The organism is Plantactinospora sp. B24E8, from assembly GCF_039871735.1.
Classification (GTDB): domain Bacteria; phylum Actinomycetota; class Actinomycetes; order Mycobacteriales; family Micromonosporaceae; genus Plantactinospora.
Map to the genome: position 1 here is coordinate 169,301 of NZ_JBDPMH010000009.1, position 55,764 is coordinate 225,064.

Consider the following 55,764-nt stretch of genomic DNA (forward strand, 5'->3'; position numbering starts at 1 on the left):
ACACCAGCCGGTGGGTGCCGGTCTCCAGTTCCCGGGCGACCAGGGGCGCGCCCCAGAAGACCCCGAGCAGAGCCGGCAATGCGAACATGCCGCCGATGCCGAGGTAGTAGAAGTTGCCGATCATGCCCCCGCCCACCCGGGTCAGGAAGCTGTCGGCGGCGGAGCCACAGCTGTCGCCGCAGGTGGTGAGGCCACTGCTGGCGTACAGCTCGTTCAGGCCGGGGCGGGTGACCAGCAGCAGGAGGGCGAACGCGGCCAGGACGGCCAGGACCGCCGAGAACTGGGTACGGAACTGACGCCAGGTCAGCCAGGTCATCGCTGGGCCTCCAGGACGGGCGTACGGCCGACGGTGGCGGCCTCGGTCAGATAGGCGAGGACCAGGTCCTCCAGGTCGAGCCGGCCTACCGTCCAGCGCGGATCGTCGACCGGGGCGGTGCTGCGTACCACGAGGGTGGACTGCCGTTCGGTGTGACTGGCCTGGATGGGTCGCTGACCGGCCGGCAGCGTGGCCGGGTCGACCCGGTCCCCGGTCAGCCGGTGGTGGGTGGCGAGCAGTTCGTCGACCTCACCGACGAGCTGGACCCGCGCGGCGGTCAGCACGACCAGGTAGTCGCAGATCCGCTCCAGGTCGGCGACCAGGTGCGAGGAGAGCACCACGCTGGCCTCGCTGTCGGCGACGAACTCCATCAGGTTCTGCAGGAACTCCCGGCGGGCCAGCGGGTCGAGGCTGGCCACCGGCTCGTCCAGGATCAGCAGCTCGGGGTGCTTGGCGACGGCCAGGGTGAGGGCCAGCTGGGCCCGCTGGCCGCCGGAGAGCTTGCCGGCCGGCTGGGCCGGGTCCAGTCCGAGGTGTTCGATCCGGCGGGCCGCCAGCGCGGCGTCCCAGCCCGGGTTGAGTCGGGCGCCGAGGCGCAGGTGCTCGGCCACGGTAAGCCGGGCGTAGGTGGGAGTGTCCTGGGCGACAAAACCGACCTTGGCCAGCTGTTCCGGCCCGCTCGCCGGGCGGGCACCGAGGACCTCGATGGTGCCGGACGTCGGCGCCAGCAGCCCGCAGGCCAACTGCAGCAGGGTCGACTTGCCGGCACCGTTCGGCCCGACCAGCCCGACGACCCGGCCGCGCGGAATGCTCAGGTCGCAGTCGGTCAGTGCGGGGCGCCGCCCGTACCGTTTCGTCAGCCGTGCGGTCTCGATGGCGGCGGTCATGCCCGCTCCCCCGCCGGGGTCCGGAACGTGCTGACGAAGAGCGCCTCGATGCTCTCCTCGTCGAGTCCGGCGTGCCGGGCTCTGCCGAGCCACTGCTCCAACTCCTCGCGCAGCGGCCCGTGCGCGGCAAGCGACGCGTCACTCAACGTCCTGGTCACGTACGTCCCGATGCCGGCCCGGACCGCGACCAGCCCCTCGTACTCCAACTCCCGGTACGCCTTGAGCACGGTGTTCGGGTTGATCGCCACCTTTGCGACGACCTCCTTGACCGTGGGCAGCCGGTCCCCCTCGTTGAGCCGCCCCAACCGCATGGCCTGGCGGACCTGCTGGATCAACTGCATGTATGGCGCGACGCCGGATCGGGCGTCCAGGTGAAACTCGATCACTCCAACTCCAAATCACTAGGGTCCTAGCACATTAGCACTTAGCTGTCCTCAGCGTCACGAAAACCCAGGGCTCCACCGTTGACGGAATTCGGCAAGTCGGGGATGACGTGACCTTCCTCGCGCGACGCGCTCCGGACGAATCGTCGGACACAATGTCTGACACCATGTACGGCGACGTTGTCCGCGAGCCCGCGGACCTGGTCCCGAAGAGGAGAAGGATGACTGACGCAACCGCGGAGCGGCCGGTGATCGTGCTGGTGCACGGCGCCTGGCACCGCCCCTCGACCTGGGACGCCACCCGGGCCGCGCTCGCCGAACTCGGATACGAGACTCGGGTTGCCGCGCTGCCCAGCGCCGGCACCAACCCGACCGCCTCGATGTACGACGACGCCGACGCGGTCCGCCGGGAGGTGGACGCGGTCGACGGCCCGGTGGTGGTTCTCGCCCACTCGTACGGGGGCATCCCGACCGCCCAGGGCCTGACCGGTGCCCACAACGTCGACCACCTGATCTTCCTGGCCGCGTACCTGCTCGACGACGGCGAGTCCATGTACAGCCGGCACGGCATGGAGGTGCCCGCCGACACCAGCGGCCTCTTCCCGCGGCCCGAGCACCCGGGCCCGGCGCTGTACCACGACGTACCCGAGGAGGTGGCCGCGCGGGCGGTGGCCGACCTGGTCGACCAGAGCCTGGTGTCGTTCACCGGCACGGTGACCCGGGCCGCCTGGCACGACATCCCGGCCACCTACATCGTCTGCGAGGACGACCGGATCCTGCCGACCGCGCTACAGGAGACGATGTCGGCGCACGCCGGAAAGACCCGCCGGTGGGCCGGCGGCCACTCGCCGTTCCTGGCCGCACCGGAGAGGTTCGCCGCCCTGGTCGACGAGATCGTCCGGTCCCGCTGACCAAGTCCCACTGACCGGTTCCCGCCGGCACCTCCCGACCCGGACCACCGGTCCGCCTCCTCGGCGGGCCGGTGGCGTCAACAGGGCCACCCGTGGCGGGAACTTCCCGGCAAAGATGATCAACAAATCCTTCGATCGCACCTAGCATGTGGACAGACGGCTCTACCGGCTCCACCCCCTGGCCGGCTCGGCCACCGGTTCGACCGAAGGAGACGCCCGTGCGTCGACCCCCGTACCTGTCCCTACTCGGCGTCGGCATGTCCGGCGCGCTGGTCCTGGGTGCCGCCCCGGCCGCCTCGGCGGCACCGCCGGCGACCCCCACCACGCCCGGCATCGTGGTCAGCGACGGCATGACCCAGCCGGTCTTCTCGCTCGACGACGCGATCGAGGAGCGGGTGTACGTCCAGACGTCACTCGACACCGACCACGACGGCAGCCCCGACCGGATCGCGATCGACATCTCCCGCCCCCGGGAGACCGCCACCGGCTTCAAGGTGCCGGTCATCTTCGAACACAGCCCGTACCGCAAGGACGTCTGGGAGGACGTCCCATACCCGAGTGTGCTGGTCGACGAACTGCCACAGAACGGCCTCGCCGACCGCTCCAGGCAGCGGAGCGCCGACGTCGGGGTGCAACGGGCGACGGCGAAGGCCAACCTGCCCGGCTCCTGGGACGACTACTACGTGCCGCGCGGCTACGCGGTCGTGCTCGGGCAGAGCATCGGCACCGGCGACTCCGACGGCTGCCCGACCACCGGCGACCAGGCCGAGACGCTCGGCACCAAGGCGGTCATCGACTGGCTGAACGGCCGGGCGCGCGGGTACGACGCCAACGGCGCCCCGGTCAACGCCGACTGGACCACCGGCGCGGTCGGCATGATCGGCGCCTCCTACAACGGCACGCTGCCGAACCAGGTCGCCACCACCGGGGTCAAGGGGCTCAAGACCATCGTCCCGGTCGCCGCGATCAGCAGCTGGTACGACTACTACCGGGCAAACGGCCTGGTCGTCGCCCCGGGGACGTACCAGGGTGAGGACGCGGACGTCCTGGCCATGTTCACCGGCGGACGGGCCCGGTCCGAGGGACGCTGCGCGGACGAGTTCGCCGAGATCACCGAGGAGCAGGACCGGGTCACCGGCGACTACACGAAGTTCTGGGCCGACCGGGACTACCTCGACGCCCGGAAGGTCGAGGCGAGCGTCTTCGTCGTACACGGGCTCAACGACTGGAACGTCAAGACCGAGCACTTCGCAGGCTGGTGGGACGAGCTGACGAAGAACCGGGTGCCGCGCAAGCTGTGGCTGCACCAGGGCGGGCACGGCGGACCGGGCAGCACCGCGTCGGTGACCCTGCCGAACGGGCAGACCTGGACGTACAAGCAGACCGAGAACCGGTGGTTCGACTACTGGCTGTGGAACATCCGCAACGGCATCATGGACGAGCCGACCGCGGTACTCCAGCGCGAGAACCGGATCTACACGACGTACCGCAACTGGCCTGATCCTGGTGCGCGCGAGGTGGCGCTGAAGCTGGCCGCGACCAGCGCCGGCCAGCCGGGCACGCTGACCACCGGCCGGCAGCCGAGCCGCAACGTCGAGCAGTCCTTTGTCGACGAGGGCCGGACCATCCACCCCGACGCCCTGGTCGCCGACCCGGACGCCGCGAGCGCGAACCGGCTCGCCTACCTCTCACCGGCGCTCGCCGCCGACGTACGGTTCTCCGGCCGGCCGGAGATGCGGCTGCGGATGGCGATCGGCAACAAGCCGGACGCCAACCTCACCGTCTACCTGGTCGACTACGGCCCGGCCGGCTCCACCGCCGCGCCGTTCGTGGTGACCCGGGGCTGGATGGACCCGCAGAACCGCAAGGGTCCGTCCCGCACCGAGCCGGTCCGGCAGGGCAAGCTGTACGACTACCGGTGGACCCTGGAGCCGAAGGACTACGTCTTCCCGGCCGGACACCGGATCGGTGTGGTCGTCTTCTCCAGCGACCAGGAGTACACGCTGCTGCCGTTCGGCGGCACCGAACTGCGGGTCGCACCGAACGACAGCGAGCTGCGGCTGCCGGTCGTCGGCGGTCGGGGCGTACTCGGCTTCTGACCTGTGGTTGAACCGGGGCGGTCCGCGATCAGCGGGCCGCCCCGGCCCGTCTCGACCGGCGTCGTCCCGTCTCAACCGGCGTCCTGCCCCGTCCCGGCGCGGGCGGCGGCGACGACCCGGCCCCGCTCCGACTCCGGGAAGCGGTCGAGCATGGCCCGCAGTTCGTCGGCGCTGACGTTGGCGCCGAACGACTCGCTGCCCGGTTCGAGCCGTACGCCCTCGGCGAGCGGTCCGGCGATGACCGGATCGAAGCCGAGCGCGTCGACGAGGGTCGCGACCGCGGCGACGTCGGCCGGATCGTCGCCGGCGACCGCGATCGCCTTACGTCCGGCCGTCCCCGCCGGTCGGGCCTCGGCCTCGAGGTCGTGGTACCCCATGTGGTTGAACGCCTTGACGACCCGGGAACCGGACAGGAACGTCTGGACGGTCTCGCTCGATGACGTACGCGGGTTGGTGAGGTCGTCGCGGATGCCGTCGATCTCCCACCAGTAGTTCATCGCGTCGACGACCGGCTTGCCGCGCATCGCCTCGGCGGGAATGCTGCGGTACTTGCTCAACGGGAGGGCGAGGATGACAAGGTCGGCACCGGTCGCGGCGTCCAGTGCGGTGGTGGCGACCGCTCCGGGCGTGAGCACCTCGACGGTGAGGGCGATCTTCGCCGGGTCCCCGGAGCCGGCGATCAGCACCCGGTAGCCGGCGGCGAGGGCCAGCCGGGCGAGCACCGTACCCACCTTGCCGGCGCCGAGGATGCCGATGGTTTGCGGCCCGTTCGGGGCGTTGTCGTCCATGTCTTCCTTCCGGGTGTCGCGGTGGCGTCCGATGGCCCGGTCAGCTCGCCGGGCCAACTGGTTGGCTCAACTGGCCAGGATGTCACGGACCAGGGGAATCACCGTGGTGCCGTACAGTTCGACGGCGCGCATCCGGGCGCTCACCGGCTGCGGCCCGACGGTGTAGATGAGGTCGAACCGGCCGACGCCGAGGCTGCGGACCGCGCGGGCGATCCGGCGGGCCACGGTCTCGGGTGAGCCGATGTAGAGCGACCCCTGCGCCACCTCGGCGTCGAACTCGGCGCGACGGACCGGTGGCCAGCCCCGCAGCGCGCCGATCCGGTCCCGCATGATCCGGTAGGACGGCCAGAACACTTCCTTCGCCTCCTCGTCGGTGTCGGCGACGAAGCCTGGCGAGTGCATCCCGACCGGGTGGGCGGTCGTTCCGAGCTGCTCGGCTGCCCGCCGGTAGAGGTCGATGTACGGTGCGAAGCGCTCGGGGGCGCCGCCGATGATGGCGAGCATGAGCGGGAGCCCGTAGCGGGCGGTCCGGACGACCGACTGCGGTGAGCCGCCAACGCCGACCCAGGTGCGCAGGCGCCCGGATTCCGTTTTCGGGAACACGTCGGCCTGCTCGAGCGGGGCCCGCACGGTGCCGCTCCAGGTGACCGGCTTCTCCTCCAACAGTTTCACGAACAGTTCGATCTTCTCTTCGAACAGTACGTCGTAGTCGCGCAGGTCGTAACCGAACAGGGGAAAGGACTCGGTGAACGAGCCACGGCCGAGGATGACCTCGGCCCGGCCGTGCGACAGCGCGTCCACGGTGGCGAAGCGCTGGAAGACCCGGACGGGGTCGTCGGAGCTCAGCACGGTGACCCCTGAGGCGAGGCGGATCCGTGAGGTACGGGTGGCGATCCCGGCCAGTACGGTTTCCGGGGTCGACACCGAGTACTCCGGTCGGTGGTGTTCGCCGAGGGCGATGACGTCGACGCCGAGTTCGTCGGCGAGTACCGCCTCGTCGACGACCTGGCGGATCGCCGCGGCGTGCGAGACGAGTGCGCCGGAGTCGCCCGCCGGGACGTCGCCGAAGCTGTCGAGGCCGAACACGAGATCAGACATGGGTGGGCTCCTTCGCGAGCAGTTCCCGGACCCGGGGCGCGACCTCGCTGCCGAGCAGCTCGATGGTGCGCACGCGGGCGTCGCGCGGCAGGTGCATGATGTCGTACTTGAGATCGAAGCGACTCAGCCGCAGGTCGCGGGCGGTTTTCGCGATCTTCCGGGCCACCGTCTCCGGAGACCCGACGAACAGCGCGCCCGTGGCGAGTTCGATCTCGTAGCGGGTGCGGTCCGGCCTGTAGAAGCCGCGCTCCTCGGCGAGCGCCGTGACCACCGGCTGCCAGTACCGCCACCAGGTCTCCACGGCCTCCTCGTCGGTGTCGGCGACCAGGCCGAGCGAGTGCTGCCCGATCGGGCGTACCGGATGGCCGGCCTGTTCGAGTGCCCGGAGGTAGAGGTCGACGTGGCCGGCGAACCGTTGCGGGCGCCCGCCGATGATCGCGAGCATGAGCGGGAGCCCGTAGCGGGCGGCCCGGGCCACCGAGTTGGGGCTGCCGCCGACGCCGATCCAGGTCGGGATGCCGCCGGGACGCATGCGCGGGTGCAGTCGCTGCCCGACCAGCGGGGTGCGTACCGTTCCAGACCAGGTGACCGGTTCGTCGCCCTGGAGCCGGACGAAGAGGTCGAGCTTCTCCTCGAACAGTCGCTCGTAGTCGGCGAGGTCGTAGCCGAACAGCGGGAACGACTCGGTCGCCGAGGCGCGGCCGAGGACGATCTGCGCACGGCCGTTCGAGACCGCGTCGAGGGTCGAGAACTCGTGGTAGAGCCGTACCGGGTCGTTGGTGCTGAGCACGGTGACGGAGGTGCCGAGGCGGATCCGCTCGGTCGCGGTGGCGATCGCGGCGAGCAGTACGGGTGTCGCCGAGTCGTTGTGGCCCTGCCGGTAGTGCTCGCCCACGCTGAACACGTCGAGTCCGACCGACTCCGCGAGCCGCGCCTCGTCGACGAGCAGCCGTACCGTCTCGGCGTCGCTGAGGACCCGGCCGCCGTCTGTGGCCACCTCCCCGAACGAGTTGAGTCCCAGTTCGAAGTTGTCCGCTGTCATCGTCCCTCCCTCACGTACTCCCCGGCCGGCGACACCCGGGGCCGGAAGCCTCAGGTGCTTGACACGTCAACAATGCTAGCCTGTGGTTGACATGTCAATCAGGGGGAGCCAGATGACAAACGCCACACCCGGCAGAGGGGGCCGCCAGCTTCCGACCGCCGAGCAGCTCCGGATCTGGCGGGACTTCATCGAGACCACCCAGACGCTCGGGTCCCGGCTCACGTCCCGCCTGCAGACCGAGTGCGCGCTCTCGCCGGGCGACTACGCCGTGCTGCTCGCCCTCAGCGAGGCGGAGGACCGGCAGCTACGCTCGTCCGAACTCGCGACCCGGATCGGCTGGGAACGGAGCCGGCTCTCCCACCACCTGGGGCGGATGGAGCGGCGCGGCCTCATCCGGCGCCAGGAGTCCGCCGCCGACCCCCGCGGAGCGGAGGTGCTGCTCACCGAGGCCGGCGCCGAAGCGTTCCAGCGGTCCACGTACCCGCACCTGCGGGCGATCCGCGAACTCTTCGTCGACGCCCTCACCCCGGAGCAGCTCGTCGCGGCCGGCGAGATCGCGGCGGCACTCCGCGATCGCCTGGACCGTCAGCAGGACGGCTGACGGTAAGCATTGCGGCGGCGCGTTGCTCCGGATGGCGACCAGGGAATGGACAGCACCTTCGGCTCCAGGGTCAGATCCTCGACGGCGCCACGCAGCTCGGACAGGTCGCGGTCGTGCTCGGGATGCGGTGGCATCAGCGGAAGCGGATCCTGGGTGAACCTCGGCTCCGGGCCGAACAGACGCAGCAGGTCACGGGCGAACCGGCTGAAGGTTCGGTTCGGTCGCACGAAATCCATCGGTACGTCGCTCTTCGCCGAGTAGCGCCAGGGCAGGAGGAGATGGCCGGCACAGATCGTGATCCGAAACTGGGCACGCGGTGGACGTACCGAGACGGTCTCCGGCAGGCCCTCGAGATGGTTGAGCAGCTCCTCGTACTGCACGAGCCAACGCACCGAACCGAAAGCGTGGTCGCTGGTCATCTCAGATGCGTCTCGCGCGTCCCTCGCGCGTTCGACGGCCCGGTGCATTGCCGCCGGTACTCGGCGCCACAGCTGCACTGCGAGTGTGAACCCGAATCGCTCGATCGCCCAGGCAGATGGACCGTCAACTACCGCCACGCTCATCACCCCTTGTGGCCACCCAGACACGCTACGATCAACCGTCTCACGTCAGTCGATGGATGACCAGGAGAGGACGAGGATGTGCCGCTTTCCCGATTCTCCGTCGGTGCGATCGAGCGTGAGCTGCGCTTGCGGGCCGGCCGGACGGTGGTCCAGCAGTGGCAGGCCGAGCACGGCGCCTTCACCCCGCAGGAGCTGGCCTCGGCGTACGCCGAGATGGCCGCTGCGGACGCCGCCTATCTGATTGGCAGCACTCCCGGTCGCCACCTACTTCCGGTCGGAGGCACAGGCGCCGGGGTGGTGGGCGGGCCGGCAGCAGCGGCGGCCGCCGGGTCCGTCGACCCGGGCGTCACACCAGATCCGGGTACGTCGTGACTGGTCGTCCTCCTGCCCGGTTTCGTGCCGCCGAGCCAGCTCAAGTACGCGCTGGCGCGCGGCCTCCGCTTCCTCGGCATCATCTTCGAGAGCCGCTGCGTAAATCTCGGCCGCATGCCGCTCAAAAAGTGCGGTCAACCGCCGCTGCCTCCAGCGTTTCCAGATGCCCACCTAACGCTCCACAGATCAAGGGGCATGGCGGCCGAGCCTGACCAGCGCCGACCGTCACACCCGGCTGGGAAGGCCGGGACCGCTGCACGGGGGGGACCGCACCGATCCCGGCCAGGGCGGACGCGGCGCGGCGATATTCGATGCTGACGAAGGTCGTGCTACCGCGTCCGATCGGGGCGGTCACGGCGGGACGAACAGCTACGCAGGCAGCTACACCATTCGGCCTGCGATGCGACTTCTTCGCCGCGACCGTGCGACCACGTTAGATGCCCGAAAGTAGGCGAAGGGGTACAGCACGTACCCGGTTACGACATGTTCCCCTATGGAGTCAGACCCACCCGTTGAGCGAGATCCACCGCCTCGGCCCGGATCGATGCCGGAGCCTCGTTCACCAGGCGGTCGAGCATGTCTCTCGCGGCCGGGCTGTACCGAACCGTCTCCGGCGAGGTCACGTCCGCCTTGTGCAGCAGATGAAGCGTCGCCTCCCTGGCACCTTCCAGGTCGGCACTGCGCGCCAACTCCACATAGTGCCGGCCGCGCCGCTCGGTCGACGGGATCGACGTGGGGTCGAGCGAGTGCGCCCGGCGCTGCGCCTCGTCCGGATCGCCCAGATCAACGGCACACATCACCGCGTAGACCTCAACCAGTGGGCGAGAAACCCGGGTACGCAACCCGACGAAGTCGGCCGGCAATATCCGGTGCACCACCTCGCGGGCGATCTCCCAGTCCGACCAGGCCCCCTGATCTCCGGTACGGGCCCGGGTAAGCGCCATACAGAGGTGCAGGTCGGCAAGCATCTCGGCGCACTCGGTCGGGCCGTCCGCCACTCGGGTTTCGATAAGCGCCCGCGCCTCACCGAGGCGGGCCAGCGCCTCGTCACCGCGACCGACAGAGCGAAGCAGGTGAGCCGCGTACCAGCTCGCCTGGGCGATGGCGAGCGGATCGTCCGCGTCCAGGGCTGCGGTCATCCCCCGGTCGACGGTCAACCAGCACAACTCGCGGTCCCCGTGCCAGGCCAGGAACGCCTGGGCCAGGTGGTACACCTGGGCCAGCATGGCAAGCGACTGTCGGCGTTCCGTGCCGCTGTGCAGCCGAACCGCCCGCTGTGCGGCGTCCAGTAGACCCGGCAGGATGGCGCCGGCCTCGGATCGCTGGTGCCGGGACGTGTGCCAGGTCTGCCACGCCGAGTCGACTGCACCTCGGAGGTAGTCGGGCGAGGCTGGTTCGCCGGTGACGTTGACGTGCCAGGCGGTCAGGGCACGACGGACGTCCTCGACGCTGGGATGACCGGGTCGGACGTCGAGGGAGAGCGTGACGGCGGGCCCGAACAGGTCTCCGAGGTCGCGTACGCCGAGGTGCGGCGCGATCTGCTGGGCGGCCCGAAGAGTCAGTGAACGCTTGCCGTTCTCGATGAACTTGACGGTGGTTGGAGAGAGGCCGGCGAGGCCGGCAAGCCGTTCCCGGGAGAGACCCGCCGCGCGGCGAAGGCGCTCGACCCGCTTGCCGGGAGTGGGCTCGGTCTGGTCCGTCATGGCGCACCTCACCGCGTTGGGTACATCGTGTACCCAGACGGTACGCCTATCGATCCGTAACTGCTACGTGCTGAACTTGCTGGCATGAGCGAGCGACGGTCCGTGCTGTGTGTCGTGGTGTGTGCCGCGCCCCCGGCCCAACAGATCGGCGAGCTGGTCGATCTTCTTCTCGAAGACAACTGGACGGTATGCGTCGTTGCCACCCCGACGGCCGCGACCTGGATCGACACTGAGGCATTTACCAACCAGACTGGCTACCCAGTGCGATCGGCCTGGCGGCGGCCGGGCGCGCCGGGCGCGCTACCCGACGCGGAGGCGCTGCTGGTCGCGCCCGCCACCTTCAACACGATCAACAAGTGGGCGCTCGGGATCAGCGACAACTTCGCCCTGGGCGTCCTCAACGAGATGCTGGGGCTCCGGGCCCCCATCCTCGTCTCCCCGTACGCCAAGTCGGCGCTCACCACCCATCCCGCGTACCCGCACCACGTCCAGGTCCTCCAGAAGGCGGGGGTCCACTTCACCCCCACCGAGGCACCACGACCGTCGTCGCCGGACGCCCGTTTCCGCTGGCCCGAGTTGGTCGAAGACGTACGCCGGCTACGCCGATCAGGAGAGCTGACGCCCTGACGGTCTCCAGAAGGCGCGCATCCGCGACGACCAGGAGGTCGCTCGGGCAGATCGGGTATTGGCACGGTGTATCAACGAGGCACACCAGGCCCTGGACAGGGAGGTATAAAGGCCATGGGCGAGGTTGGCAGTTGGGCCGCTATGCGGGAGCGGCGCATGGCTGAACCGGGCGCCGAGCAGGCGTACGAGGCGACACGGCTGGCTTTCGAACTCGGCCGCGCCGTACACGAACCTGGAAAGCGCCAGTCGGAGCCAGAGGCAGCTGGCGAAAGAGTCCGGAAGAACGCAACCGGCGGCGGCCCGGTCCGAGGCCGACGGGACGTGAGACACGCCGACACGGGGGATTCCCGCCTGTGCTGGACGGGCTACTCTCGCCCGGGTGACGGAGTTGGCACCCGGGATCCACGAACGGTTGGTCACCAACGAGGTGGCGAGCCAGCTCGAACAGATCAAGGCCGACCTGGTCCAACGGGACAGGCTCGATCCGGCTGACGCCGACACCATCCTCACCCGGCACATCGCCGGCCTGGTGCGGCGGGCGTTGCGTGCGGCCGGCGGCAGCGACGACAACGAGCGGCTGTCCCGGCAGGTCGACATGGCCAACCGCATCGCCGAGAGCATCGCCGCACTCGAACCCCAGGCCGCCACCGACGACGACCAGGTGGCGAAGGCGCACCAGCAGCTTCTCACCGCGATCGCGAAGCCTCCGACGCTGCCGGCCACGCCGCACTTTCCCGCCCGTCCGGCCACCCCGCTGTCAACGGGCGCCCTGCTGGTCAACGGTCGGCACCAGCCGCGGATCGGCCACGAGGTCAACACCGAGATGGCCTCCGCGGACCGGGTCGACCTGCTCTGTGCCTTCATCACCTGGCAGGGCGTACGTATGCTCGAAACCTCGATCCGCGAGCTGATCGAGCGCGGTGGCGAACTCCGGGTGATCACCACGACCTACCTTGGCGCGACCGACCAACGCGCCGTCCACCAGCTCGCCAAGCTGGGCGCGAGCATCAGGATCTCGTACGAGACCAGGACCACCCGGCTGCACGCAAAGGCGTGGCTGTTCCACCGCGAGACCGGGGTGACCACCGCGTACGTCGGCTCGTCGAACCTGTCCCGGGCCGCCCTGGTCGACGGCCTGGAGTGGAACATCCGGGTCTCCGGCCTGGAGCAGCCGTACGTCATCGACACGTTTGAGACGACGTTCGCGGACTACTGGAATGACCCGGCCTTCGAGGAGTACGACCCGGCCCGGGACGCCGAGCGGTTGAAGGCGGCACTGCAGGGCGAGCGTCGGCAGCGGCTACCGCGCGGCGAGCGGCTGATCGACACCGTCGAGGCAAACGTCGAGATCGCCAACATCGACGTCCACCCGTACGGCTACCAGCGGCTCATCCTCGCTGACCTCGAAGCCGAGCGGCTGGTCCACGACCGGCACCGCAACCTGGTGGTGATGGCCACCGGCACCGGAAAGACCGTGGTCGCCGCCCTCGACTACCGGCACCTGCGGGCCGAGGGTCGGGCGAAAACGCTGCTCTTCGTCGCTCACCAGGAGCAGATCCTCCGGCAGAGCCGGTCGGTGTTCCGGCACGTGCTGCGCGACGGCACCTTCGGCGAGCTTCTGGTCAACGGTGAGAAGCCGAGCGAATGGCGGTACGTCTTCGCCTCGGTCCAGTCCCTGCACCGGCTCGGCGACGAAGACCTGCCCCCGGACCGCTTCGACATGGTGATCGTGGACGAGTTCCACCACGCGGAGGCGCCGACCTACACCCGACTGCTGGCGCGGCTGCAACCACGTGAACTGCTCGGGCTGACCGCGACCCCGGACCGGGCCGACGGTCAGAACGTTCGGCACTGGTTCGACGGCCGGACCGCCGTCGAGCTGCATCTCTGGGAGGCGTTGGAACGGCAGCTTCTCGCGCCGTTCCAGTACTTCGGCGTACACGACGATGTTGACCTGTCGAACCTGCGCTGGCGGCGGGGGCAGGGCTATGACCAGGGCGAACTCAGCAACCTCTACACCGGCAACGACGCGCGGGCCGCGAAGGTCCTCCAGGCCGTACGCGACAAGGTCGAGGTCGGCCAGATGCGGGCGCTCGGCTTCTGCGTCAGCGTCGCCCACGCGGAGTTCATGGCGACATCGTTCAGCCGGGCCGGCGTGCCCTCGGCTGCCGTCACCTCGAAAATCGACCCGGCCGACCGGCGCCGGCTGATCGACCAGTTCCGTGCCGGTGAGCTGCTGGTCCTCTTCACCGTCGACCTGTTCAACGAGGGTGTCGACCTGCCGATGGTCGACACGATCCTGCTGCTGCGGCCCACCGAGAGCGCGACCATCTTCCTCCAGCAGCTCGGTCGTGGCCTGCGCCTCGACAAGGGCAAGGCCTGCCTGACCGTACTCGACTTCATCGGCGGGCAGCACGCCAACTTCCGGTTCGACCTGCGGTGGCGGGCGCTGACCGGGGTGAGTCGCCGCGCCCTGACCGAGGCGCTCATCCAGGATTTCCCCCACCTGCCCAGCGGCTGCCACATCGAGCTGGACCGGGTGGCCAAGGACGTCGTACTGGCAAACCTTAGGTCGGCGCTGCCCAACTCGACCAACAACCTCACGAATGAACTGCGGGAACTCGGAGACGTCAGCCTCGGCACCTTCCTACGGGAAACCGGCGTCGAGTTGGCGGACCTGTACCGCCGCCGGACGATCGGTGGCTGGGCCGGCCTCCGCCACCGGGCCGGCCTGGGTCGGGGTGAGCCCGGCCCGGATGACGCCATCCTCGGCGCCGCGATCGGCCGGATGTTGCACCTGGACGACCCGGATCGGATCAACCTGCTCCGCCGGGTCGCTGCCGGGGAGCGCCCAGCTCCGGGCCGGCTGGCCAACCTGCTGCACGTCGCGCTCTGGGGCAACAAGATCCCACTCGACCGTACGGAGGAAGGGCTGCGCCGACTCTGGGAGCACCCGGACCGGTGCGCCGAGCTGGCAGAGCTGGCCGACGTGCTGCAGGAGCAGATCCACCGGGTCACCCACGGACCGGTCTCGTCAGCCGTGCCGTTACGGGTGCATGCCCGATACAGCCGGGACGAGGCGTTGGCCGGCTTTGGTGTGCCGAACCCGACCCAACTCCGTGAAGGGGTGAAGTGGGTCCAGCAGGAGCGGGCCGACCTCTTCTTTGTCACGCTGGTCAAGGCCGAACACCACTACTCGCCCACCACCATGTACGCCGACCGTGCCATCACCGAGCGGCTCTTCCAGTGGGAGTCACAGAGCACCACCTCGGCCGCCTCCCCGACCGGGCAGCGCTACATCCGGCACGCCGAGCAGGGCTCGACCGTGCACCTCTTCGTACGTGAAACCAAGGTCAAGGACGGCGACCTGGGCGTTCCGGCGTACCTGTACGCCGGCCCGATGACGTTCCGGTCCTACACCGGCGACCGTCCGATGCGGGTCATCTGGGAACTCGACCGTCCCCTCCCACCCGACGTGTACGCCGCCGCCCGCGCCATCGCCGCCTGAAGCCCGTCGATGATCTGAGCACGATGGACCTTATACGGTCTGGATAGGGGCCATAGTGCTCAGATCGTCAGCGCCGCAACCGCACGTGGCCGATCACAGCGGCTGGTGTGTCGCCCGGCGCGGAGGGATGGTGCCGTGGAAGTGGAGTTGGAGCCGTACCGGGTCGAGTTGACCGGCTACTGCTACCGGATGCTCGGCTCGCCGTTCGAGGCGGAGGACGCAGTCCAGGAGACCCTGGTCCGGGCCTGGCGGAACCGGGACCGGTACGACCCTGACCGCGCCCCACTCCGCGCCTGGCTCTACCGGATCGCCACCAACATCTGCCTGGACATGCTGCGCGGCGCCCAGCGTCGAGCCCGCGCGGTCGACCTCGGCCCGGCGGCCGGACCCGGGGCCGACCTCGGTCCACCACTGCCGGAGTCTGCCTGGCTGCAACCGGTCCCGGATGGTCGGGTGCTACGACTCGACGGCGACCCGGCGGAGGTGGCCGCCGAGCGCGAGACGATCCGGCTGGCGTTCGTCGCCGCGCTGCAGCACCTGCCGCCCCGGCAGCGGGCGGTGCTGATCCTGCGTGAGGTGCTCTGCTGGCAGGCCGACGAGGTGGCCGGACTCCTGGACACCACGGTCGCCTCGGTGAACAGCGCGCTGCAACGGGCCAGGGCGACCCTGCGGGCGACGCCGCCCGCCGAGCCGTACCGGCCGCTCGACGTCAAGCAGCGGCATCTGTTGGCTCGCTACTGCGACGCCTTCCAGCGGTACGACGTCGAGACCCTGGTGTCGCTGCTGCACGAGGATGCCACCACCTCGATGCCGCCGTTCGCCTGGTGGCGATGCGGCCGGGCCGAGATCCGCGAGATGCTGCGCGCGGCCGGCAATCCCTGTGCCGGTGCCCGGTTGGTGCCGACCGTCGCGAACGGCACACCCGCGTTCGGCCAGTACCGGCCGGCCGGCGACGGGACCGGCTACCGGCCGTTCGCGCTGGTTGTCGTCACCATCTCGGCCGGGCTGATCACCGAACTGACGACGTACCTGAACGCCGACCGGCTCTTCCCGGTCTTCGGCCTGCCGGCCGGCCTGTCCAGGGAGGCATGTCCAGCAGGGCCGCATGTTCAGGAGAGCCGCATGTTCAGGTCCGACGACATGACTGAGAGGCATGATTATGACTCCCAGTCATAACAGTCAACCACCAAACAACTTCCCGCACAGCGCCATCTCACCGATGAGTTTCCGGCCGCCGCCCCGTAGTAACCGGTGAACACCGTCTACGAGGGGAACGACAAGATGGCCGACTACCTGGACGTCAACGGCGTACACATGTGGTTCGACGAGCGGGGCGCGGGCGAACCGCTGGTACTGCTGCACGGTGGGCTCACCGACAGCCGCTGCTTCACCGGCAACCTGGACCGGCTCGCCGACCGGTTCCGGCTCCTGCTGCCGGAACGTCGGGGCCACGGCCACACCGCCGACGTACCGGGGCCGATCACGATCGAGCTGATGGCCCAGGACACCATCGGCTTCGTCGAGAAGACCGTCGGCGGGCCGGTCCGACTGGCCGGCTACAGCGCCGGCGCGGCGGTCGCGCTCCAGGTCGCCGTACGCCGCCCCGAACTGGTCGACCGCCTGGTGCTGGTCAGCGGCGCCTACCGCCCCGACGGCATGCTCTTCCGGCCGACCGCCGACAGCACGCCACCGGCCCCGCTGCTCGCCGCGTACGCCGAGGTGTCGCCTGACGGTGCGGACCACTTCCCGGTGGTCATCTCGAAGATCGCCCGGGCGGTTGACGAGGAACCCGGGCTGGAACCGGCCGACCTCGAGGCTGTCACCTGCCCCACCCTGGTGATGGCCGGCGACGACGACCTGGTGACGCTGGAACACACCGTGGCGTTGTACGAAGCGCTGCCGAACTCGCAGCTCGCGATCGTCCCAAACGCCTCCCACCTGCTGTTGCAGGAGAAGCCGGAGTTCTGCGCCGAGTTGGTCGCGGACTTCCTGAGCAACGATCACCCGCCCACCTGGATGCCGATCCGGCGCGCCGGATCAGCGCCCAGCGCCAGCTGAGCACTCCGCGGTGCCGGGCGCGCCGCCGTGGCCCGGCTACCGGACAGATCGAGGGATGACGCGGGCGCCCGAGGTGGGGCAGGATGATCCGGACCCTGGCCCGGCCCGCGCCCGTTGGCCAGGCAGGAACTTCCCGCGCACGGGAAGGATCCGCGCCGCCGAACCACACCGCCGGAGGCCCCTGATGCTCGACGACATGCGCGATCTCCGGGCCGCGGTGGCCGGATACCGTACGGCGGCGACCGCTGCCGGCCTCGCCTGGCCGGTGCCGGCGGAGTCGCCGGCCGGGCAGCCGCCCGAGCTGGTCTACCGGCTCTTCGGGGTGGACCGGGTGCCCGAGCAGCTGGCCTGGTTGACCTCCCAGGGAATGCACGAGCACCGGCTGCTGCCCAACGGCGGATGGGTCGAAGCCTGGCCGACCGGGGGTGAGCCGCTCGACCTGCTGAGCCTCTCGATCGGTACGCCTTTTCCCTGGCGACAGCAGATGCCGCTGTTCCACTTCGAGTACATCTTCTACACGTTTGTGCTCGCGGGTGAGCACGAGGGCGAGATCTGGCGCTACGAGCTTCCCCCCGACACCCTCGACCTGGCGGTTCGTGCCGCCCCCAGCGCGGCTGCGCTGTTCACCGAATGGACGAGGGGAATCGCCGCCGGGGTGGTCGCCCACGACCGGACGAACGGGTGGCTCCAGGTCGGTGGCGGCAGCGCGAGCGTCGGGAGGCTCCTGGAGCGGGACCTCGACCCGCTGGCCTTCCCGGTCTCCCTGGTGGACGAGCCGCTGGTAAGGATGCGGCAGCGTGAATGCGGGGTCGACATGGCCCGGGTCGAACTGGCCCACGGCGACGAGGGCTTCGACTGCTTCGAGGAGCTGTCCGACATCGTCCAGGCAACCCGCGCCTCGCTCGGCGTGTGACCGGTGCCGGCCCTCCCCTGCCGGCGCCGACCACACACGGCTGCCGGTCAGCCGGCGACGACCTGCCGGCCGTCCAGGTAGGACATCACCGCCTGGTTGGCCTCCCAGCCGTCCGGGAACTTCACCGGTACGTTCAGGTGCACCGGCTCGGTCGACGGGTGGGCGTCCAGCAGCTCGCTGATCCCCGCCCTCGCCACCACCACACAGGCGTGCCGGTGCCGGGACGCCAGCACACACAGCCGCCCCGCCTCCAGGTGGAATCCGGTCGCGTCCCGCCGTCCCGACAGCGGGTGCAGCACGATGGTGACGTCGTACTCCCGGCCCTGGAGGCGGTTGGCGGTGTCGACGGTGATCCCGGCACCGGCCACGCCGAGCCGGGCGCGGATCGCCGCGACCTGGTCGCGGTGCGCGGCCCCGATCGCGATCCGGTCCGCGGTCACCGGAGCCCCCTGCGGCGTACGCTCCGAGACCGCCACCGCGCCCCGTTCCAGTAGCCGCAATCCGAGTTTGGCGCAGGCCGCCGCCGCCTCCGAGTCGGTACGTAACGTGTGCCGGGCCGGCAGTTCGTAGAGTGCCCAGCCGGTCGCGGCGGCCAACTCCAGCGCCTCGTCCACCGGCCCGCCACCGAATCCGGCGGTGGTGAACGACAGTGACCGCTGCTCCGCCGTCGTCCCGGCGGAGAAGCCGGTGAACGGATAGAACGCCTCGGCCACCACCGGGGCCGCCGAGGCGGGCAGCCGCCACGACACCGGCAGCCGGTGCACCGGCAGGTCGGGATTGTGTCGCAGCAGCGCGGCCACCGCCGACTGCATCGGGTCCCAGGTCAGTCCGAGCCAGCGTTCGGTGTCCACTGTGGAGAACGGGTCGAGCTGGCCCGGGTCGCCGACGAAGAGGGCCCGGTCGAACCGGCTCGCCACCCGCAGCAGCGCGTCCGAGCGCATCTGGTACGCCTCGTCGACGATCGCCCACGGCCAGCGGCCCTCCGAAACCATCGCCCACTTCGCGGCCGTACCGATGATCACCGACGACGCACCGAGGTCGGCGACCTTGGCGGCGACCCGGACCGTCGAATAGTTCTGGATTCGCTCGCTCGCCGAGTAGTCGTTCGCCGACAGTCGCCCGATCGGCAGCTCCGGCTGCGCCTGGGCGAGCCGTTCGATCAGGTCGTCGACCTGCTCGTTCGTCTGGGCGACCACGATCAGCGGCTCACCGGCCTGGGCCAGCTCGCCGGCTGCCTTCACCACCAGCGTCGATTTCCCGGCGCCGGGCGGCGAGTCGACCACCACGCCCCGGTGTTCCCCGTCGTGCAGGTCGGCGAGGACGGCGGCGACCGCCCGGTCGGCCCGTACTCCGGGCGGCTCCGCCGCACCGGGGTCGAGGCTGGCGCGCGGCGCCACCACTCCGAGATTCCGCGTACCGGGCAGCACCCAGCGCTGTGGCGGCGACGTTGTCATGCCCACTCCTCCCGGGCGTCGTCGGCGGTCGGCTCGACCGGCTCCTCGTACGCGGTCGGCGGGCCGCCGTGGGTCCACGGCGTCTGTTCCCGGTCCGGGAACTCGCCCGGCGGCATGAAGCCGTCGGAGAGTGTGGTGTAGCAGAGCCGGTTCCCGACCTCCGGCACGCTCCCCGGTGCCGGGGTCAACGCCCGGCCGAGGCCGCCGGTCAGCTCCAGCACCAGCTCGGTCCCCTCGGACCCGTCCGACGCCGGGTTGACGAAGACCACCCGGGCCTTCTGCTGCGGCCGGTCGGGGGAGAAGACCGCCGCCCCCGGGATGATCTGGACCGGGTCGCTGGTCCGGAGCATGATCCGGGGACGCAGTACCCGCCGTTTGCCGCTGTCGTCGATCCGGTTCGGGTCGGCCAGCACGACGGTGCCGACAAACGCCTCGCCGCTCAGCCGGTGGTCGGCCATCACCAGCGGATCGTCGTACGCCCGCTGGACCGCGTACGACTGCAGGGCCCGTTCCAGCCGGTGCAGCCGGGTCGCGGCGGTGACCGCCCCGTCCCGACGCGGCTGGGGGAAGCCGCCCTCCTCCAGGTACAGGATGAAGTTGGTGAACGCGTCCCGGTCCTCGGCCCAGCGCTGCTCCACCCGCCCGCCCGGCGGCAACGCCCGGAGCAGGTCCAGCCCCTGCCACATCAGCCGCCACGTCGGTTCGAGCTGCGACCGGAGCGCGTCGGCGAGCACGTCGGCGGCGCGGGCCCGGCGTACCGGGTCGTCGGCCGCCTCCTCGTAGTCGGCGATCGCCGGCGCCAGCACCTCGTTGTCGAACGTCGGGTCGGTCAGCGGGCCGGCCGGCGGCCAGCTCACCGGGTCCTCGGCCAGCGCCGCCGCCTCCGCCCCGGTCAGCCCGGGTGGCGGGTCGATCCAGCCGAGCAGCGCCGGCAGGTGGTTGTCCTCCAGCGGGGACTGTCCGGTCGCCCAGTGCGCGGTCAACGCCTCGGTGAGCCCGAGCAGCAGGCAGGAGCCGGGATGTTCGGCCCGGTCGGCGAGGAACGTCAGCCAGCGGCCGAGCACCGGCACCGACGGATGCACCGGATAGTCCCCGTCGGTACGCCGGAACCGGGTCGACCGGCCGAAGAGCCGGATGAACTGGATTCCGGTCGAGTTCGGCACCAGCAGCTGCGGCGCGTCGACGTACCGGTGCCGGACCTCCTTGCCCCGGTTGACCGCGACCGCCTCGGCGACTCCCCGGAAGCCTGTCAGGTAGGGCAGGACGATCCCGGCCAGTTCGGCGGCGAAGCCGAACCGTTGGTCACGGTTGCGGGGCTGCGGTACGAACAGCAGCCTAGGGCTGTCCCGGTCGGTGCCGACCAGCGCGGCGAGCGGGGCGTTCGCCTCACCGGCCATGGCCAGCGGGATCACCACCAGCGGCCGGGCGCCCAGGTGCAGGTGCCGGACGGTGGTGGTCCGCTGGGCGCGTCCGGCCGCGACCGCCTCGGCCCGGGCCAGCGCGGTCAACGTACTCATCCGGCCGGAGTCCCGATCCGCGCCGACGTGGTCATGCCGGCGCCCCGGCCAGGACCTCGGCGCGCAGCCGGGCGGCGGCCCGCAGCAGCGCGGCGGCCTCCGCCTGCTCCTCGGCCGGTTCCAGGGTCTCACCGGCCAGCCCGAGCACGGTTTCCACGTGTTCGATGCCGCCGAGCGCCTCCCGGGTCGACGGGCCGAGTGCCGCCGTGCAGCCGCGTGCCTCGTCCCGGCAGAAGTACGCCAGTTCACAGACGGCCAGGCAGTCCGGCGCGTACCGGGAGTCGACGGCCCGCAGCGCGTCGGCGACCGCCGCCGGCTCCCGGGTCGGGACCCCGGCCGCGTCCGGCGCCAGGTCGAAGCTGAGGTCCGCCGGCAGCGCGGCCAGCAGCTGGTCGACCTTTGTCATCCGGCTCAGCTGCCGGCGCAGCACGGCCATCTGCTTGCGTACGTCGATCAGCACCGCGGTCGGCTGGTTGGAGAAGTCCCGGGGGCAGACCAGGATCACGTCGTGCGAGACGATCTCCGGGTCGAATCCGGCGCTGGCCAGCAGTTCCCGCATCGCCAGCACGTAGACCGCCGACTGGATCGCCGCCGAGGAGACCTTTCCCGCGTCGGCCTGCCCGTCCACCACCGCGAACGACTTGATCTCGACGACGTGGAACCGGCCTCCCGCCTGGAAGGCGATCAGGTCCGGTTCGAGGTAGACCGGCTGCCCGGCGACGTCGATCCGGAGCAGCGGATGGTCGAAGAGGGTGCCGGCGTCGTCAGCCCCGGCGGCGGCCCGGGTCAGCAGGGCCCGGGAGCGGGCGTACCGGACCTCGGCGCTCTCCTTCTCCCGGCCGGTCACCGACTCCAGGTCGTCGTACGCCACCTCGGGAATCGGCAGTCCGAGCCGTTCCCGGAGCAGGGCCAGCAGTTCGGCGGCGCCGTTCGCCTTCACCTGCGCCTCGAACGCGTTGCCCCGGGCGATGGCGAACCCGGACTGGCCGAACCGGGCCGGGAAGTCGACGTACGCGGCCAGCCGCTGCTTGTCCACTCCCGCACAGTCGAGTACGGCCCGCCGGGCACAGCCGGGATTACGGGTGAGCGCGGCGATGGTCCGGGCGTTGTGCCGTTTCGGTGCCGTACCGCCCCGGATCGCGGCCAGCCGCTCGGTGGTGCCGACTCCGGTGCTGGTGATGCTGCTCGTCATGCCGTCCTCGTCTCCCTGACCCGGTCCAGCGTGTGGCCGAAGAGTTGCGCGACGTCGTCGAGGTGCCGGCGGGCCCGGTCGGCCGCCGCCGCCCGGTGGGCCCGGTCGGCCTCGGCGTGCACCTCACGCTCGTGCTCGGCAGCTTCGATGATCACCCTTGTGTCCACTGTGCCGGGTATCTGCCCGGCCGACGCGCCGGGGATGTTGGTGGCGAACCGCCACAGCAGCCGGGTCAACTGGGGGTTCGGCTGTGGCATCCGGGCCGCCCGCTCGGCGATCCGGACCGCCGCGGTGAGGAAGTCGACCCGGGGACTGAGCGGGCCGACGATCCGCCGTTCCAGCGGCCAGGTGGAGACCCCGAAGAGGCCGCGCGCCGGCGTCAGGTGGTCGGCGGTCAGCGCCGCGCAGAGATAGTACGGCCGCGAGTGCCGGGCGGTCTCGTACGACCGTCGCTCGTCCCGGCGCAGGTGGGTGAGGCGGGCCGGGGCCAGGCCGTGCCCTCCGCCGTCGAGCCCTCCGCCGTCGAAGAACGCCTCGTGTACGTCGGCGATCAGTTTCGACGCGGCCGGTACGCAGAGCAGGGTCAACGCGTGGTGCACCTGCTCCCGGACCGGCAGCAGCGAGCCACCGGCGCCGGCCCGTCCGGAGCGCGTCGAAGCCGTTGCCCGGGCGGCCTGCGGCGAGCCGGTCGCCCGGGTGGACCGCGACGAGCCGGCGGCCCGGCCGGCCTGCCCGGGCACGGCGGCGGGAGCGGCGGGCTCGGAGACGGCGGGCTCAGGGGCGTCGGCGAGGTCGGTGATGGCCTGCTCCCAGGCACGTTCGGCGGCCCGCAGTTCGGCCCGGAGCGCCCGGGTACGCGGATTGTCCCGAGCCACCACGGCACGACGTACCTCCGCCCGGAGGGCGTCGATCCGCCGTTCCAGCACCTCCACGGACTCCGCCATGAGGCGTGAGCGTACAAGTTCCAGTCTTTTCCAGCAAAGACCCCTATGTCCGCGTGTCGCACCCGGGGAGTTATCCGATGTCCCGGATAGACGGCCTCGACTACCGTTCCGGGCCATGTGGAAAAAAGCTTCTGCCGTACTGGTGGCGGCCCTGCTCGGTGCCGGCCTCGCCGGCTGCACCCCGGACGGTCCCCCGACCGAGCCGGCGGCCCCCATCTCGGTCTTCCTGACCGAGGACGTCACGGAGCAGCAGAAGCAGGCGATCGAGGCGCGGCTGCGGGCCGTACCGGGCGCGACGGAGGTCAGGTTCGAGTCCCGGGAGCAGGCGTACCAGCGGTTCAAGGAACTCTTCAAGGACCGGCCGGAGATGCTCGCCCAGGTCAACCCGGAGTCGCTGCCGGAGTCCCTGATGCTGACCGTGCGCGACCGGGCCGCGTTCGACCGGGCCGCCGCCAGCCCGCTCCGTACCGAACTGCTCGCCCTGCCAGGCGTGGACGACGTCGTTCTCCCCGGCAAGCCCGGTGACGGCGCGGTGAGCGAGTGTGTCGATGCGCTGCCACCGCTGCAGGGTGTCTCGCCGAACGAGATCTGGGTGGTCCTGACCGACGGTGCCGACGAGGCACAGCAGCAGGCCATCCTGGCGAGACTGGAAGCCTTCCCCGGCGTGACCGGGGTGGTACGGGAAACCCGCGCGCAGGCCACCGACGGGCTCCGACAGCGGTACGGGCTGAACGCCGACGAACTCGCGGAACTGACGAAGCTCCGGCCTGACCTGCTCCAGTCGCGACTGCGGGTGACGCTGGCCGACGCCGCCGCCGTCACACAGGTCACCGGATCCGACCTCGACGACGACCTGTGCCGTACCCCGTGGGTCGAGCGGGTGCTCATCCCACCCCGATAGCTGGCGATCTGACCCGATCCTGCGCGACCGCCTGTCTTCGCGTCGTGGGACAGGCGGCGCTTCGACCGTTCTCGCCCACGTCAGTGGGTTGGTGTGACGACCTGCCGGACAAGTGCCTGCATCCGCGTCCGTTCCCCGGAGAGGTTCGAGACCTGCTTGAGGCCGGTTGCGTTCGGAGCACCGAAGAAGCGGAACAGCACCTGTCCCGCCTGTCGGCCGGTAACGCTGGTCGGCCAGTCCGACGCACGGAGCCCGGCGACGTAGGCCGCGTTGAGCAGCCGCCAGAGATCGACCGCATCCTTGTCGGCGAACCGCCCTCGATAGGCGAAGGCTTTGACGCATATTGCCGACGTCAGCTCCGGCAGCACCAGCCGGGTACGGAGATCGTCGCCAGCCGTGAGACGAACCCGGAGATCCACCGTGGTACCAGGGCGATGCAACGCCAACAGCAGTCCCGGCACCTCGTCGACGACCAGGTCGCCGTGACGCTGGTTGGGTACCAGGGCACCCCGATAGGAGGGCGCGAGCACGTCCACGACCAACTCGAGTGGTCCGTACCGGTCCGCTCGCTCACGTACGAACCGGTTCGCCGCGCCTCGGGTCAGATAGCCGCGCCCAGTCAGCGCCGTCGGCAGACGAGGATCAGCGATGACCGAAGGCAACGCGGCGAAGTCCGCGTCGGCCGTCTCCCGCATCGGCACCTGGTCCGCGACGCCGTAGGCGGCGACAAGCAGTGTCACCATGTGCCCGCCGACGATCCGGTAGTCGATCCCGAGTTCGGCGGCGATCTCGGACAGGTCGGCGAGGGTTCGGTAACCGGCATCCGCCGCCCTGCTGGTGGACGCGACCGAGAGGGAAATGGCGTCTGTCGGCTCCGGGTCCTTCACGCCGCGTCCTTTCGGTTGGCGAGCCGGCTGCGGCTACGCAACGCCTCCCACAGGCGGGTGACCGCCTCATCCGTATCCGGGCCTGGCACACGGCACATGTCCCAGAGGATCTGCATCGGATCAGCCAGCGGCAGCGAGCCGGCAGGGGGTCCCAGGTCGGTCACCGCAGGGGGCCACACACCCGGGTCTTCGGGGATGACGTACTCCAGCGTGGAGTCCTCCTGCAACGCGGGCACGAAGCCGGCGGCGGCCAGGTCGAGCCCCGCACGTGTGTAGACAATCGCCCGTCCCGGGTTACGCCACGGCGCTATGAAGTCAGCGGCCACGTCACCGGAGACCACAGCCGAGGGCCGGATGTGGGCAGAGTCGGGCCAGCCGGTGGCCGGGTCAGCGAGCTCGATCACCGCGCGCGCCTGGGACACCGGGGAGTCGAGGCCGTACCAGAAGGTACGCAGGCCGCCAGGGCCTGGGTACTCCGCCAGCCACCACCGGGTTGCCTCGTCGAAGTCCCGCACCCGCCAGCCGGCCGCGTCCCGTTCCACAAGCCCGTGGTCGGTCAGCATCCGGAGCGTCTGGGACACCCGCGGTTGGGAGATCCCCGCCAGCTCCGCCAACTGCCGCTGACTGCTGAACGGCCGCTCGACAAGTCGGCGTAGCAGGGCGAACGCACCCCAGGGCAGCCGACCCGGCCGACGCTGGCGGGCTCCGGGCCCACCCGAACGGCCCTTCTTCCCGTGGCCGAGTTCGACCCGGTACCCCGCGATGTGGATCACGCCGCGCACTTGGTGATCATCATCGACCAGCCAGGACCAGCCGGCCTCCTCCAGCAACGCCTGCACAGCAGCCGAAGCCGACGGAACGATCAGCAGCACCGGCTGAGTCCGCCATCCCGGAAACCGTCCGAGATCGCTGGGATTCAGCGGCACCGAGAAGGCCAAGACGGGAACCGTGCTCCGCCGCTCACCGTGGCGGAGTTCGACCTGGCTCGCGTCAACCGGCACAGCGGTGATCCCGGCTTCGATCAACGCGCGCCAGATGTTCGCCGATATAAGCATTATCCGTCCTCCTCAGATAATACTTATAACACGTGGCAGAGGCGGGTGGTGTCGACCAGGAGAAGGCCCCGGGAAGGCAGCGCCCGGAGGGAACTCAGGGACGGAAGTCCACGTCCCCGCGGCCCCACCGGCCAGGAATGTGACTCAGCCGCACCCGGCCGAGTTCACGGGGCACCTCGGGGTCCACCGCGAGTTCGTCGCCGGACGAGTTGAGCCCGAGCACGATCCGCAGTAACAGCAGCGGCGCCCCGGTCGACCACGCCTGCGGGCTGCAGGCGGTCGGGTACTCGACCGGAGCGGCGGACGTCTTCCGGTCGTACCCGGCGAACGCCTCCGGCAGCCGCCCGTCGAAGTGCGACGCCGCCTCGAAGATGTCGCGCGCGATCCGGGCCGCCTCCTGGCGGTACCCGTACCGGCGCAGACCCCAGGCGATGAACGAGTTGTCGAACGGCCACACCGTGCCGGTGTGGTAGCCGATCGGGTTGTACCGGGCGGAGTGCTCGGCCAGCGTCCGCACCCCCCAGCCGGAATGCAGACGCGGGCCCATCAGGTGTCCGACGACCGCGTCCGCCCTGTCCTCGTCGACGATGCCGCTCCACAGCAGATGGCCGATGTTTGAGGAGAGCGCGTCGACCTGGTCGCCGTCCGGCCCCAACGCCAGGGCGTAGTAGCCCTCGTCGGCGATCCAGAAGTCGCGGTTGAACCGCCGCTTCAACTCCTCCGCCGACCGTTCCAGCTCGTCCGCGTACGCCGGGTCGTGCCAGACCTCGCGGGCCAGCCGGGCGGCCCGCAGTTTCGCGTCGTACGCGTACCCCTGCAGCTCGCAGGTTGCCCGGGGCAGGCCGGGCAGCCGCCCGTCCCGGTAGCAGATCGCGTTCGGGGAGTCCTTCCAGCACTGGTTCACCAGTCCGGTCCGCTCGTTGCGGGTCTGGTAGCTGAGGTAGCCGTTGCCGAGCAGGTCGCCGTACTCGTCGATCCAGGCCAGCGCGGCCCGGGTCTGCGGTTCCAGCAGTCGCACCAGGTCGCTGTCCCCGGTCCACGCCTCGTACTCGTCGAGCAGGATCACGAACAGCGGGGTGGAGTCCGCAGAGCCGAAGTACGGCGTGTGCGGCTGTTCGGCGAAGGCGGCGGTGGTGCCGTACCGGATCTCGTGCAGGATCTTCCCCGGCTCGGCGTCCCGGAAGTTGTCCAGCGCCACCGCCTGCGCCCGGGCCAGCACCCGCAGCGTCGAGGCTGCGAGATGCGGTGCGTAGGCAAGGGTCTGCAACGAGGTCAGGATGCTGTCCCGGCCGAAGACGCTCATGAACCACGGCAGACCGGCCGCCGGCACCCGGTACTCCGGGTCGTAGTCCGTCAACGCCGCCTGTCCGCTCAGCGGCCGGAACCGGAGCGCGGCCAGGTCGACCAGGCTCCGCTGGTAGGTGACCTCGAACTCGTCGTGGTCGCACTCCAGTCGGGGCATCTCGTCGAGCCACATCTGCAGTTCATGGACCAGCCTCGGGCGTTCCCGTCGGGCCTGACCCTGCAGTGTCGTCCGGATGTCGCGACCGTCCCACCCGACGGTCTCCACGTGCAGGTGGGTCGTCCACCTGCCGTCCGGCTCGACGTGCACCCGGAAGGTGAAGCCGTCCTCGTCGACCTCGACCGGACCGGTGGCCGAGATGACCGTGGAGCGGGCGTACATGTCGCGCCGGTAGTGGAAGGTGAGCCGGTCGGCGCCGATCTCGGTGGAGAAGTCGCCCACCTTCGGTTCGACGTTCTTCACCTCGAACAGGTCGGCGAAATCGCAGCCGGCCTCGACCCGGATCGTCAGATCGACCGGGTCGACGCCATGGTTCAGCACCGTCAGCCACTCGCACATGCTGCGGGTGATGTCGCGCTGCCGGACGATCGTCACCTCGGACTCCACGTAGAGCGTCGGCTCGCCGGGCACCAGGAAGAACGTCGCCTCGAAGTAGTGTGGCTGGTCCACCGACAGCACGGTGAGCGGTTCGCCGTCGATGGTGAGCTTCCAGGTGGACAGGTGGCGGATGTCGAGCGTGAACAGGCCGGTGGGGAACGACCGCGACGGTTCGATGTCGCCGTTGGCAGCGCTGACCAGGAACATGTTGCCGTCGAGGATGCGTACCGCGTCGGAGCTCATCGCCGGTGCCTCCGCACGAACTCCCGGGGATGGTCGGCGCCCGGCTCGCCGGCGACAAGATGCGGGATCAGCCAGAACTGGAGGAACTTGGCCGGTGTCCCGTACACCACCAGCCGCTCACCGGCCCAGGCCTGCACCAGCGTCATCCGACCGTTGATCATTTCGAGGAGGATCGGCCGGCCGACCCGGACGACCGTGTCGGCGGGATGTTGACCCGCCCGGACGTGGACCCGACCGTCGTCGAACGTGACGACCCAGTACTCGATGTCCCCGCCGTCGCGCTGCCGGTAGTCCCGGTCCTCGGTTATCTCGAATCGGATGCCGCCGGTGACCCCGCTGAGTCGGGGCTCGACGCCGCACCGGGCGACCCGGGCGAAGAACGCCGCGACGTCCTCGTCCGCATCGCGCCTGTCACTCACCCGTGCCCCCTTCCGTCCCGAAGGTCTGGTTCGCGACCACGGATCGGCTGCGTCCGCCGGCCCGGGTCGCGCCCGTCCGGTGGAGCAGATCGCGGTTACCCGGCGATGTGACCGGAAAACGGCGGCACGGAAGACCCGGCGGGAGGACCGGGTCAGCCGGCGGTGTGCGCGTCGACCGGGGCGGGCGTACCGGCGGCCAGGTGCTCGCGGGCGTACGCCAGCGCCGCCCGCAGGTCCTCCTCCCGGTCGGCGCGGCTGCGGGCCCGCCGGGTGGAGACCTCCAGGGCGACCGAGCCGGTGAAGCCGCGTCCGGCCAGCGAGGCGAGCAGTTCGCCGCAGGGCTGGGTGCCCCGGCCGGGCACCAGGTGCTCGTCCCGGCCCTCGCCGGTGCCGTCCCCCAGGTGTACGTGGGCCAGCCCGCCGCCCATCCGGTCGGCCATCGCCAACGCGTCGGTCTGTGCGGCGGCGCAGTGCGAGATGTCCAGGGTGTAGGCGTCGTAGCCGGTGTCGGTCGGGTCCCAGCCCGGCTGGTACGGCACGAACTTCCGACCCGCCATCCGGACCGGGTACATGTTCTCGACAGCGAACCGGATCCCGGTGTGCCCGGCCGCCAGCCGCTCCAGCCCGTCGACGAACGACCGGGCGTAGTCACGCTGCCAGCTGAACGGCGGGTGCACCACCACGGTCGGCGCCTCCAGGGTCTCGGCCAGGATCGCCGACCGACGCAGCCGCTCCCACGGGTCGGAACTCCAGACCCGCTGGGTGACCAGCAGGCAGGGCGAGTGCACCGACAGGACCGGCACGCCGTAGTGCTTCGCCAGCCCGCGCAGCGCCCCGGCGTCCTGGCTGACCGCGTCGGTCCAGACCATCACCTCGACGCCGTCGTAGCCGAGCGCCGCCGCCAGTTCGAAGGCGGCCGCGGTCGGCTCGGGGAAGACCGAGGAACTGGACAGCAGTACGCGGGTGGTCACGTCCTTCAGGGTAGCCCGCTCCGGCGCCCACCACCCGGGACGAGTCGTCGCATATCGCCCGGGAAGCCGCAGAACAGCAGCTCAGGCCGACATCGAGAAAGCTGCCCGACTACCCGGACGCCTCCAGCTGGTCCAGCCGGCGCAGGATGACCCCCTCACGCAACGCCCACGGGCAGATGTCCAGGCTCTGCACGCCGAGCCGGCGCATCACCGCCTCGGCCACGATCGCCCCGGCCAGCAGCTGGTGGGCCCGCCGGGCACTGACCCCCTCCAGTTCGGCGAGCCGGTTCGGCGACATGTGCCGGATGAAGCCGATCACCTGACGCAGCCCGGTCCGGGTCAGACTGCGCCGCGCCCAGAGCCCGGCCCCGGACGGTGCCGCCCCGGCCAGCCGGGCCAGGGTCCGGAAGGTCTTGCTGGTGGCGGCGACCCGGTCCCACTCGATTCCCACCATGTCGTCGACCACCGGGCCGAGCAGGCTCTCCACGTACTCCTCGAGTTTGGCGACCGCCTGGCTGGACGGGGTGTCGCCGCTGTCCGGCCCGAGCTCCAACCACTCCCGGGTCAGCCGGCCGGCACCGAGCGGCAGCGAGAGGGCGAACTCCGGGACCTCGTCGATCCCGGCCGCCATCTCCAGCGAGCCGCCGCCGATGTCCAGCACCAGCAGCCGCCCCGCCGACCAGCCGAACCACCGGCGTACGGCGAGGAAGGTCATCCGGGCCTCGTCGGCACCGGAGAGCACCTCCAGGCGTACGCCGGTCTCGTTGCGGACCCGGGCCAGCACCTCCGGCGCGTTCGTGGCGTCCCGGACCGCGGAGGTCGCGAAGGCCAGTACGTCGTCGGCGGTCAGCCGGACCGCCGACATCTTCGCCTCGTTCACCGCCGCCACCAGTGCGTCCGCTCCTTCTCTGCGCAACGAGCCGTCCCGGCCGATCTGTTCGGCGAGCCGGAGCACCGCCTTTTCCGAATGGGCCGGCCAGGGGTGGGCCCCCCGGTGGGCGTCGACCACCAACAGGTGCACCGTGTTGGAGCCGACATCGAGTACGCCGAGTCGCATGAGTTGCACCCTAGACGCAGGTCGGAACGCCGGTCGCGGGCGTACGCTGACCAGGTGGCAGCACGCAACCAGCTCCGGATCATCGTCGACGACCCCGCCGACCCGCGCAGCCGGGAGGTCCCGCTCGACTTTCCTCGGGAGTGGATCGAGTTTCCCGACCCGGCCGACCCGGAGCACCTGATCCGCGCCGACCTGACCTGGCTGCTGTCCCGCTGGACCTGCGTCTTCGGCCAGACCTGCCACGGCATCATCGCCGGTCGTGCCGCCGACGGCTGCTGCTCGCACGGCGCGTTCTTCACCGACGCCGACGACGAGAAGCGGGTCCGGGCGGCGGTGAAGCGGCTCACCCCGCAGACCTGGCAGCACTACCGGCGCGGTTTCAAGAACTACACCGAGGTGGACTCGGTCGACGGCGAGTCGCCGGCCCGGCGTACCGCGACCCGGGCCGAGGACGCCCCATGTGTGTTCCTCAACGACGCAGACTTTCCCGGTGGCGGCGGTTGCGCGCTGCACGCCCAGGCGCTGCGCGACGGCGTCCATCCGCTGGAGTACAAGCCGGACGTCTGCTGGCAGCTGCCGGTCCGTCGCGACCAGGACTGGGTGAAGCGTCCGGACGGGACGAAGGTGCTGGTCTCCACGCTCGGCGAGTTCGACCGGCGGGGCTGGGGCGCGGGCGGGCACGACCTCGACTGGTGGTGCACGTCGTCGCCGGAGGCACACGTCGGGACCGAGCCGATGTACGTCTCGTACGAGCCGGAGCTGACCGCACTGGTCGGCAAGGCGGCGTACGCCAAACTCGCGGAGATCTGCGGCGAACGGGCCCGGCGTGGCCTGGTCGCGACGCATCCGGCGACCGCGGAGGCCGAGCCGGTGGTCGTGCACCGCGAGGAGGGCGGCCGGGAGCCGGCCAGCCCGAAGGCCGCCGCCGGTCGTCGCCGACCCGCCGCCCAGCGGACCGGCGCCGGCGACCACTGAACCTCGGCCGGTCGCCCACCCGGTCGCCGGCCCCGGGCCCCCGGGACCTCCTGCGGCACAGTCCCGGTCGGGGTACGGCCGGCCTACGGCTCGAACTTGTAGCCGAGACCGCGGACGGTGACGATGAACCTCGGCGCGGACGGCTCCGGCTCGACCTTCGACCGCAGCCGCTTCACGTGCACGTCCAGGGTCTTGGTGTCGCCGACGTAGTCGGCACCCCAGACCCGGTCGATCAGCTGCCCCCGGGTCAGCACCCGTCCGGCGTTGCGGAGCAGCAACTCCAGCAGCTCGAACTCCTTCAGCGGCAGTTGCACCGGGGCGCCGTCGACGGTCACCACGTGCCGCTCGATGTCCATCCGGACCGGGCCGGCGGCCAGGGTCGGAGTGCTGACCTCGACGGCCTCGTTGCCCCGCCGCCGCAGTACGGCCCGGACCCGGGCGACCAGTTCGCGGGGCGAGTACGGCTTCGTGACGTAGTCGTCGGCGCCGATCTCCAGGCCGACCACCTTGTCGATCTCGCTGTCCCGGGCGGTGACCATGATGATCGGCACCTGGGAACGCTGGCGGAGCTGACGGCACACCTCGGTGCCGGACATCTCCGGCAGCATCAGGTCGAGCAGCACGATGTCCGCGCCGGTGCGGTCGAACTCGGTCAACGCGTCGGTGCCGGTCGCCGCGGCCGAGACCTCGAATCCCTCCTTGCGCAGCAGGTAGGAGAGGGCGTCGGAAAACGACTCCTCATCCTCGACCACGAGTACGCGGGCCACGGACTTTCCTTTCTGATTCGCGCGTCGGACTATCCGACCGGATCGGTCTCGATCTCAACTGACGGGGCTGGCGGCAGGAAGGCGTCCGGCGGTCGGGCCGGCAGCCGCAGGGTGAACGTGGAGCCACCACCAAGAGTGCTGGACACCTCGACCCGACCGCCATGGTTGGTCGCGATGTGTTTCACGATCGCCAGGCCGAGGCCGGTGCCGCCGGTCTGCCGCGACCGGGCCTGGTCGGCCCGGTAGAAACGTTCGAAGATCCGGCCCACGTCGTCGGGGGCGATGCCGATGCCCTGGTCGGTGACGGCGATCTCGATGTGCTCCTCGCTGCTGCGTACCGCGACGGTGACCTTCGTCCGCTCGCCGGAGTAGGCGATCGCGTTCTCCACCAGGTTGCTGACCGCGGTGGCGATCTGGCCGTCGCTGCCGTACACCGTCAGGTCCCGTTCGCCCTCGACGGCCACGGTGACCTCGCGGGCGTTCGCGGCGGTTCGGGTCCGGTCCAGCACCTCGGCGATCACCCAGTCCAGGGCGACCGGGTCGGGGTCGGGCAGCGGCTCGGCGCCCTGCAGCCGGGTCAGTTCCAGCAGCTCGTTGACGAGCTTGCCGAGCCGGGTCGACTCGTGCTGGATCCGCTCGGCGAACCGGCGGGCCGCCGCCATGTCCTCCGACGGGTCCAGTGTGCCGTTTCCGGTGGTCTGGTCGGTGGCGTCCAGCAGCGCCTCGGCGAGCAGCTGCAACGCCCCGATCGGGGTCTTCAGCTCGTGGCTGACGTTGGCCACGAAGTCCCGGCGTACCCGGGCGACCCGGTGTGACTCGGTGACGTCGGCGGCCTCGACGGCCACGTACCCGGAGCCGAGTCCCATCGCCCGCAGGTGCACGCCGAGCGGGTCCTGCATGCCCCCGTCGCGGCCCCGGGGCAGGTCGAGCTCCACCTCGCGGCGCACCCCGGTGCGGCGGACCTGGCCGGCCAGGGTACGGATGATCGGATGCGCGGCGACCGTACCCGGGGTGGCGCCGACCCGGAGCAGCCCCATCGCCCGGGCGGCCGGGTTGACCAGCACCGGGACGTCCTGGGCGTCCAGGACGACAACACCGACCCGGAGCGAGTCCAGGCTCTTGCGGCCGAGACCGGACAGCCCGCCGGCCTGTTCCTCGTTGCCGATCGCCGGCCTCCTGTTACGTGTGTCGCTCGCTGGGCCGACCTGTCGGGGAATGTCGGGCCGGGGCCTGGGTTGTCCGGTGTCGTACGATCGGCCCCGCCCGTTGAGTCGGTGCCGGAACGGGCCGAAGAACAGGCCAAGCCCGAGTCCTCCGACGACGCCCGCCACCACCCCCCAGTCCACGCGGCGATCGTAGGGTCATCGTTAACCTATCGACCAGGCAAAATTGGGCGAATCACGCGGCCATCCGCGAATGTTCACCGTCCGGCCGGGTGCCGTTCACCGAGGTTCACCTCGGAGCCGTCGCCTCGCCCTACCGTTGTCGGGACCCTCGTTCATCCGTACCGTCGCCGGGCCGGCCCACCGCCGACCCGGCCGGTGGTACGCCGGTCGCCTCCCGGCGAACTGACCAGCAGGACGTGATCATGCGCGACGAATTCCGGATCGACCTGAACATCGTGAGCCAACTCCTGGTGGACATGGCGGAGGCGGTGCAGGTGGCGATGCGTCAGGCCACCAAGGCGCTGCTCACCGCGGACCGGAAGGCCGCCGAAGGGGTGATCGACCGCGACGCGGAGATCGACTCCATCTTCCGGCAGGTCGAGGAGCGGGTCTGTGACCTGCTCGCCCGGCAGGCGCCGGTCGCCTCCGACCTGCGGGCCCTGATCACCGCCCTGCACGTCGCGGCCGACCTGGAGCGGATGGGCGACCTCGCCGACCACGTGGCGAAGACGGCGGTACGCCGGCACCCGTCCCCGGCCGTCCCGGCCGAGCTGCGCGGCGTCTTCACCGAGATGGCCAAGGCCGCGGACCGGATGGCCGGCAAGATCGCCGAGGTCCTCTCCAAGCCCGACGCCGACCTGGCCGCCGAACTGGAACAGGACGACGACGCCATGGACGAGCTGCACCGGCAGCTCTTCGCGATCGTCCTCGACGACGAGTGGCCGTACGGGGTGGAGACCGCGATCGACGCGACACTGCTCGGCCGCTTCTACGAGCGGTACGCCGACCACGCGGTGAACGCCGGCCAGCGGGTCGTCTACCTGGTCACCGGCGAGATGTGACGGTCGGGACGGGCCCCTTCCGACAGCGGAAGGGGCCCGTCCCGGCCTGTGTCCTGGGTTCAGCGTCCCTGGTTGGCGACCGCTGCGGCGGCCTCCCTGGCGGCCTCCGGGTCGAGGTACGCCCCGCCGGCGACCAGCGGACGCATCGACCGGTCGAGGTCGTAGCGCAGCGGGATGCCGGTCGGGATGTTCAGCTTGGCGATCGCCTCGTCGGAGATGTCGTCGAGGTGCTTGACCAGCGCCCGCAGCGAGTTGCCGTGCGCGGCGACCAGCACCGTACGAGCGGCCAGCAGGTCCGGCACGATCGAGTCGAACCAGTACGGCAGCATCCGGTCGACGACGTCCTTGAGGCACTCCGTCCGGGGCATCAGCTCGGGCGGGAGCAGGGCGTAGCGCGGGTCGCCGACCTGGGACCACTCGTCACCGTCGGCGATCGGCGGCGGCGGGGTGTCGTACGACCGGCGCCAGAGCATGAACTGCTCCTCGCCGTACTCGTCGAGGGTCTGCTTCTTGTTCTTGCCCTGCAGCGCGCCGTAGTGCCGCTCGTTGAGCCGCCAGGAGCGGCGGACCGCGATCCAGTGCCGGTCGGCGGCGTTGAGCGCCAGCTCGCCGGTGCGGATCGCCCGGCGCAGCACGCTCGTGTGCATCACGTCGGGCAGCAGGTTGTGTTCGCGCAGCAGTTCGCCGCCGCGCCGGGCCTCGGCCTCTCCCTTGGCGGTCAGGTCCACGTCGACCCAGCCGGTGAAGAGGTTCTTCGCGTTCCAGTCGCTTTCGCCGTGCCGGAGCAGCACCAACGTGCCCACCGCGGCGCCCTCGCCCGCCACCGGGGCGCCCTCCGGTCCAGTACTCGTGCTCCTACTCATGGGCATCATCCTGCCGGACCGGCCGGTGCGACATGCGGCGACCCTGGGTGACGACCGACACGTGGAAAACCGGGTGACCTGCGATGTCGCCTCCGGCTAGCTTCGTAAGGCGTTTGACAGCTAGTGGTCATTACAGAGGCACGGGGGCACGGGGTGCGGACGGTCCAGAACTGGTTCCGGGACACGACAGGCGGTTTACCGAGGACCTTCTGGTATCTCTGGGCCGGCACGCTGGTCAACCGACTCGGCGCCTTCGTCGTCATCTTCCTGGCCATCTACCTGACCGAGGTACGCGGCTTCTCCGAGTTCGAGGCGGGGATCGTGCTCGGCCTCTGGGGCGCCGGCGGCGCGGTCGGCACGCTGACCGGCGGCGTCCTCGCCGATCGCTGGGGGCGGCGGCCCACCCTGCTCACCGCCCACGTCGGCGCGGCCACCATGATGCTGGCCCTCGGCCTGGCCCGGCCGCTGTGGCTGGTCGCGCTCGGCGCGCTGCTGCTCGGCGTCTTCGCCGAGGGGGCCCGGCCGGCCTTCGGCGCGATGCTGGTCGACGTCGTACCGCAACAGGACCGGCTGCGCGCCTTCACCCTGAACTACTGGGCGATCAACCTGGGCTTCGCCTCCGCGGCGATCCTCGCCGGGCTGGCCGCCGAGGCGAGCTACCTGCTGCTCTTCGTGATCGACGCGACGACGACGCTGGCCACCGCCGCCATCATCTTCCTGAAGGTCGGCGAGACCCGGCGGCTGCGGGACGTCCGCCCCGGCGCCAACCAGCCGGACGGCGCCGCGCCGCACCGGGGTGGACTGCGGGTCGCCCTGACCGACCGGGTCTTCGTCGGCTTCGTGGCGGTGAACGTCCTGCTGGCGCTGATCTTCATGCAGCACATCTCGATGCTGCCGATCGCGATGGGACAGGACGGTCTGTCGCCCTCCACCTACGGCACGGTCATCGCGGTGAACGGGGTGCTGATCGTCGTCGGCCAGCTCTTCATCCCGCGACTGATCCGGGGACGTGGCCGGTCGAACGTGTTGGCGCTGGCCGCGGTGCTGGTCGGGCTCGGCTTCGGGTTGACCGCGTTCGCCGACGGGGCGTGGTTCTACGCGCTCACCGTGGTGATCTGGACCCTCGGCGAGATGTTGAACTCGCCGTCGAACTCGACGCTGATCGCCGAACTGTCGCCGTCCACCCTGCGCGGCCGCTACCAGGGGCTCTTTTCGCTCTCCTGGTCGCTGGCGGCCTTCGGGGCCCCGGTGGCCGGCGGGTTCGTCCGGCAGCAGTTCGGCAACTCGGCGCTCTGGTTCGGCTGCGCGGCGGTCGCCGCCGTGGCCGCCGTCGCCCACCTGGTCTCCGGCCCCGCCCGGGAGCGCCGGGCCCGCGACCTGCGGGTACTCGAGTCGGCGTACGTCGAGTCCGCCGCGCCGCGACCCTCCGGTGCGGACCGGACCCCGGCGGCCGCACCGGCCAACGCCTGAGCGATGGGAGCCAACCGACACTCCCAGCATTGACGGAGATTACGTAGTTACGTAATCTCCGATGTATGGAGTGGGAGGAACGGCTGGCGGAACTGGAGAGCCGGCTCACCGAGCGGATCGACGAATTGGCACGACAGCTCGCGGCCATCTCGGAGCGGCCGGACACGACCGGCACGGGCGGGCCGACCGGCACCTCCCCCGACGCGACGAGGGGAGGTGGCGGGCGCGACCGCGCCGGCCACCGGCCGGACCAGGACTTCTGGGCCCTGGAAGGGTTGAAGAGCCAGCTCGCCGACCTCGGTGCCGACGACGGCGGGATCCTCTTCACCGGCACCGTCCGGCTCCCCACCCACGAGCGGTACGACTGGCAGTACGGCCTGCTCACCGCGACCGTTCTCGACGAGGTCGACTGGACCGAGGCGGCGGAGTCGTTCGCCGCGCTCGGCCATCCGGTCCGGATGCGACTGCTCCGCGAGATCCTCGGCGGTCGTCGTACGGTCACCGAACTCACCGAACTAGACGGGCTGGGCACCACCGGGCAGGCGTACCACCACCTGCGGCAACTGGCCGCCGCCGGCTGGCTGCACAGCCCGACCCGGGGCCGCTACGAGGTTCCGCCCGGCCGGGTGGTGCCGCTGCTCGTCGTCCTGGCCGCCGCCCGGCCGTGACCCGACCGGCGCCCTGACCGACCCGCCGGCGTCGGCCCCCACCACCGGAAGGAGCTTTCACCGTGCCCAAGGTCCTGATGGTCCTACACCGGCTCTGCTGGCTGGCGTTCCTCGCGCTGCTGGCGGCGCAGTTCGTCGTCGACATCTCCTGGCTCTGGGGCTGGGTGCCGATCGGGCTCGCCATCATCCTGCGGTTCGTGACCGGTCGGCTGCTCACCCCGAGCGAGGCGGCCGGGCCGGCGCGACCGGTCGAGGTCCTCGCCCCGGTCGCCGGCCGCTGGTCGGCGTTGAACAGCCCGGCCGACAAGGTGCCCAGCCACGGCGTACGGGCCTACGGACAGGCGTACGCGATCGACGTGGTGGCGGAGCCGACCGAGGATTCCCGCCCCAGCTTCGGCTGGTGGCCGTTGATGCGCCGCAACCGCGACTTCCCGGCCTTCGACTCCCCGCTGTACGCCGTCGCCGACGCCACCGTGGTCCGTGCGGTCGACCGCAACCGGGACCATCTCAGCCGCAACTCCTGGCCGGCACTGCTCTATCTGATCGTCGAGGCGTCCCTGCGGGACCTGGTCGGCCCGGGACAGGTCCTCGGCAACCATCTGGTCCTCGACCTCGGCGACGGCGTCTTCGCCGCGTACGCCCACCTACGGCGTGGATCACTGCTGGTCCGGGCCGGCGACCGGGTGGTGGCCGGACAGCCGGTGGCGCGCTGCGGCAACTCCGGGAACTCGACGGAGCCGCACGTGCACTTCCAACTGATGGACGCACCGGACCTGGACGTGGCCCGGGGAATTCCGTTCACCTGGCGGGAGATCGGTGTGCCCCGGAACACCGAGACCTTCACCGCCGGAACGCCGAAGCCGACCAAAATACTGAGGCCGACCCGGGTGTCGGGCAGCTGAACGGGACGGGGAAAACGAAAGGGGATTTTCAGATGGACCGGCGGCGGCGGGCGACGCTCACCCCCGTAAACGCCGCCCGCACACACCGCCGGTTACAGGTGGCGGCGCCGTCCCCCAACGGCCTCATGCGCCACCCGTCCCCCAGCGTCGCCGCCCGGTGCACGAATCTGATCGATCCGCCGTTCCCCCGAACGATTCCGAGCGCGACGCGCGTAATAACGTTAGTTGTCGCCGGATCTGCCACACAACCCAGGACCGCTGTCTCGCCGGTCACATCGGGTGCAAGCAGCGTTTTTCCGACGTCGTAGGGGGCAACACCGAGCCTCGTGCCAGCATTCCCGGTCCTGTCCCCCACACACTCATCCGTCCTCGCGATCCGGTGATTCGGTACGGAAGAAGTTGCTCTGCCGACCATCGGACAACTGTTCCTGGTAGATGAAATTCAGGCGCCGAAGGTCAAACGTCTGGAACCACTCGTCCCAACTCACCGGCTTCAGTCCACCGCCTTCCCGCCATCCCGGGAAGTCAAACGTCAGCACGCCGATCCGACCCTCGCGTTCGGTGCCCTCGATGGTCGCCGGCCGTGCGTTCCGGGCCTCCGCCCAGCGTTGGATGACATCGTGTTCGCGGGTCACCAGGCTCCGCCCGGGCCGCTCCGGCTGATCCTGGGACGAGGTGATCGGCTGGGCGTACTTCAGGCTCTTCGACTGCCCCCCACCGGCCGCCCCGGTCCGCTTCGCGGTCGCCGCCGTACCCTTCCGGGCGCCCGCCGCCGACGTGCTCTTCCGCGCGCCGGTCGTCTTCCGGCCAGGCGCGGTGCCCGCCCCGGCGGCCTTCCGGACCGACGCGGTGGTCGTCTTCCGGGCGACGGCCGTGCTCTTCCGGGCGGCGGCCGTCGTCTTCCGGGCCGGCGCCTTCGTTGCCGTCGCTGACGCCTTCTTCGCCGGCGCCTTCTTCGCGGTCGCCTTCTTCGCGGTCGCCTTCTTCGCCGGAGCCCGCTTGGTGGTCGCCTTCTTCGCCGGCGCCTTCTTCGCCGTCGCCTTCTTCGCCGGAGCCCGCTTGGTGGTGGCCTTCTTCGCCGGAGCCTTCTTCGCGGTCGCCCGCTTCGCCGGCGCCGACACGGTCTTCCGGGCCCCCGTCCGCGTACTCGCCGCCGAGACCGCCTTACGGCCGGTCGTCCGCTTGCTCGCCGCGGAGACCGCCTTCTTCGTGGTCGCCTTCTTGGCCGGTGCCCTCTTGGCGGTCGCCTTCTTCGCCGGGGCCTTCCTGGCCGGCGCCTTCTTCGCGGTCGTCTTCCTGGCGGCGGTGCCACCCCGACCCTCCGCCCGCAACGTACGGACCAGGCTCTTCACCAGGTCCATCTTCCGCAGCGCGGAGATACCCGAGACACCCCGTTTCCGGAGCTGCCCCCGGATGTCCTCGACCTTCATCATGCTGATCTTGTTTTCGCTGATGTCGGCCGTGCTGCTGGTCCGGCGCTTCGACGCGGTCGCGGTCGCGCCGCGACCGGAACTGTTCCGCTGAGCCATGATCGCTCACGCTCCCTCTGACAGTCTGACCTCGGCAGGCGGCGCGGTCGTCGCTGTACCGCCGCAGAGCACCGGCACAGGCCGCCGATGCACCGCCGGGGCATACCCGTCAGGGGCGGTCCAAATCCGAGTTTTCCGGAGAGGATCGTTCGAAGAGGTGCGCGAAGGCCTGGAGGTTCGCCAACGACTCACCGCGCTTGACCCGCCACTCCCACTCCCGGCGGATCGCCGTACCGAACCCGATCTCCAACATGGTGTCGAACGACTCGTCGGCGTAGTTGAGCACCGCCCCGAACAGCCGGTCCAACTCCTCCTCGGTCACCCCGGCCAGGCCCAGCCGGCCGGTGAGATAGACGTCGCCGACCGCGTCGACCGAGAACGCGACCCCGTACATCCGGGCGTTGCGCTGGAGCAGCCAGGTCCAGAGTTCCTCGCGCCGCTCGTCGGGCTGGCGCATCACGAACGCCTCGATCCGCAGCGCGTAGTCGCCGACGATCAGGTTGCAGATCGTCTTGAGCTTGTGCCTGCCGGGCAGCGTGACCGCGTACGAGAACTCGCCCGTCGACTCGCAGTCCAACTCCCGGTCGGCACAGACCGCCTCGATCAGTCGCCCGATCTCCGCCCGTGACCTCATCGCACGCCCCTTCCGTCCGTTCCGGACCGGCGGACGGCCCGTACCCCGGCGGCGGCGTCCCGGCAGGCAGGCCGCCAGCGTCTCAGCAGGCCGCCAGCGGAGCGACCTGGGCACCGTCGGCCAACTCGGAGGCGAGCTGGGCTCGGTGCTCCGCCACCGCCCCACGGTAGACGGCGAGCAGCCCGGTCGCGGTACGCGCCCAGGAGAACGCCCGGGCGTGCAGCACCGCACCGTGCGCCAGTTCGGTACGCCGCCGCGGCGCCGCCAGCAACCCGGCGAGGACCCGGGCCCAGTCGGCCGGATCGTGGCCGTCGACAAGTACTCCGCTCACCCCGTCCCGGACGGCGGTGACCAGCCCGCCGACCGCGGCCGCCACGACCGGCGTACCGCAGGCCTGCGCCTCCAGGGCGACCAGGCCGAACGATTCGTTGTGTGACGGCACCGCGACCAGGTCGGCGGCCTGGTAGAGGGCCGGCAGGGCGTCACCGGTCTGCGGCGGCAGGAACCGTACCGCGTCGGCGATGCCGAGCCGGGCGGCCAGCTCGATCAGGGCGGTCGGCCGGTCCAACCCGCTGCCGCTCGGACCGCCGGCGATGACCACGGTGGCCGTGGCGGCGATCCGGGGGTCCCGGGCCCGCAGTTCGGCGAACGCGTGCAGCAGGACGTCCGGCGCCTTCAACGGCTGGATCCGCCCGACGAAGGCGATGATCGCGCCCTGCTCGGGCAGGCCCAGCCGCCGCCGGGCGGCGATCCGGGCCTCGCCGGCCAGACCCGAGTCGGGCGGCCGGAAGCGGTCCAGGTCGACACCGGGCTCCACCACCTCGACCCGGGCCGGGTCCGCGTCGTAGCGGGCGATCAGGTCGCGGGCCTCGACGGCGGTGTTCGCCACCAGCCGGTCCGCCTCGGCGACCACCTGCTCCTCGCCGATCACCCGGGCCTTCGGCTCGGGCCGGTCCCCGTCGGCCAGCCGGGCGTTCTTGACCTTGGCCAGGGTGTGCGCGGTGTGCACCAGCGGTACGCCCCAACGTTCCTTGGCCAGCCAGCCCACCTGACCGGAGAGCCAGTAGTGCGAGTGCACCAGGTCGAAGTAGCCCGGTGGCCGGGCCGCCTCGACCCGCAGCACGCCGGTGGTGAAGGCACAGAGCTGGCTCGGCAGCTCCTCCTTGGCCAGGCCTTCGAAGGGGCCGGAGATGACGTGTCGGACGTGCACCCCGGGCGCCATCTCGACCAGGGGTGGCAGGTCGCTGGAGGTGGCCCGGGTGAAGATCTCGACCTCGACGCCGGCCTCGGCCAGTCGCCGGGAGACCTCGACGATGTAGACGTTCATGCCACCGGCGTCACCGGTGCCGGGTTGGTGCAGCGGTGAGGTGTGCACGGAGAAGGTGGCGATTCGACGCGGGGTCGGCCACGGTTGGGTACCTCGCTGCCGGGCCACGCCGGTGTGCGCTTCCGCCACGTCCGCTCCTTCTGTCACGGTGTTACGCCGTCCCGCACGACCGGGGCACCTCAACAAGAACCACCCGACCGGGTGACATCTTCCCCATCCGATGACCCGCAATCCTCCGGACGTCCCGGATAGGTGACCGACCTCATTCGACCGCGACGGGTGGATCTCCTTAGATGCCCGACCGGCCCGCGGCGGCGTCGCCGCCCGCACCGCGATTCCCGCCGGATGCCCTTCCTGCGGATCCGCCCGACGGTCTGCCCCGGGCCGGGCGGCGACGGCGGCGACGGCCTGGGACAGAATGAGCCGATGACCTCTGTCGCGATCGTCACCGGTGCGTCCAGCGGAATCGGTGCGGCCACCGCCCGCCGGCTGGCCGCCGAGGGCTTCCACGTGCTCGCCGCCGCCCGCCGCGCCGACCGGCTCGACGCGTTGGTGAAGGAGATCGAGGCCGCCGGCGGGCAGGCCACCGCGCAGGTCTGTGACGTCACGTCCGACGGATCGGTGGCGGCGTTGACCGCCGTCGCGGGCGAACTGCCCGGACCGGTCACCCTGCTGGTCAACAACGCCGGCGGGGCCCGCGGCCTGGACCCGGTCGAGTTGGGCTCGGTCGCCGACTGGCAGTGGATGTACGACGTCAACGTGCTCGGCACGCTGCGGGTCACCCAGGCCCTGCTGCCACTGCTGGAGTCCTCCGGCGCCGGGACGGTCGTGGTGCTCAGTTCGACCGCCGGGCTGATCGTGTACGAGGGCGGCGGCGGCTACACCGCCGCCAAGCACGCCCAGACCGCGCTCGCCGAGACGCTGCGCCTCGAACTCTGCGGACGACCGGTCCGGGTGATCGAGATCGACCCGGGCATGGTGAAGACCGAGGAGTTCGGGCTGGTCCGGTTCGGTGGCGACGCCCAGCGGGCCGCCGCGGTCTACGCCGGGGTGGCCGAGCCGCTGGTCGCCGAGGACGTCGCGGACTGCGTCGCCTGGTGCGCCACCCGCCCCCACCACGTCAACGTGGACCGGCTGGTGGTCCGTCCGCTGGCCCAGGCCGCCCAGCACAAGGTGCACCGGGTCACGCCCGACGCCGGCAGGTGAGGCGTCGTGTCGCCGTCCCGGCCCGCCGGGGACCCGGCGACCGGACCGGCCGCGTCCCGCCCGGTCGGCGGTACCGGCAGTCCCCGGCCGGTCGGCGGTACCGGCAGCTCCCGCCCGGTCGGCACGGTGACCCGGGGGACCACCAACCCGAACCGGTTGCGCCGGGTCGACAACTGGATCGCGGCGACCTGCGGCGACCTGCTCCGGGACGCGGCGGACCCGCTCGTCGTCGACCTCGGCTACGGGGCCAGCCCGGTCACCGTGGTCGAACTGCGCAACCGGCTCGCCACCGCGGTCCGGCCGGACGTCCGGGTGGTCGGACTGGAGATCGATCCGGTACGGGTGGCCGCCGCCGAACCCGCCGCCGCCCCGCCGGGACTGACCTTCGGCCGGGGCGGCTTCGAGTTGGCCGGGCTGCGCCCGGTCCTGGTCCGGGCGTTCAACGTGCTGCGCCAGTACGCCGAACCGGAGGTCGTACCGGCCTGGCAGATCATGACCGGGGCGTTGCGACCCGGCGGGGTGCTGGTCGAGGGGACCTGCGACGAACTCGGTCGGATCGGCGGTTGGCTGCTCGTCGACGCGTCCGGGCCGCGCTCGTTGACGCTGGCCGCCCGGCTCGCCACCCTGGACAGCCCGGCCGTGCTCGCCGAACGGCTACCGAAGGCGTTGATCCACCACAACGTGCCCGGCACCCGGGTGTACGCGCTGATCCAGGCCCTCGAGGACGGGTGGCGGGCCGCTGCCCCGTACGCCACCTTCGGCCCCCGGCAACGGTGGCGGCGTACCATCGAGGCGACCCGCGCGGCCGGCTGGCCGGTGCTGGACCGACCCGCCCGGTGGCGGCTCGGCGAGGTCAGCGTCCCCTGGTCGGCGGTGGCCCCACCCGGTACGTCGTGGCCCTGACCGGCGCTCCGGCCCCCTGTCGACAGGTCAGCCCGGCACGTCGCGTCGTCGGGTCACCTCCCGCAGCGTGGTCGGGTCACACCGGAGCCGGCCGGGCGGGGGCGGTACCGACGGTCAGCCGGGCCCGGCGCACGGACAGATTGACCGCCAGTCCGCCGACGAGCAGCACGGTCGCCTCCAGCGGGCCACTGCGGCGCGGCGCGATGTCGAACCGCTCGCGGGCGTCCGCCCCGAGGACCGCCGGATCTCCGAGTCGGTCCAGCATCGCCCAGCGAGGAACCCTGGCCGGCGTCGATCCCTTGTCGACAACCCGGCAGGTGGAAAGCGTCAGAGGGCGCAGTTGACCAGGACCGGCTCCGGGTGCAGGGTGGCACCGAACCGGGCGTGCACCCCGTCGCGGATCTCCCGGGCCAGCGCCAGCAACGCCGCCGTCGACCCGTCACCCGGGTTGGTCAGGGCCAGGGTGTGCTTCGACGAGATCGCCACCCCGTCGGCTCCCCGGTAACCCTTCGGGAAGCCGGCCTTGTCGATCAGCCAGGCGGCGCTGACCTTCACCGTGTCGCCGCTGCCCGGCCAGGACGGCGGCTCGCCGAGGTCGGCGGCCCGGTCCCGCAGCGCCAGGTAGGCGGCCGAGTCGAGCACCGGGTTGGTGAAGAAGGAGCCGACCGAACGGGTGTCCGGGTCGGCCGGGTCGAGCACCATGCCCTTGCCGGCCCGCAGTGCGCGTACCGTCGCCCGGGCGTCGGCCAGCGGCACCCGGTCGCCGATCTCGGCTCCGAGCGCCCGGGCGAGTTCGGCGTACCGGACCGGGGCGGAGAGCGGCGAGCGGAGCAGCCGGAAGTCGACACTCAGCACGGTCCACCGGTCGTTGTGCTTGAAGACGCTGGCCCGGTACCCGAACCGGCACTCCTCCGGCGTCATCCGGACCACCTCCCCGGCGACCCGGTCGTACGCCTCGACTCCGGTCACCGTCTCGGCGACCTCCTGCCCGTACGCCCCGACGTTCTGGATCGGGGTGGCGCCGGCCGAGCCGGGGATGCCGGAGAGGCACTCCACCCCCGACCAGCCGGCCTCGACGGTGGCGGCGACCAGGTCGTCCCAGGGCTCGCCGGCCGCCACCCGGACCGTCACCGTCTCGTCGTCCGTGGCCACCACCTGGAAACCCCGGGTTCGGACCAGCAGCACGGTGCCGGGGAAGCCGTCGTCCGAGACCACCACGTTGCTGCCGCCGGCCAGCACCAGAATCGGCTCATGCCGCGATTCGGCGTCACGTAGACTCTGCACGATTTGCTCTGTTTGGGTGGCGGTGACCAGTTGTCGAGGCGCCCCGCCGAGCCGCAGAGTCGTATAACCGGCCAACCGTCCGGGGCCGGCGGAGTTCATGGCGCTTGTCAGTCGGGCATTAACGTCTGGCACACCATTCACCCTAGGCTGAGAGACAGCCCGGCCGGTGGCGGCCCGGTCTCACGGGAGGATCGTGATGAGCAGATTGCACGGCACGAAGGACTTCTGGCTCGGCGCACTCCGCACCGAGGGGCCGACGTTCGAGGCCGCGATCACCGAAGCGCAGCCAGACCTGCGGGTGCCGTCCTGTCCCGACTGGACCGTCACCGATCTGGTGCACCATCTCGGCTCGGTCTACCAGTGGGTCCGGGGTGTGGTCGGCCAGGGGAACACCGGGGTGCCGGACCGTCGTACCGTGCCCGAGGGGCTGCCGACCGGCCCGGCGGCGGTCGAATGGTGGCGGACCGAGTACGACCAGCTGATGGCCGTACTGGACCGGCTCGACCCGGAGGCTCCGGCATGGAACTGGGCGCCGCAGCCGAAGAAGGTCGGCTTCTGGCACCGCCGGATGGCCCACGAGACGGCGGTGCACCGCTGGGACGCCCAGATGGCGGTCGCGGCCGGCGAACCGCTGGAGGCCAAGCTCGCGGCGGACGGGATCAGCGAGGTGCTCGACACCTGGCTGCCGGCCGGCCGCCGCGCCTCCGAACAGGGCTGGCACGGCGTGGTGCAACTGGTCGCGGCCGACGCCGGCCAGGAGTGGTACCTGCGGCTGCGCGGCACCGGGGTCGCGCTGCTCGACACCGACACCATCCTCGACACCGACGACCACCACGCCCGGGCGCACCTCTCCGGTACGGCCAGCGACCTGCTGCTGGCGCTCTGGGGACGGGTCGGCTTCGACGCCCTCGACGTGGCCGGCGACGCCAGCCTGCTGGACGGCCTCCGGGTGCACTGACGCGGGGCAGCGACTCAGTCCGGCAGCCGTCCGTGTACCCGCAGGGCGGTCCGGTGGGTGGTGGCGTCGAAGAGCACCAGGCGGGCGGTGCCGACCGTGGCCGGACGGGCCGTGGTCGCCACCGCCTGACCGGTCGGCAGTCCCCGCCCGTACCGGGAGGCTCGCAGCGCCCGGCACTCGGCGAGGATCTCCGGACCGCCCCGCCGGTGGATCGCCCCGTCCACCCCGCCACCGCCGAGCAGTGACGAGTTCGCGGCGTTCACGATCGCGTCCACCCGCTCGCCGGTGATGTCGCCCTGGACCAGCTCGATCTCCATCAGACCCGACCGACCGTCATCGCCCGGGACCGACCGGCGCGGGGACCGGGCCGGAGGCCGGACTCTCGACCGGCTGCCCCAGGACACGCCGGGACAGCAGCGCGGCACCGGCCACCGCCGCCGGCATCAGCAGCACCGCGCCGAGCGGGATCAGGAAGCAGAGGAAAACCGCGACCCCGAAACCGAGCGCCAGCGGGCGGTGCGCCCGCAGCATCCGACGCCGGTCCCCCAACCGCATGCCCCGCCGGTAGAACGGCACACCGACCAGTTCCACGGCGAGGAACCAACCGCCGACCAACGCGGCGATCACCGGGACGACGAACTGCCCGACGACCGGGATGAAGCCGGCCAGAAATAGCGGAATGCCGACCAGCACCGACCGGAGGACCAGCCGCAGCGAGTCCGCCACACTCCGCCGCAACGACCGCCACCAGGAGACCTCGACCTCGTTCGGCACCCCGCCGTACCGGCCCTCCACCCGCTCCGAGATCGCCTCGTAGAACGGGTCGCCGATCACCAGGGTCACCGCGGTGAAGGTGAGCACTCCGAGCAGACCGCCGAGGCCGACCAGGGCGAGTCCGGCGACCAGCCGGAACCCGTCCTGCGTCCAGCCCGACCAGTCGTCGGCGAAGGGTGTGATCAGCTCGGCGAGATCGTCGGCGTAGTAGATCAGGGCGGCGAAGCCGGCGAGGTAGAGCGCGCCGGAGATCAGCCCGGGCACCATGCCGAGCAGGACCAGCCCGGGGTTGCGGACGTAGACGCCGAGGCCCCGGAAGAACAGGCCGACGCCGGCGCCGAACCCGGAGGCGAACGGGCGGACCCGGCCGGCCGCCGCCCGACCGATCGTGGGGGTGTGCACGACGGGAAGCGTAGTGGCCGCCGCGTCACCCGGCAGCCGGACGGCGCGCCGCCGCAGGGCGGCACGGCGTAGCCGGAGCCGGGGTCGGACCGGGGCGGAGCCGGCGGGCAGGATGGGACGATGCGTGCCGCGCGGCTGATCTCCCTGGTCCTGCTCCTACAGAACCGGGAGTCGATGACCGCCGCCCAACTCGCCCACGAGCTGGAGGTCTCCGAACGGACCGTGCACCGGGACGTGCTGGCGCTGAACGCCGCCGGCATCCCGGTGTACGCCGACCGGGGTCGGGCCGGCGGATACCGACTGCTCGGCGGCTACCGGACCCGACTGACCGGCCTCAGCCGTGACGAGGCCGACGCGCTCTTCCTCTCCGGACTGCCCGGACCCGTCGGCGACATGGGACTGACCGAGGTGGTGGCGACCGCCCGGCTGAAGGTGCTGGCCGCGCTGCCCAGCGGACTACGTGACGCGTCGAACCGGGTGGAACAGCGTTTCCATCTCGACGTGCCGGGCTGGTTCCGGGAGGCGGATCCACCGCCCTGGCTCGCCGAACTCGCCGGTGCGGTGTGGCGGGATCGGACCGTCGAACTGCGCTACCAGCGCCGGGACCGGGTGGAGGTGACCCGGACCGCCGAGCCGTACGGGCTCGTCCTCAAGGGCGGGGCGTGGTATCTCGTCGCCCGGGTCGACAGCGGACACCGTACCTACCGGGTCGACCGGATCGTAGGCGTCAGCGTCGGCGGTGACGGAGCCGACTTCGACCGCGACGAGTCCTTCGACCTGGTCGGTTACTGGGCCGGGCAGGCCGAACGGTTCGTCCGGCACCTGCTGGCCGACGAGATCACCGTACGACTCAGCCCGGCCGGGCTGCACGCCCTCCGGTACGTCGCCGAGTCCCCCGCGGTACGGGAGGCGACCGCCAACGCCGGGGAGCCGGACGACGACGGTTGGGTGGTGACCCGGCTGCCCGTCGAGTCGGTCGACGTGGCGTACGGCCAACTGCTCAGCCTCGGCCCGGAGGCGGAGGTGCTGGCCCCGCCGGAACTGCGGGCCCGGCTCGCCGACGCCGCCCGCCGCCTCACCCGGCTCTACGCGGGGCACTGACACCTCGGCAACAGCCGGCCTGGGCCACCGGCCCGCACCTCTCACCAGGTCATCCGCCGCCCCGACACCGCCCGGTCGTGTCCGTGTCGCTGCACGTTCGCCCTGGATGGCTAGCTTCCATGATCGACATCTGCGCGTCGCCCCGGGTCGGTGCCCGCCCCGGAGTTCGGGCGAACGAACCGTCTCCTCGGCAATCGACCGGGACCGGTGACAAAAGACAAGGAACAGCATGGCCACTGACCACAACAACGATCGAGGACTCAGCCGCCGTACGCTGCTCGGCGCGGCCGGCGTCACACTCGGCGCCGTCGCGGCCTCCGGCACGCTCGGAACCGCCGCGTCCGCCGCTCCCGGGAACGCCGGCAGCGTGCCCACCGGCGGCGGGAAGCCCGGTACCGACGCGCCGCTCCGGTTCGCCCTGGTCTCCGACACACACCTCAACCCGGCGGCGCCGAACCGTACCGACTCCATGCGAGCGGTCTTCCAGGCGATCGCCGCCCGGGACCCCCTCGCGGTCCTGCACTGCGGCGACATCACCGACTCCGGCTCGCCCGAACAGATCGCCCTGTACCAGTCGACGATCCCGGCCGGGCTCGCCGCCCGGATCCGGTACACCCCGGGCAACCACGAGTTCCGCTGGGACGTCTCCGCCGGAGAGACGTACCACCGGGCCTTCGGCCCCACCCCTCGGTCGTTCGACATCGCCGGGGTACACGTGGTGGCGCTCGACCCCGCGATGCTGCTCCAGGAACCGGGCCACTTCGGCGGGCCGCTGCTGGACTGGCTGGAGCGGGACCTCTCCCGGGTCGGCCGGCACACCCCGACCGTCCTGTTCCAGCACCATCCGGTCGGCGACACCTGGTACTTCGCCGACGACCAGGACCGCTTCCTGGAGCTGGTCGAGCGGTACGACGTCCGGGCGATCTTCGCTGGGCACGTGCACGCCGAGGCGGTACGACCGATGAACGGCCTGGTCGAGATCACCCTCAAGGCGGTCAAGGACGCCCCGCACTACTACTGGGCCGAGGGCACCCGCGACGAGGCCGGGCTGCCGCAGCTGGTGGTCACCCGGGTCGACCTGCTCGCCGACGGCACGACCAGTACCACCGCCGTCACCACGATCCCGCTGGCCGGCACCGGGCCGGGCAGCCGGGTCGAGCCGGAGAACGTCCAGGTCTCCGCCGCCGGGGCGTCGTTCGCGGTCCGGGCCGGGTTCGGCCGGACCACCCCGGTGGCCGTACGCGCCCAGGTGCTGCCGGAGACCGGCTTCAGCGGCACGATCAACACTCCGTACACCGAGCTGACCCGCTCGGGAAAGCACTGGCAGGCCGCGCTGGACGTCTCGACCCTGCCACCCGGGACACACCAGGTACGGCTGCGCGCGGTCGACGCCGACGGCACCTGGTGGGACACCGTCCGCACCGTACGGCTACCCGGCGCCGGACCACGGGTGGCCTGGGAGTTCGGCCTCGACGGGGCGGTGCAGGGCGCGCTCGGCACGGCCGGCGAGCTGGCGGTGGTCGGCTCGACCGGGGGCAGCGTCACCGCACTGTCGGTGAAACGCGGACGGTTGAAGCGGCAGTGGACGGTGGCTACCGGACCGGTCTACCGGGAGCCCGTGGTGGCGCCGGACGGTTCGACCGTCTTCGTGCCGGGGGCCGACCACACGGTGACCGCGCTCGACACCCGGAAGGGGCGGCACCGCTGGCAGGTGCGGACCGTCGAGCCGGTGCTCTCCACCCCGGCACTCGGCCGGGTCGACGGTGTCGACATCCTGCTGGTCGCAGCCGGTACGACGCTGCTCGCCCTGGATCCCGCCACCGGCCGCGAGCACTGGCGTACGACGCTCGGCGGCTTCGCCGCCGGTCGGCCGGCGTGCGACGGGGAGCGGGTGTACGTCGGCACCGGCGACGCCCACGCCCACGCGTACGACGCGCGTACCGGAGCGCACCTCTGGGCGTTCACCACCCGGGCCACCACCGACCCGAACACCGCCCTGCTCTACGGCCCGTGGGACGACCGTACCGTCCTGGTACCCGACGGGCCGGTGGTCTTCTCCACGGTCGCCGCCACCTGGGGTCTGGACCGGGCCACCGGCACCGCCCGGTGGTCGGTCTCCGGCTCGTCGATGTACGCCGGCCCACGGCTGGTGTCGGCCGGCGGCACGCCGGGCCTGCTGCTCATCCAGGAGCGGGGTGCGACCCTGCTGGTCGACCCGACGACCGGGGCGACCCGCTGGCAGACCCAGCTCGGCTTCCCGGTCTTCAACTCCGGCGCCGTCGTTGACGGCGGGACCGCCTGGGTGCTCGGCGTCAACAGCCAGCTCGGCGCGCTGGACCTGGAAACCGGCACGCTCGACCGGCTGGTGAAGCTCGGCGCCGGCTACAGCTTCTCCACCCCGGTGCTGCTCGGCGGCCAGGTGGTGGCCGCCGACCAGAACGGTCAGGTCCGCGGCGTCGCCCTCGACTGACGTGTGCGGGAAGGCCCCTTCCTGTGTGAGAACGACAGGACGGGGCCTTCCGCCACATCTCAGCGGTAGCCGGTGGCGTCGGCGGGCTTGCCCTGGCTCTCCACCTCGGCGATGTACCGCCAGGCGTCCGGGCGGCTGCCGTCGAGGTCGGTGAAGCCGTACACCTGGGCGAGTTGGCCGCTGGAGAGCGACTGGCCGGACCAGCGAGCCCGGTCCGGATCGGCGGCCAGCGCGGCGACGGCCCGGCCGACGTACGCGGGACTCTCCGAGATGACGAAGTGCGGCTCCTTCTCAGTCGCGTCCCGCCAGTTCTCCTCGGTGACGCCGAACTCGTCGAGCATCAACTCGGAACGCAGCCAGCCCGGGGTGAGCGCGACCGCCGTACCGCCGTGTTCGCGCAGTTCGTGTGACCAGATGTAAGCCAGCCGGTTCACCGCCGTCTTGGCCAGGTCGTAGAAGGCGGAGAGCCGGTAGTTGGTCTCGTTGTACTCCCGGGTGCCGTCGCCGACCTCCACCACCAGGCCGCCCGGGTTGCGGATCAGCAGCGGCAGCGCGTAGTGGCTGGTGATGAGGTGTGTGTCGATCGCCAGCCGGAGGGTGCGGAAGCCGTCGTCCAGGGACTGCTCCCAGATCGGCGTGTTCCAGCCGATCAGGTGCTCGGCGCCCCAGATGTCGTTCACCAGTACGTCGAGCCGGCCCTGCTCGCGGTCGATCCGTTCGACAAGCGCGTGGACCTGGTCACGCTCCAGGTGGTCGACCGGTACGGCGATCCCGACACCGCCGGCTTCGGTGACCAGTTCGGCGGTCTCCTCGATCGTCTCCGGCCGGCCCACCTCGGAACGTTTCTCCCGGGTGCTCCGGCCGGTGGCGTACACGGTGGCGCCGGCCGCGCCGAGTTGCACCGCGATCTGCCGGCCGGCGCCCCGGGTCGCCCCGGCGACCAGCGCCACCCTGCCCTTCAGGTCCTGTGTCGTCTCACTCATGGCACCGAGGTAACCAGCAAATCCCGACAACCGGTGTCCGGATTTCCGGCGGGGTCGCCGGATCAGGGGACGAGCCGGACCCGGACCCGTCGGTTGGCCCGGCCCTTGCTCTCCACCTTGACCACCTGGACCTTGCCGATCTGCGCGGTCGAGGCGACGTGCGTACCGCCGTCGGCCTGGACGTCGAGCCCGACGATGTCGACGATCCGGATCTCCTGCTCGTCCGCCGGGATCAGGTTCGACTGGGTACGGATGATGTCCGGCAGGGCCAGCGCCTCGTCCCGGGGCAGCACCCGGACCGCCACCGACCGGTCGGCGGCGACCTCGCTGTTGACCAGTTCCTCCAGCCGGGCCTTGAAGTCGGTCGGCACCTCGGGCAGGTTGAAGTCCATCCGGGCCTCGCCGGGTTCCATGTTGCCGCCGGTGACCAGCGCCCCGAAGTCGCGGAACACCACACCGCAGAGCACGTGCAGCCCGGAGTGGGTCCGCATCAGCAGGCTCCGCCGCTCGTCCTCCACCGCACCGGTGACCGCCGTGCCCACCGGCGGCACCGAATCCCCCTCGGCGGGAACCAGGTACAGCTCGTCACCCTTGCGGGTGCCGACGATCCGGGTCTGCACCCCCTGCCAGAGCAGTACCCCGTGGTCCGGCGGCTGGCCGCCGCCGCCCGGATAGAAGGCCGACCGGTCCAGCACGATCCCCTGCTCGGGGTCGACGTGCAGGACGGTGCACTCCCACTCCCGCAGGGTGGGGTCGACAAGGTCGAGACGGCTCGTACGGCCGTGCTGGTGAACACCCATGGGGCGCAGGCTACTCCGACCGTCCCGCCGATCCGGGGACGTCGGCTACGGGTTGAGGAATCCGGAGATCCGCTCCCGCAGGTCGGCGCGGTGCGACCAGAACAGCCCGGGTTTGTCGTACACGTGCAGGGTGGCCGCCGGAAGCGCGGCGGCGAGCTGTTCGGCGACCGCGACCGGGTGCAGGTCGTCGCCGGCACATCCGATCACCAGCGCCGGGGCCGTGACGGCGGCGAGGTCGGCCCGCTGCCGGACCGCGACCTGCTCGGGCAGGCCGGCCAGCCCGGCACCGAGCCCGTCCCGGGTCAGTTGGTCGACCCGCTGCCGCAGGTAGGCCCAGCCGACCGGGGTGTTGCGGACCGCCGGGGGCACCTCGGCGGAGACCGCCTCGGCGATCTCGGCGGCGTCGCCGGACCGGACCGCGGTGAGCAGTTCGGTGAGCCGCCGCCGGGCCGCGTCCGGTCGCGGTTCGTCGAGTACGGCGGGCAGCACGAACACCACCCGGCTGAACCGCTCCGGGCTCTCCCACAGCACCCGGCAGAGCGCACCCGCGCCGAGACTCACGCCGAGCGCCTGGGTCGCCCCGCCAAGGTCGGCTACGGCCCGCAGGTCACGGGCCAGGTCGGCGTAGCTCCACCGGCCCTCCGGCGCCTCGGAGCGGCCGTGTCCGCGGAACTGGAAGAAGATCCGGCGACCGGTGACCGCACTGCCCAGCGGTCGGGTGGTCGAGATGCCGGAGCCGAGGCCGTGCGCGAAGACGGTGACCGGGTCACCGGTGCCGGTGACCAGCCGCTCCAGCCGCACCCCGTGCGGGGTGGTGACGAGTTCGGTCTCCGGGTCGGGCAGGGCGGGCCGCCCGCTGCGCGGCGCGCTCGGCCCCGGGCCGTACGTCCGTGGTCCGCCGTCGGGCGGCGGTGGCCAGCGGAAATCCCTCACCAGAAGCCTTTGCCGTCGGTCAGGTCCCGCAGTCCGACCCGGACGTCGAGCAGGTAGATCAACGCCGCCGCGATCCCGACCAGGACGAACAGGCTGAACGCCCCGCGGGTCAGCAGGCTGAGGACCAGGCAGACGGCCAGGATGGCGATCCAGGCTCCCTTGGGGAGGGTGCCGATCGCGGGAAAGGCGTCCGAGCGCTGGGTGACGCAGTGCACCAGCGCGACACCCTGGATCACCAGGGCGAAGACGGTCAGCACCAGGTTGATGACGAAGATGACGTCGACGTAGAAGAGCGGCGCGGCGTGGGCCATGGCGTGAAGCTTATGCCGGGGACCCCGGGTACGTGCCACTTGCCGCACGTACCCGGGGTGAACGACACGGTTACTTGTCGGTGGCCGGTCGGGTCCGCTTCACGGCGGCCGGGCGGGTCGACTTCGTCGCCGTACGCTTCCTCGGCGCCGCCTTGGGGGTGGCGGTGGCGTCGGTGCCGGCCGGCCCCTCGGTCGCGGCGGGCATCGCTGGGGCCTCGGCCGGGGCCTTGATCTGCTCGAGCACCTCGGTCGGGGTGCTGGAGACGGCGGCCGGCGTCGTCGGGGCCTCGGTCACCGCCATGTCGGCGTTGACCGTGTCGGCGGCCTGGACCACGCCGGTGCCGACAACCCGCTCGCCGCGGGCGACGAGTTCGCCGTAGACGGCGACGGCGCGCTCCTGCGCGGCCTGGGCACCGGCGACCACGACCGCCGCGTTGCGCAGCGTCACCGCCCGCAGCTGGTCGAGGTCGAACTCCCGGTTGGTCGCCCGCTGCCGCAGTTCGGCGGTGGTGGTGACGGCCTTCTCCCGCAGCTCCGCGGTGGTGGTGGCCGCCTTCTCGCGGAGCTCGGCGGTGGCGGTCGCGGCCTTGTCCCGCAGTTCGGTGCGGGTGGTCTCGTCGCTGAGGCTGGTCACCACGGCCGGCAGCCGGCGCAGCTGCTGGTAGGCGAGGTCACCGACGCCGGCGACGGCGTAGAGCGGGGCCGGGATGCGACTGGTACGGGGCAGGGTGGTCATGACTACTTCTCCTCGTCAGGGGCCGAGGCGACCGGCGGGGCCGGCGGCGCGGCCTTCTTGACCGCCTTCTTGGCGATCTTCTTCAGGGGTGCGGCGGTGGTGGTCGGCGAAGCGGACACGGCCTCCGTCCCGGTCTCCCGGACGTGCGGTGGGGCGGCCGGGTCGGAGGTGACCGGTGGGGCGGCGGCGCCCGTTTCGGTCACCGCCACGGACTCGAGTACGGCATCCGTGGGGGATTCCCGCTCAGCGCCGGTCGGAACGGCACCCGGCGGAACGGTTTCCGGCCGGGTGTCTTCCGGCCGGGCGTCTTCCGGCCGGGTGTCTTCCGGTTCGGCGTGCCGAAGGTTCTCCCGCCGGAATGTCTCGTAGATCTGACTCAACGACTGCTTCTGCGGCATGGTCAGGTCGGGGTCGGCCGCGATGGCGGCCAACACGCCCTGACCTTCCCGGTCGTCGAGCAGGCCGGCGCGCAGGTACATCGCCGGGGTGGAGACCCGCAGGGCGCTCGCCAGCTGCTGGAGCACCTCGGCGCTCGGCTTGCGCAGTCCCCGCTCGATCTGGCTCAGGTACGGGTTGCTGACCCCGGCCTGCTCGGCCAGTTGCCGCAACGAGATCTTCGCGTTCCGGCGCAGGTCGCGGATGAACCCACCGATGTCGCGGGGAAGGTCCTTCGGGTTGGACATGACATCGACGGTAACCACGCCCGCTTGCAACTGCAAGCAGAATGCTAGCGAAAGTTAGCAGCGTCTCAGCGGTACCCGGTCACCACCGGGTGCGTACGGCGCCGACGAGTTCGCCGCCGCCGTGCAGCGGCAGTTCGGCGAGGCCGTCGAGGACCGGCCCGGTGACGCCGAGCCGGCGAAGGGCGGAGACCACCACCGGGCGGCGGGCCCGGGATGCCCCATCGTCGATCTTGAGGGCGACTGCTCCGCCACCGGGCAGCGCCGCCGCGACCACCCCCTCGGCGCCACTCTTCATCAACAGCCCGGGCACCCCGGTCATCAGCAGCGCGTCGTCGGCGCCGGTACCGGAGACCAGCAGCGGGTGGGCCCGCATCGCGTCGGCGACGGCCCGCTCCACCGAGCCCGGGTCGGCGGCGACCAGCCGCAGGAACGCCCGGGCCAGGCCGGTC

General features: G+C 71.3%; 55 protein-coding genes and 1 pseudogene (2 of these 56 only partly in view). 21 read left to right on the forward strand and 35 right to left on the reverse strand.

What is annotated here, in order from left to right; all coding sequences use genetic code 11:
• The 3 genes in view from ABGB21_RS16695 to ABGB21_RS16705 are tightly spaced (each overlapping or abutting the next) and all read right to left on the reverse strand, a layout consistent with a single transcriptional unit that may run on beyond the window.
• On the reverse strand, positions 1 to 316 hold the 5' portion of the coding sequence (locus tag ABGB21_RS16695; RefSeq protein ID WP_347651843.1) for a hypothetical protein. The gene continues 686 nt to the left of window position 1, outside the view; only the first 316 of its 1,002 coding nucleotides appear in the window; the start codon lies at positions 314 to 316; its stop codon lies beyond the left edge, outside the window.
• Entirely contained in the window at positions 313 to 1,203 is an 891-nt protein-coding gene (locus ABGB21_RS16700; protein WP_347651844.1) for an ABC transporter ATP-binding protein, read from the reverse strand. Before ABGB21_RS16700 ends, ABGB21_RS16695 begins: the two co-directional genes overlap by 4 nt.
• Positions 1,200 to 1,589 (reverse strand): GntR family transcriptional regulator, encoded by a 390-nt coding sequence (locus ABGB21_RS16705; protein ID WP_347678433.1) that lies wholly within the window; start codon positions 1,587 to 1,589, stop codon positions 1,200 to 1,202. Before ABGB21_RS16705 ends, ABGB21_RS16700 begins: the two co-directional genes overlap by 4 nt.
• Before the next feature lie 218 nt (positions 1,590 to 1,807).
• Between ABGB21_RS16705 and ABGB21_RS16710 the strand changes: the two genes are divergently transcribed.
• Positions 1,808 to 2,497, forward strand: coding sequence for an alpha/beta hydrolase (locus tag ABGB21_RS16710; RefSeq protein WP_347651846.1), 690 nt, complete (start codon positions 1,808 to 1,810; stop codon positions 2,495 to 2,497).
• A gap of 218 nt (positions 2,498 to 2,715) precedes the next feature.
• A complete protein-coding gene (locus ABGB21_RS16715) occupies positions 2,716 to 4,596 on the forward strand; it encodes a Xaa-Pro dipeptidyl-peptidase (protein WP_347678435.1) in 1,881 nt (626 codons plus the stop codon).
• A gap of 71 nt (positions 4,597 to 4,667) precedes the next feature.
• Here the strand turns inward: ABGB21_RS16715 and ABGB21_RS16720 are convergent, their stop codons facing one another.
• The 3 genes from ABGB21_RS16720 to ABGB21_RS16730 form a co-directional block, all read right to left on the reverse strand.
• Positions 4,668 to 5,384, reverse strand: a complete 717-nt coding sequence (locus tag ABGB21_RS16720; protein WP_347678437.1) for an NADPH-dependent F420 reductase — start codon at positions 5,382 to 5,384, stop codon at positions 4,668 to 4,670.
• Positions 5,385 to 5,450: 66 nt separating this feature from the next.
• Positions 5,451 to 6,482: an LLM class flavin-dependent oxidoreductase gene (locus ABGB21_RS16725; RefSeq protein ID WP_347678439.1), complete on the reverse strand. Its 1,032-nt coding sequence runs from the start codon at positions 6,480 to 6,482 to the stop codon at positions 5,451 to 5,453.
• A complete protein-coding gene (locus ABGB21_RS16730) occupies positions 6,475 to 7,524 on the reverse strand; it encodes an LLM class flavin-dependent oxidoreductase (protein ID WP_347678441.1) in 1,050 nt (349 codons plus the stop codon). Before ABGB21_RS16730 ends, ABGB21_RS16725 begins: the two co-directional genes overlap by 8 nt.
• Before the next feature lie 112 nt (positions 7,525 to 7,636).
• Here ABGB21_RS16730 and ABGB21_RS16735 point away from each other — a divergent pair, with 112 nt between their 5' ends.
• Positions 7,637 to 8,125, forward strand: a complete 489-nt coding sequence (locus ABGB21_RS16735) for a MarR family transcriptional regulator (protein WP_347678443.1) — start codon at positions 7,637 to 7,639, stop codon at positions 8,123 to 8,125.
• Here ABGB21_RS16735 and ABGB21_RS16740 read toward each other — a convergent pair.
• Entirely contained in the window at positions 8,110 to 8,682 is a 573-nt protein-coding gene (locus tag ABGB21_RS16740; protein WP_347651852.1) for a hypothetical protein, read from the reverse strand. The two genes, ABGB21_RS16735 and ABGB21_RS16740, sit on opposite strands and share 16 nt — an antisense overlap.
• Before the next feature lie 84 nt (positions 8,683 to 8,766).
• Here ABGB21_RS16740 and ABGB21_RS16745 point away from each other — a divergent pair, with 84 nt between their 5' ends.
• On the forward strand, positions 8,767 to 9,060 hold the full coding sequence (locus ABGB21_RS16745; RefSeq protein WP_347651853.1) for a hypothetical protein: 294 nt from the start codon (positions 8,767 to 8,769) through the stop codon (positions 9,058 to 9,060).
• Between the two features lie 491 nt (positions 9,061 to 9,551).
• On the opposite strand, the gene ABGB21_RS16750 is transcribed toward ABGB21_RS16745, so the two are convergent.
• Positions 9,552 to 10,763 (reverse strand): helix-turn-helix transcriptional regulator, encoded by a 1,212-nt coding sequence (locus ABGB21_RS16750; RefSeq protein WP_347651854.1) that lies wholly within the window; start codon positions 10,761 to 10,763, stop codon positions 9,552 to 9,554.
• 84 nt (positions 10,764 to 10,847) lie between these two features.
• On the opposite strand from ABGB21_RS16750, the gene ABGB21_RS16755 reads away from it, so the two are divergent.
• The 5 genes from ABGB21_RS16755 to ABGB21_RS16775 all read left to right on the forward strand — a co-directional run bounded on the left by ABGB21_RS16755 (position 10,848) and on the right by ABGB21_RS16775 (position 17,869).
• Positions 10,848 to 11,390: a flavoprotein gene (locus ABGB21_RS16755; RefSeq protein ID WP_347651855.1), complete on the forward strand. Its 543-nt coding sequence runs from the start codon at positions 10,848 to 10,850 to the stop codon at positions 11,388 to 11,390.
• Between the two features lie 379 nt (positions 11,391 to 11,769).
• On the forward strand, positions 11,770 to 14,898 hold the full coding sequence (locus ABGB21_RS16760) for a DUF3427 domain-containing protein (RefSeq protein ID WP_347678445.1): 3,129 nt from the start codon (positions 11,770 to 11,772) through the stop codon (positions 14,896 to 14,898).
• Positions 14,899 to 15,003: 105 nt separating this feature from the next.
• The gene (locus ABGB21_RS16765; protein WP_347678447.1) at positions 15,004 to 16,074 is read left to right on the forward strand and encodes a sigma-70 family RNA polymerase sigma factor; all 1,071 of its coding nucleotides are present in this window, start codon (positions 15,004 to 15,006) and stop codon (positions 16,072 to 16,074) included.
• Positions 16,075 to 16,149: 75 nt separating this feature from the next.
• A complete protein-coding gene (locus ABGB21_RS16770; RefSeq protein ID WP_347651858.1) occupies positions 16,150 to 16,956 on the forward strand; it encodes an alpha/beta hydrolase in 807 nt (268 codons plus the stop codon).
• A gap of 184 nt (positions 16,957 to 17,140) precedes the next feature.
• On the forward strand, positions 17,141 to 17,869 hold the full coding sequence (locus ABGB21_RS16775) for a hypothetical protein (protein WP_347678449.1): 729 nt from the start codon (positions 17,141 to 17,143) through the stop codon (positions 17,867 to 17,869).
• A 47-nt stretch (positions 17,870 to 17,916) separates the two neighbouring features.
• Here ABGB21_RS16775 and ABGB21_RS16780 read toward each other — a convergent pair whose 3' ends face one another.
• The 4 genes from ABGB21_RS16780 to ABGB21_RS16795 are packed head-to-tail and all read right to left on the reverse strand — an operon-like array spanning position 17,917 to position 22,976.
• Positions 17,917 to 19,323 (reverse strand): AAA domain-containing protein, encoded by a 1,407-nt coding sequence (locus ABGB21_RS16780; protein ID WP_347678451.1) that lies wholly within the window; start codon positions 19,321 to 19,323, stop codon positions 17,917 to 17,919.
• Positions 19,320 to 20,840, reverse strand: coding sequence for a hypothetical protein (locus ABGB21_RS16785; protein ID WP_347678453.1), 1,521 nt, complete (start codon positions 20,838 to 20,840; stop codon positions 19,320 to 19,322). Before ABGB21_RS16785 ends, ABGB21_RS16780 begins: the two co-directional genes overlap by 4 nt.
• A 31-nt stretch (positions 20,841 to 20,871) precedes the next feature.
• Positions 20,872 to 22,032 (reverse strand): hypothetical protein, encoded by a 1,161-nt coding sequence (locus tag ABGB21_RS16790; protein WP_347651862.1) that lies wholly within the window; start codon positions 22,030 to 22,032, stop codon positions 20,872 to 20,874.
• Positions 22,029 to 22,976 carry a hypothetical protein gene (locus tag ABGB21_RS16795; RefSeq protein ID WP_347678455.1) on the reverse strand — a complete coding sequence of 316 codons (948 nt, stop codon included), beginning with the start codon at positions 22,974 to 22,976 and terminating at the stop codon, positions 22,029 to 22,031. The genes ABGB21_RS16790 and ABGB21_RS16795 overlap by 4 nt, the downstream gene beginning before the upstream one ends.
• A gap of 115 nt (positions 22,977 to 23,091) precedes the next feature.
• Between ABGB21_RS16795 and ABGB21_RS16800 the strand changes: the two genes are divergently transcribed.
• Entirely contained in the window at positions 23,092 to 23,877 is a 786-nt protein-coding gene (locus tag ABGB21_RS16800) for a permease-like cell division protein FtsX (RefSeq protein ID WP_347678457.1), read from the forward strand.
• An 80-nt stretch (positions 23,878 to 23,957) separates the two neighbouring features.
• On the opposite strand, the gene ABGB21_RS16805 is transcribed toward ABGB21_RS16800, so the two are convergent.
• From ABGB21_RS16805 to ABGB21_RS16830, 6 genes are all read right to left on the reverse strand, one after another.
• Positions 23,958 to 24,764 (reverse strand): hypothetical protein, encoded by an 807-nt coding sequence (locus ABGB21_RS16805; protein ID WP_347651865.1) that lies wholly within the window; start codon positions 24,762 to 24,764, stop codon positions 23,958 to 23,960.
• The gene (locus tag ABGB21_RS16810; protein WP_347678459.1) at positions 24,761 to 25,819 is read right to left on the reverse strand and encodes a winged helix-turn-helix transcriptional regulator; all 1,059 of its coding nucleotides are present in this window, start codon (positions 25,817 to 25,819) and stop codon (positions 24,761 to 24,763) included. The genes ABGB21_RS16805 and ABGB21_RS16810 overlap by 4 nt, the downstream gene beginning before the upstream one ends.
• Before the next feature lie 94 nt (positions 25,820 to 25,913).
• On the reverse strand, positions 25,914 to 27,962 hold the full coding sequence (locus ABGB21_RS16815; RefSeq protein WP_347678461.1) for a glycogen debranching N-terminal domain-containing protein: 2,049 nt from the start codon (positions 27,960 to 27,962) through the stop codon (positions 25,914 to 25,916).
• Positions 27,959 to 28,381, reverse strand: a complete 423-nt coding sequence (locus ABGB21_RS16820; protein WP_347651868.1) for an SCP2 sterol-binding domain-containing protein — start codon at positions 28,379 to 28,381, stop codon at positions 27,959 to 27,961. The genes ABGB21_RS16815 and ABGB21_RS16820 overlap by 4 nt, the downstream gene beginning before the upstream one ends.
• Before the next feature lie 152 nt (positions 28,382 to 28,533).
• Positions 28,534 to 29,352 carry a sugar phosphate isomerase/epimerase gene (locus ABGB21_RS16825; RefSeq protein WP_347651869.1) on the reverse strand — a complete coding sequence of 273 codons (819 nt, stop codon included), beginning with the start codon at positions 29,350 to 29,352 and terminating at the stop codon, positions 28,534 to 28,536.
• Positions 29,353 to 29,461: 109 nt separating this feature from the next.
• Complete coding sequence (locus tag ABGB21_RS16830; protein ID WP_347651870.1) at positions 29,462 to 30,409, reverse strand: Ppx/GppA phosphatase family protein; 948 nt, start codon at positions 30,407 to 30,409, stop codon at positions 29,462 to 29,464.
• Positions 30,410 to 30,463: 54 nt separating this feature from the next.
• Here ABGB21_RS16830 and ABGB21_RS16835 point away from each other — a divergent pair, with 54 nt between their 5' ends.
• Entirely contained in the window at positions 30,464 to 31,384 is a 921-nt protein-coding gene (locus ABGB21_RS16835) for a hypothetical protein (RefSeq protein ID WP_347678463.1), read from the forward strand.
• An 83-nt stretch (positions 31,385 to 31,467) separates the two neighbouring features.
• Here ABGB21_RS16835 and ABGB21_RS16840 read toward each other — a convergent pair whose 3' ends face one another.
• Positions 31,468 to 32,151 carry a response regulator transcription factor gene (locus ABGB21_RS16840; RefSeq protein WP_331214460.1) on the reverse strand — a complete coding sequence of 228 codons (684 nt, stop codon included), beginning with the start codon at positions 32,149 to 32,151 and terminating at the stop codon, positions 31,468 to 31,470.
• 29 nt (positions 32,152 to 32,180) lie between these two features.
• A complete protein-coding gene (locus ABGB21_RS16845; RefSeq protein WP_347651872.1) occupies positions 32,181 to 33,497 on the reverse strand; it encodes an ATP-binding protein in 1,317 nt (438 codons plus the stop codon).
• 242 nt (positions 33,498 to 33,739) lie between these two features.
• Between ABGB21_RS16845 and phoU the strand changes: the two genes are divergently transcribed.
• The gene (phoU, locus tag ABGB21_RS16850) at positions 33,740 to 34,378 is read left to right on the forward strand and encodes a phosphate signaling complex protein PhoU (protein ID WP_347651873.1); all 639 of its coding nucleotides are present in this window, start codon (positions 33,740 to 33,742) and stop codon (positions 34,376 to 34,378) included.
• Positions 34,379 to 34,437: 59 nt separating this feature from the next.
• On the opposite strand, the gene ABGB21_RS16855 is transcribed toward phoU, so the two are convergent.
• The gene (locus ABGB21_RS16855; RefSeq protein ID WP_347651874.1) at positions 34,438 to 35,241 is read right to left on the reverse strand and encodes a phosphoglyceromutase; all 804 of its coding nucleotides are present in this window, start codon (positions 35,239 to 35,241) and stop codon (positions 34,438 to 34,440) included.
• Positions 35,242 to 35,394: 153 nt separating this feature from the next.
• On the opposite strand from ABGB21_RS16855, the gene ABGB21_RS16860 reads away from it, so the two are divergent.
• The 3 genes from ABGB21_RS16860 to ABGB21_RS16870 all read left to right on the forward strand — a co-directional run bounded on the left by ABGB21_RS16860 (position 35,395) and on the right by ABGB21_RS16870 (position 38,281).
• A complete protein-coding gene (locus ABGB21_RS16860; protein WP_347651875.1) occupies positions 35,395 to 36,711 on the forward strand; it encodes an MFS transporter in 1,317 nt (438 codons plus the stop codon).
• Between the two features lie 65 nt (positions 36,712 to 36,776).
• The gene (locus ABGB21_RS16865; RefSeq protein WP_347678465.1) at positions 36,777 to 37,379 is read left to right on the forward strand and encodes a helix-turn-helix domain-containing protein; all 603 of its coding nucleotides are present in this window, start codon (positions 36,777 to 36,779) and stop codon (positions 37,377 to 37,379) included.
• Positions 37,380 to 37,441: 62 nt separating this feature from the next.
• Positions 37,442 to 38,281 (forward strand): M23 family metallopeptidase, encoded by an 840-nt coding sequence (locus ABGB21_RS16870; protein ID WP_347678467.1) that lies wholly within the window; start codon positions 37,442 to 37,444, stop codon positions 38,279 to 38,281.
• 359 nt (positions 38,282 to 38,640) lie between these two features.
• On the opposite strand, the gene ABGB21_RS16875 is transcribed toward ABGB21_RS16870, so the two are convergent.
• Positions 38,641 to 38,916, reverse strand: coding sequence for a hypothetical protein (locus tag ABGB21_RS16875; RefSeq protein WP_347651980.1), 276 nt, complete (start codon positions 38,914 to 38,916; stop codon positions 38,641 to 38,643).
• Between the two features lie 40 nt (positions 38,917 to 38,956).
• Between ABGB21_RS16875 and ABGB21_RS16880 the strand changes: the two genes are divergently transcribed.
• Positions 38,957 to 39,805, forward strand: coding sequence for a hypothetical protein (locus ABGB21_RS16880; protein WP_347678491.1), 849 nt, complete (start codon positions 38,957 to 38,959; stop codon positions 39,803 to 39,805).
• Positions 39,806 to 39,919: 114 nt separating this feature from the next.
• On the opposite strand, the gene ABGB21_RS16885 is transcribed toward ABGB21_RS16880, so the two are convergent.
• Together ABGB21_RS16885 and mshA are read right to left on the reverse strand one after the other, a co-directional pair.
• Entirely contained in the window at positions 39,920 to 40,444 is a 525-nt protein-coding gene (locus tag ABGB21_RS16885; RefSeq protein WP_347651878.1) for a YbjN domain-containing protein, read from the reverse strand.
• An 82-nt stretch (positions 40,445 to 40,526) separates the two neighbouring features.
• Positions 40,527 to 41,900, reverse strand: coding sequence for a D-inositol-3-phosphate glycosyltransferase (mshA, locus tag ABGB21_RS16890; RefSeq protein ID WP_347651879.1), 1,374 nt, complete (start codon positions 41,898 to 41,900; stop codon positions 40,527 to 40,529).
• Between the two features lie 297 nt (positions 41,901 to 42,197).
• Here mshA and ABGB21_RS16895 point away from each other — a divergent pair, with 297 nt between their 5' ends.
• On the forward strand, positions 42,198 to 42,977 hold the full coding sequence (locus ABGB21_RS16895) for an SDR family oxidoreductase (protein ID WP_347678469.1): 780 nt from the start codon (positions 42,198 to 42,200) through the stop codon (positions 42,975 to 42,977).
• 126 nt (positions 42,978 to 43,103) lie between these two features.
• Positions 43,104 to 43,880, forward strand: a complete 777-nt coding sequence (locus ABGB21_RS16900) for a class I SAM-dependent methyltransferase (protein ID WP_347678487.1) — start codon at positions 43,104 to 43,106, stop codon at positions 43,878 to 43,880.
• A 76-nt stretch (positions 43,881 to 43,956) separates the two neighbouring features.
• On the opposite strand, the gene ABGB21_RS16905 is transcribed toward ABGB21_RS16900, so the two are convergent.
• Positions 43,957 to 44,145: a hypothetical protein gene (locus tag ABGB21_RS16905; RefSeq protein WP_347678471.1), complete on the reverse strand. Its 189-nt coding sequence runs from the start codon at positions 44,143 to 44,145 to the stop codon at positions 43,957 to 43,959.
• Positions 44,146 to 44,207: 62 nt separating this feature from the next.
• A complete protein-coding gene (locus ABGB21_RS16910) occupies positions 44,208 to 45,263 on the reverse strand; it encodes a UDP-N-acetylmuramate dehydrogenase (RefSeq protein WP_347678489.1) in 1,056 nt (351 codons plus the stop codon).
• 97 nt (positions 45,264 to 45,360) lie between these two features.
• On the opposite strand from ABGB21_RS16910, the gene ABGB21_RS16915 reads away from it, so the two are divergent.
• Complete coding sequence (locus ABGB21_RS16915; RefSeq protein ID WP_347678473.1) at positions 45,361 to 46,122, forward strand: maleylpyruvate isomerase family mycothiol-dependent enzyme; 762 nt, start codon at positions 45,361 to 45,363, stop codon at positions 46,120 to 46,122.
• A gap of 107 nt (positions 46,123 to 46,229) precedes the next feature.
• Here the strand turns inward: ABGB21_RS16915 and ABGB21_RS16920 are convergent.
• Positions 46,230 to 46,439: pseudogene (locus tag ABGB21_RS16920) on the reverse strand (macro domain-containing protein); the annotation flags it as partial.
• A 16-nt stretch (positions 46,440 to 46,455) separates the two neighbouring features.
• Positions 46,456 to 47,283, reverse strand: coding sequence for an EI24 domain-containing protein (locus ABGB21_RS16925; protein ID WP_347651976.1), 828 nt, complete (start codon positions 47,281 to 47,283; stop codon positions 46,456 to 46,458).
• Positions 47,284 to 47,418: 135 nt separating this feature from the next.
• Between ABGB21_RS16925 and ABGB21_RS16930 the strand changes: the two genes are divergently transcribed.
• Together ABGB21_RS16930 and ABGB21_RS16935 are read left to right on the forward strand one after the other, a co-directional pair.
• Entirely contained in the window at positions 47,419 to 48,399 is a 981-nt protein-coding gene (locus tag ABGB21_RS16930) for a YafY family protein (protein ID WP_347678475.1), read from the forward strand.
• A gap of 229 nt (positions 48,400 to 48,628) precedes the next feature.
• A complete protein-coding gene (locus ABGB21_RS16935) occupies positions 48,629 to 50,869 on the forward strand; it encodes a PQQ-binding-like beta-propeller repeat protein (protein WP_347678477.1) in 2,241 nt (746 codons plus the stop codon).
• A 59-nt stretch (positions 50,870 to 50,928) separates the two neighbouring features.
• On the opposite strand, the gene ABGB21_RS16940 is transcribed toward ABGB21_RS16935, so the two are convergent.
• The 7 genes from ABGB21_RS16940 to ABGB21_RS16970 form a co-directional block, all read right to left on the reverse strand.
• The gene (locus ABGB21_RS16940) at positions 50,929 to 51,852 is read right to left on the reverse strand and encodes an SDR family oxidoreductase (RefSeq protein WP_347678479.1); all 924 of its coding nucleotides are present in this window, start codon (positions 51,850 to 51,852) and stop codon (positions 50,929 to 50,931) included.
• 62 nt (positions 51,853 to 51,914) lie between these two features.
• A complete protein-coding gene (locus tag ABGB21_RS16945) occupies positions 51,915 to 52,652 on the reverse strand; it encodes an alanyl-tRNA editing protein (protein ID WP_347678481.1) in 738 nt (245 codons plus the stop codon).
• Positions 52,653 to 52,697: 45 nt separating this feature from the next.
• On the reverse strand, positions 52,698 to 53,585 hold the full coding sequence (locus ABGB21_RS16950; protein ID WP_347651886.1) for an alpha/beta hydrolase: 888 nt from the start codon (positions 53,583 to 53,585) through the stop codon (positions 52,698 to 52,700).
• Positions 53,582 to 53,896: a DUF2516 family protein gene (locus ABGB21_RS16955; protein WP_347651887.1), complete on the reverse strand. Its 315-nt coding sequence runs from the start codon at positions 53,894 to 53,896 to the stop codon at positions 53,582 to 53,584. The genes ABGB21_RS16950 and ABGB21_RS16955 overlap by 4 nt, the downstream gene beginning before the upstream one ends.
• 70 nt (positions 53,897 to 53,966) lie before the next feature.
• A complete protein-coding gene (locus ABGB21_RS16960) occupies positions 53,967 to 54,632 on the reverse strand; it encodes a hypothetical protein (protein WP_347651888.1) in 666 nt (221 codons plus the stop codon).
• A gap of 2 nt (positions 54,633 to 54,634) precedes the next feature.
• Entirely contained in the window at positions 54,635 to 55,315 is a 681-nt protein-coding gene (locus ABGB21_RS16965; protein WP_347678483.1) for a helix-turn-helix domain-containing protein, read from the reverse strand.
• Between the two features lie 79 nt (positions 55,316 to 55,394).
• Positions 55,395 to 55,764, reverse strand: the 3' end of a protein-coding gene (locus ABGB21_RS16970) for an asparaginase (protein WP_347651890.1). Its footprint extends 590 nt past the window's final position; the window shows 370 of its 960 coding nt (coding positions 591–960); its start codon lies beyond the right edge, outside the window — the gene reads right to left on this strand; the stop codon is at positions 55,395 to 55,397.

What these genes read in the sequence shown, in the direction of transcription:
- ABGB21_RS16800 (WP_347678457.1), top strand. Translation starts at nt 23,092, where the DNA reads ATGTGGAAAAAAGCTTCTGCCGTACTGGTGGCGGCCCTGCTCGGTGCC.
- ABGB21_RS16965 (WP_347678483.1), bottom strand. Translation starts at nt 55,315, where the DNA reads ATGTCCAACCCGAAGGACCTTCCCCGCGACATCGGTGGGTTCATCCGC.
- ABGB21_RS16905 (WP_347678471.1), bottom strand. Translation starts at nt 44,145, where the DNA reads ATGCTGGACCGACTCGGAGATCCGGCGGTCCTCGGGGCGGACGCCCGC.
- ABGB21_RS16885 (WP_347651878.1), bottom strand. Translation starts at nt 40,444, where the DNA reads ATGAGGTCACGGGCGGAGATCGGGCGACTGATCGAGGCGGTCTGTGCC.
- ABGB21_RS16915 (WP_347678473.1), top strand. Translation starts at nt 45,361, where the DNA reads ATGAGCAGATTGCACGGCACGAAGGACTTCTGGCTCGGCGCACTCCGC.
- ABGB21_RS16735 (WP_347678443.1), top strand. Translation starts at nt 7,637, where the DNA reads ATGACAAACGCCACACCCGGCAGAGGGGGCCGCCAGCTTCCGACCGCC.
- ABGB21_RS16855 (WP_347651874.1), bottom strand. Translation starts at nt 35,241, where the DNA reads ATGAGTAGGAGCACGAGTACTGGACCGGAGGGCGCCCCGGTGGCGGGC.
- ABGB21_RS16775 (WP_347678449.1), top strand. Translation starts at nt 17,141, where the DNA reads ATGCTCGACGACATGCGCGATCTCCGGGCCGCGGTGGCCGGATACCGT.
- ABGB21_RS16865 (WP_347678465.1), top strand. Translation starts at nt 36,777, where the DNA reads ATGGAGTGGGAGGAACGGCTGGCGGAACTGGAGAGCCGGCTCACCGAG.
- ABGB21_RS16780 (WP_347678451.1), bottom strand. Translation starts at nt 19,323, where the DNA reads ATGACAACGTCGCCGCCACAGCGCTGGGTGCTGCCCGGTACGCGGAAT.
- ABGB21_RS16945 (WP_347678481.1), bottom strand. Translation starts at nt 52,652, where the DNA reads ATGGGTGTTCACCAGCACGGCCGTACGAGCCGTCTCGACCTTGTCGAC.
- ABGB21_RS16790 (WP_347651862.1), bottom strand. Translation starts at nt 22,032, where the DNA reads ATGACGAGCAGCATCACCAGCACCGGAGTCGGCACCACCGAGCGGCTG.
- ABGB21_RS16720 (WP_347678437.1), bottom strand. Translation starts at nt 5,384, where the DNA reads ATGGACGACAACGCCCCGAACGGGCCGCAAACCATCGGCATCCTCGGC.
- ABGB21_RS16930 (WP_347678475.1), top strand. Translation starts at nt 47,419, where the DNA reads ATGCGTGCCGCGCGGCTGATCTCCCTGGTCCTGCTCCTACAGAACCGG.
- ABGB21_RS16785 (WP_347678453.1), bottom strand. Translation starts at nt 20,840, where the DNA reads ATGAGTACGTTGACCGCGCTGGCCCGGGCCGAGGCGGTCGCGGCCGGA.
- ABGB21_RS16935 (WP_347678477.1), top strand. Translation starts at nt 48,629, where the DNA reads ATGGCCACTGACCACAACAACGATCGAGGACTCAGCCGCCGTACGCTG.
- ABGB21_RS16700 (WP_347651844.1), bottom strand. Translation starts at nt 1,203, where the DNA reads ATGACCGCCGCCATCGAGACCGCACGGCTGACGAAACGGTACGGGCGG.
- phoU (WP_347651873.1), top strand. Translation starts at nt 33,740, where the DNA reads ATGCGCGACGAATTCCGGATCGACCTGAACATCGTGAGCCAACTCCTG.
- ABGB21_RS16815 (WP_347678461.1), bottom strand. Translation starts at nt 27,962, where the DNA reads ATGAGCTCCGACGCGGTACGCATCCTCGACGGCAACATGTTCCTGGTC.
- ABGB21_RS16955 (WP_347651887.1), bottom strand. Translation starts at nt 53,896, where the DNA reads ATGGCCCACGCCGCGCCGCTCTTCTACGTCGACGTCATCTTCGTCATC.
- ABGB21_RS16895 (WP_347678469.1), top strand. Translation starts at nt 42,198, where the DNA reads ATGACCTCTGTCGCGATCGTCACCGGTGCGTCCAGCGGAATCGGTGCG.
- ABGB21_RS16910 (WP_347678489.1), bottom strand. Translation starts at nt 45,263, where the DNA reads ATGAACTCCGCCGGCCCCGGACGGTTGGCCGGTTATACGACTCTGCGG.
- ABGB21_RS16730 (WP_347678441.1), bottom strand. Translation starts at nt 7,524, where the DNA reads ATGACAGCGGACAACTTCGAACTGGGACTCAACTCGTTCGGGGAGGTG.
- ABGB21_RS16710 (WP_347651846.1), top strand. Translation starts at nt 1,808, where the DNA reads ATGACTGACGCAACCGCGGAGCGGCCGGTGATCGTGCTGGTGCACGGC.
- ABGB21_RS16960 (WP_347651888.1), bottom strand. Translation starts at nt 54,632, where the DNA reads ATGACCACCCTGCCCCGTACCAGTCGCATCCCGGCCCCGCTCTACGCC.
- ABGB21_RS16810 (WP_347678459.1), bottom strand. Translation starts at nt 25,819, where the DNA reads ATGCTTATATCGGCGAACATCTGGCGCGCGTTGATCGAAGCCGGGATC.
- ABGB21_RS16750 (WP_347651854.1), bottom strand. Translation starts at nt 10,763, where the DNA reads ATGACGGACCAGACCGAGCCCACTCCCGGCAAGCGGGTCGAGCGCCTT.
- ABGB21_RS16940 (WP_347678479.1), bottom strand. Translation starts at nt 51,852, where the DNA reads ATGAGTGAGACGACACAGGACCTGAAGGGCAGGGTGGCGCTGGTCGCC.
- ABGB21_RS16795 (WP_347678455.1), bottom strand. Translation starts at nt 22,976, where the DNA reads ATGGCGGAGTCCGTGGAGGTGCTGGAACGGCGGATCGACGCCCTCCGG.
- ABGB21_RS16830 (WP_347651870.1), bottom strand. Translation starts at nt 30,409, where the DNA reads ATGCGACTCGGCGTACTCGATGTCGGCTCCAACACGGTGCACCTGTTG.
- ABGB21_RS16725 (WP_347678439.1), bottom strand. Translation starts at nt 6,482, where the DNA reads ATGTCTGATCTCGTGTTCGGCCTCGACAGCTTCGGCGACGTCCCGGCG.
- ABGB21_RS16755 (WP_347651855.1), top strand. Translation starts at nt 10,848, where the DNA reads ATGAGCGAGCGACGGTCCGTGCTGTGTGTCGTGGTGTGTGCCGCGCCC.